The sequence below is a fragment of the Blautia sp. MSK.20.85 genome (assembly GCF_013317245.1).
In the GTDB taxonomy this organism is placed as follows: Bacteria; Bacillota; Clostridia; order Lachnospirales; family Lachnospiraceae; genus Blautia_A.
In genome coordinates this window covers 1-57671 of the sequence record NZ_JAAIUN010000015.1, presented here as the reverse complement: position 1 = coordinate 57671, position 57671 = coordinate 1, and the positions used below count along the sequence as shown (strand labels likewise).

The window sequence follows — 57671 nt, the reverse complement described above, 5'->3', positions numbered from 1 at the left end:
CGATGTGGACATCTCCAAGGAACTTCTTCAGGAAGCACTCAGCGAGGACATCAAGGACACCTACAACATGGTATCCGTTGACGGAGACACCTCCACAAACGACACCGTCCTCCTCCTGGCAAACGGTCAGGCCGGCAATCCAAAGATCACAGAGAAAAATGCAGATTATGAAGAGTTCAAAAAAGCGCTCAACTATGTAAACACAACCCTTGCCAAAAAGATTGCAGGCGACGGAGAAGGCGCAACCGCACTCTTCGAGGTCAAAGTTATCGGCGCAGCCACCAAGGCAGAAGCCGTAACCTTAAGTAAATCCGTAGTAACCTCTTCCCTGACAAAAGCAGCCATCTACGGCCACGACGCAAACTGGGGAAGAATCCTCTGCGCCCTCGGCTACTCCGGAGTCCAGTTCGACCCGGAGAAAGTAGATCTCTACTTTGAGAGCAAAGCAGGAAAAATAAAGATCATTGAAAATGGAGTTTCTACAGGATACAGTGAAGAGGAAGCTACAAAGATCCTCTCTGAAGACGCTGTGACAGCCATTGCTGATATGAAGATGGGCGAGGCCAGTGCAACCGCATGGGGATGCGACCTTACTTATGATTATGTAAAAATCAATGCGGATTATCGTTCTTGATGTAAGAGCTCTGTAGAATGGTTTTTTATGGTGGATTTTATATGTAATTTTGTTTCAGTTTGTAAGCTGAGAAAACCCTTAGGGGGAGCGAGCTCGGAGTTGCGAAGCCCGCACGCTCCCCCTAAGAACCCCCTCCGTTGGGCACGCTTGGTTGTGGTGTGTTGAACGTTAGTTGACGAAGACTGAGTGACGAACGTGAGGAACTTCAGGGCAGAAGCCTTGGAAAATCGTGACAGTTTGCCCGCGGTGCGGGCAACAGCCCGTTCTCCGTGGCCGGAGGGGAGGAGCGCGAGGAGGGGAAACGGCCTTCGGAACTCCGAGTGCTTCCCCTCCTCGCAAATCCCACAGCTATCAGCTGAGACAAAACTATAATTTATAAAGAAAAAACGTCCAACATACAACAAAAAAACCTTTTTCAACCCATATCATTTTTCAAAAAAAGGAGATACCCATATGGTGAATCAGAAATATCTTGACAAAGCAGAGGTTCTCATAGAAGCCCTGCCATACATTCAGCGGTTTAACCGCAAAATTGTAGTCATCAAATATGGCGGAAGTGCCATGCTTGATGAAGAATTAAAACGTAACGTCATCAAGGACGCAGTCCTCCTGAAGCTGGTCGGATTCAAACCGATTATCGTTCACGGCGGTGGCAAGGAGATCAGCCGCTGGGTCGGTAAAGTCGGCATGGAGCCCCGTTTCGTAAACGGTCTCCGTGTAACGGACAAAGACACCATGGAGATCGCAGAGATGGTTCTTGCCAAAGTAAACAAAGAACTTGTTACGCTTGTAGAATCTCTCGGCGTTCAGGCTGTAGGTGTCAGCGGTAAAGACGGTGGTCTTCTCCAGTGCAAAAAGAAACTTTCCAAAGGCGAGGACATCGGCTACGTAGGTGAAGTCACAAAAGTCAATCCAAAGATCCTCCAGGACCTTCTGGAAAGAGACTTCCTTCCGATCGTATTCCCAATCGGTTTTGACGAGAATTTTGATTCCTACAACATTAACGCAGATGATGCAGCCTGCGCTATTGCAGAGGCGGTCAATGCAGAGAAACTTGCCTTCCTTTCCGATATTGAAGGTGTATACAGAGACGCTTCCGATCCGTCCACTCTGATCTCCGAACTTCGTGTAGATGAGGCTGAGAACCTGATCTCCGATGGTACTGTCGGCGGCGGAATGATTCCGAAACTGAAAAACTGCATCGATGCCATCGAGCATGGTGTAAACAGAGTCCATATCCTGGATGGAAGGATCCCGCACAGCTTACTGCTTGAGATCTTTACAAACAAAGGTATTGGTACCGCAATTTTAAAAGATGATGGGGAGAAATATTACAATGAGCATGAATGAACTGATGGAAGAATCAGAAGCCAGTATTCTTCATACATATAACCGTTTTCCGGTAGTTTTTGAAAAAGGCGAGGGCTGCCACCTCTATGATTCCGAAGGAAAGGAATATCTGGATTTTGCAGCAGGTATCGCTGTAAATGCACTGGGGTATCATTACCCGGGCTATGACGAAGCATTGAAAGCCCAGATCGACAAACTGATGCACATTTCCAACCTGTATTACAATGAGCCGATCATTGATGCAGGTGCCAAACTTGTACAGGCAAGTCATATGGAAAAAGCATTCTTCACAAACAGTGGTACAGAGGCTATCGAGGGTGCTCTGAAAGCTGCCAAGAAATATGCCTACGAGAGAGATGGCCATGCAGATCATGAGATCATTGCCATGAACCATTCTTTCCACGGCCGCAGCATCGGTGCACTTTCCGTGACAGGTACTGCACACTACAGAGAGCCTTTTGAGCCTTTGATGGGTGGCGTAAAATTTGCGGATTTCAATGACCTTGAGAGCGTAAAAGCTCAGGTTACAGACAAGACCTGTGCCATCATCGCCGAGACTGTACAGGGCGAGGGAGGTATTTACCCGGCTACCAAAGAGTTCCTGGAAGGCTTGCGTAAGCTCTGTGATGAGAAAGATATCATCCTGATCCTGGACGAGATCCAGTGTGGTATGGGACGTACAGGACATTATTTCGCATGGCAGGCATACGGCGTACAGCCGGATATCATGACCTGTGCCAAAGCTCTTGGCTGCGGTGTTCCGGTAGGTGCTTTTGTTCTGAATAAGAAAGCAGCGGCAGCATCCCTGAAGCCAGGCGATCATGGAACCACTTACGGTGGAAATCCGTTTGTATGCGCGGCGGTCAGCAAGGTATTTGATATCTTCGAAAAAGACCAGATCCTTTCTCATGTACAGGGCCTGACCCCGTATCTGGAGGAAAAACTGGACGAACTGGTTGCAAAACATGAATGTGCGGAAGTAAGAAGAGGCAAAGGCTTCATGCAGGGTATCGTGATCAAAGGACGCCCGGTAGGAGATGTAGTGAAAAAAGCTCTTGCAAAAGGTCTCCTTGTGATCTCAGCAGGAAGCGACGTTCTCCGTCTTGTTCCTCCCCTTGTGATCACAAAAGAGGATATTGACAAAATGGCCGAGATCCTTGACGAGTGCATGGAATAAATAACAGAGATCTTCTGGCGAGGGAAGCCCAAAGCAGGCTTCAAGAGCAGAAAAACGAAAGATCATAGTTCAGGGAAATCCTGATACAGGACAGCAGTATTTTTTGGTTGGCAGATAACCGGCCAGGGAAAGATACTGCTGTTTTTTTGTTCCACAGAAAATGGTGTCCTGCAGTAAAAACAGGATTTCGGATATGAGGAGTCATGCCTGCCGAAACGTAAACACATCACAGCATCAATATATATAAAATATATAACAGACATATCAAACAGTACCCAAAAATCTGGTTGTGTGTTAAAAAATAAACAAAACCAGTCAGGATACACCAACAAAATGCACAAAAAAATGAGCAGATATGAGTATAAATTGCACATCCACACAGTTGATTTTAAAATGTTATATGTTATAATTTCACTGGTTAAAAAATTTATGTGAGGGGTGAATATTTTGAAAAAATTATTAACCGTCATGTGTACTTTTCTGACAGTAATCCTGGCGTGTCCTGTGGGTGTATGGGCAGCTGGAAATGGCGAGACAGTATCAAGCATGCCGGTGTGGCTTTGTATTCCTTTTGCAGGCCTTCTTCTGTGTGTTGCAGTGATGCCTCTGGTAAAAGGTGAGTGGTGGGAGTCACATCAGCCGATCGTGGTTGCATTCTGGATCGTTCTCATGATTATTCCGTTTGCTGTTGTTTACGGTGCCGGAAAAACTGCAGAAACAGTACTTGAGTGCGTGATTAATGACTATCTTACATTTATCATCCTGTTATTCGGATTGTTCTGTGTATCCGGTAACATTACGGTTGAGGGCGATTTTGCGGGTTCGCCGCGGGTAAATGTAGGACTTCTTGCACTGGGAACGCTGCTTTCCAGCTGTATTGGAACCACCGGAGCCAGCATGCTGATGGTCCGTCCGGTGATCAAAATGAATTCCTGGAGAAAGAGAAAGGGTCACATTATGATCTTTTTCATCTTTATGGTGTCCAACATGGGTGGCTGCCTGACACCGATCGGTGATCCGCCACTTCTGATGGGATTCATGCGAGGGGTTCCGTTCTTCTGGAGCCTGCACCTTCTTCCGGTTCTGCTCTTTAATATGGTGATCCTTCTGTTTGTGTTCTATCATCTGGATATGCGCTCTTATAAGAGAGATATTGCAGACGGACGTAAACCGGACATCAGCAAACCGGGAACCGAGTTCAAGATCGATGGACTTCACAACATCATTTTCCTTGTAATGATCGTTGTAGGTGTTATCTTAAGTGGTATGCTTCCGGGTATGCCGGCATTTCAGGATGCGGCAGGCAATGTAAGAGGAATCCATATTTTCGGTGAGGTTACATTAAGCTTCCCGTCAATCATTGAGATCGTCCTGATCCTGGTAGCTGCATTTCTGTCCTTTAAAACAACAGACAAAAAGATCCGTGTGCGGAACCATTTTACCTGGGGCGCGATCAAAGAGGTTGCAGTACTTTTCATCGGTATCTTTATCACCATGCAGCCGGCTCTGATGCTCCTGAAAGCAGTGGGACCGAACCTTGGAATTACCGAGCCGTACCAGATGTTCTGGGCCACAGGAGCACTGTCCAGTTTCCTGGATAATACACCGACCTATCTGGTATTTCTGACTACAGCGGGAACCCTTGGATTTACAAGTGGAATCGCAACCACACTGGGAACGGTTCCTGTAAAACTTCTTTCCGCGATTTCCTGTGGTGCCGTATTTATGGGTGCCAATACATATATCGGCAATGCTCCGAACTTTATGGTCAAGACACTTTCTGACGAAAATGGTATCAACATGCCGTCCTTCTTTGGATACATGGGATGGTCCATTTGTTTCCTGGTACCGGTGTTCATCATCGATATGCTGGTATTCTTTTTATAAGGGAGGAGGATCAATATGCAGGATAATAACATTCGAGAGAAATGCAGAGAACTTGCTACCAGACTTTATGAACTGGATGGCGAGGTTTATAAAAGCGTAGGATCTTCCCTTGGACGTACCTTTACCGGTGACAGAGAAGGTACCATCCGTAACTTAAGTGCCCTGATGTATACCAAACCGGACGGGCATCTTCTTCGAAGCGAGATGGCCCTGATCAGTAACATGGCCAGAACCATCAAGGATAAAGACGAAAAAAGCCGTCTGATGAAGAAATATGATGAGATCTTTCAGGAGATCCTTACGCTGCCGGAGACCTTTGTTGCTACGGATATCATGGATAAGGAACGTGTGGCGCTGAATCATATGATCAAGCGCAGGGAAAAAATTTCCGAGGACGATCATCTGGTCATCTGTATCAGCCGTACACAGGGAAGCGCCGGCAATGATATCGGTTTCGGTCTGGCAGATAAACTTCGAATCAACTATTATGATGTGGAGATCTTTGACCAGGTATTAAGACGTCTTGAGGCGGAAAAAGGTGCAGTCAACGATGCGGAATATTTTGCAGACTTCAATAAATATGAGAAGAAGCATAAATTTGACCCCAAGGGCTGGTTCCGGGAATTTAACCGTTATCACGGTCTTCCGAAACAGGATGCGGTATTCTTTAACATGAGTGACCTGATCTGTGACCTGGCATCAAAAGAGGACTGCATCATCATGGGACGATGTGCGGATGCGATCCTGAAGAACAATCACATTCCACATATCAGCCTGTTTATCACGGCGCCTTTTGCCATCCGTGTCCAGCATGTCATGGATGTAAGAAAGATGAATATGAAGCAGGCGGTCCGCTTCCTGAAGAAGATGGACAGCCAGCACAGAAAGTATTATAACTTCTATGGTGGAGCTCACTGGGGCAAGCCGGATAACTATGACTTGTGCATCAACAGTGCAAGTTATGGTATCAATGAGACAGAAAATCTGATTCTGAAATTGCTGGATGATCAGATCCATTAGAAGATAATATCAGAAAATTATAAAAGAATTCCTGTAAAAAGAGAAGTGCCTGTCCGGCAGGTAGAAATATCTCAAAATACAGGAATTCTTTTTATGCTTTTTTAAAAAAATTTAATCTTGATTAACTTTTTTCATTTTGGGGATTGACATTCGAAAAAACTTAGTATACACTAACCTATGAGTTAGGGCTAACTAATTAGACTGAGTTAATTAATAGAAGGAAACGGAGGGGATTCCATGCAGCCGATTTTATTTTTGCAGTCAGGCGATACCGGTACAATTAAGCGTATTTCCGGAGCGGAAGACACAAGAAGATTTCTTGCAGGTCTTGGCTTTGTTGAGAACGCGGAAGTAACCGTTATTTCCCAGTTTGACGGCAATCTGATCGTAAATATCAAGGATTCCAGAGTTGCGGTTAATAAGGAAATGGCCAGACACATAATGGTGTAACCGGACTGTGTGCGGCAGCGCCCGGTAATAGATTTGCCCAAGACTGTATGAAGTACAGTTGAGGATAGATTATGGATGTGAAGTGCCGTAAGATGAACGCGGCACGTTCCGTAAAATGAACAGCAGACAGACCGGAGGGGCCTGTTTTACTGTAACTGCTCCGGGAGATGAGCAGTTTTTATGGTCTCTGGAAGCGAAAGCAGACGGAGATCATCATATGGATTTGGAATATAAACAGGGAGGAAAAGAGAAATGACTTTACGTGATGCAGCAGTAGGTTCTACAGTAGTTGTTTCCAAGATCACCGGCGACCCGGCTTACAAGCGCCGTATCATGGACATGGGAATCACAAAAGGCAGCGAGGTTTATATCCGCAAGGTAGCTCCTCTTGGAGATCCGGTTGAGATCACCATCAGAGGTTATGAGCTTTCCCTGCGTAAGCATGACGCAGCATGTGTAGAAGTAAAACAGAAATAAACTTCGAAAAATGACAGAGCATCATGCTCTGATCTGAAAAAAGGAGGATGAAAAATGTCTGTAACAATAGCTCTTGCCGGAAACCCGAACTGTGGTAAGACTACAATGTTCAACGCTCTTACAGGCGCTAATCAGTACGTTGGTAACTGGCCAGGTGTTACTGTAGAGAAAAAAGAGGGTAAACTGAAAAACCAGAAGGATGTAACTGTAACAGACCTTCCAGGTATCTATTCACTTTCCCCGTATACACTTGAGGAGGTTGTCAGCCGTGATTACCTTCTGAAAGAAAAACCGGATGTGATTATCGACCTTGTGGATGCAACAAACATCGAGAGAAACCTGTATCTTGCAACACAGCTTCTTGAGATCGGTATCCCGGTTGTTATCGCTCTTAACATGGTGGATCTTCTGAAGAAGAACAACATCCACATCAATGTAAAAGGTTTAAGCTCCGCACTTGGATGCCCGATCGTTGAGACATCCGCCCTTAAGGGAACAGGACTTAAAGAGGTTGTTGATGAGGCAATCAAATGTGCAAACCAGCACAGAGTACCATCCAAACAGATGGAGTTCCCGAAGGCAGTTGAGAAAGCTGTAAACGAGATCGAGAGCCTTGTTCCTGCAAACATCTCTGAGGAGAACAAGAGATGGTATGCAGTAAAACTTCTCGAGAGAGACAGCAAGGTAAAAGAAGGTCTTAACCTTCCGGCTTCTGCTCAGTCCAAGATCGAGGAGATCGCTTCCAACCTTGAGAAGGCAGAAGATGATGATACAGAGAGTATCGTAACAGATGGAAGATATCAGTACATCCAGAAAGTTGTTTCCACAAACGTTAAGAGAAGCGGAAATAAGATGACTGTTTCCGATAAGATCGACCGTATCGTAACAAACCGTATCCTCGGTCTTCCGATCTTTATCCTTACCATGTTCATCGTTTATTATGTATCTGTAACAACAGTTGGTACCATGGTAACAGACTGGACAAACGATAGCTTCGTCGGAACTATCCAGGGTGTTGTAGCTGATGGCCTCAGCGGTGTCGGCGTTGCTGACTGGCTGGTAAGCCTTGTATCTGATGGTATCATCGGTGGTCTTGGTGCAGTACTTGGATTCGTTCCGCAGATGGCGATCCTGTTCCTGTTCCTGTCCATCCTTGAGGACTGCGGTTACATGGTTCGTATCGCATTCGTCATGGACCGTGTATTCCGTCATTTCGGACTTTCCGGAAAGAGCTTTATCCCGCTCCTTATCTCCTCTGGTTGTGGAATCCCTGGAATCATGGCTTCCAAAACAATCGAGGCTGATAACGACCGTCGATTAACAATCATGACAGCAACATTTATTCCTTGTGGTGCTAAGCTTCCTGTTATCGCTCTTATGGGTGGTATCATGACAGCATATGTAACTGGTGACTATGTAGCAGCTGGTTTCATCACACCACTGATGTACTTCATCGGTGTTGTAGCAGTTCTTGTATCTGCCATCATCCTGAAGAAAACAAAACCGTTCTCCGGTAAACCTGCTCCGTTTGTAATGGAGCTTCCACAGTACCATATTCCGTCTGCAAAGACAGTTCTGCTTCACGTTTGGGAGAGACTGAAAGGCTTCATCATCAAAGCCGGAACAATTCTTTTCCTTGCAACTGTTATCATGTGGGTTCTTTCCAGCATTGGTACAACAGGAAGCGGAATCGGATTTGTTGAGGACAGCAACGACAGTATCATGGCTATCCTTGGTGGTATCCTTGCTCCGATCTTTGCTCCTCTTGGATTCGGTAAATGGCAGCCGGTTGCAGCATCCATCTCCGGATTCTCCGCAAAAGAGTCCATCGTTAGTACAATGGGTGTTCTTGCAAACGTAGCTGGTGATGATGCAGAAGATACCATGATCGTTGGTGCAGCGATCAAAGCATGGTTCCCGTCAGCAGTAGCAGCATTCTCCTTCCTGCTGTTCAACCTGCTTGACTCTCCGTGTCTTGCAGCTATTTCTACAATGGCACATGAGATGCAGTCCAGAAAATGGTTCTGGTTTGCAATTCTCTTCCAGAACATCTTTGCTTATGTTGTAACACTTTGTGTATACCAGATTGGTCTTGTTGTTACAGGTGCCGGATCCTTCGGAATTGGAACGATCGTTGCTCTGATCCTTGTGGCAATCATTCTCTTCCTTCTGTTCAGACCAGATCCGTACAAGAACCAGAACGATGTTACAAAGAGATCTGTTCAGGCAGCAGAGTAATCGTAAACCGGTCATACAGTTAAGATCCGGTACATATGATAACTTTGAAATGATGCTGTGAAAACAGCGGAAATGATAAGAAACATAAGGAGGCCGGGTATGTAAATACCTGGTCTTCTGTGTTATAATAAGCCTGAAGAAACATAGGAATTTTTTACAAAATTATTCATCAGAAGCTGACAGCGTCTTAACTGCTGTGCAGCGAAAGAAAGGGTGACAGATATGAGTATAGTAGCGGATATTATTGTACTGGCGCTTGTGATCGCATATGGTATATTTGTGATCAGTTATCTTTATTCAAGAAAGAAACAGGGGCTCAGCTGTGTTGGCTGTGCCGGTAATACACGTACCAACGGCTGTGGCGGCGGATGCTCCGGTCATTGCTCCGGATGCTCAGGCTGCAGCGGAATGCAGAAGTAACCAGGAGGTAGATCATTATGGCAAATGCAATCGTTGTCATCGTTGTTATCATCATTATGTTGTTTGCCGGAAAAGGCGCATATAAACATCTGAAAGGTGAGGGTGCCTGCTGTGGAGGCGGCAGCAAACCGGAAATCCCGAAGAAGAAACTGGACGGAACGAAGCTTGGTGAGAAAACTATGAAGATCACAGGAATGCACTGTGAGAACTGTGTAGCCAGCGTCACTAGAGCCATCAACCGTATTGACGGAGCGGCAGCCAAAGTCAGCCTGAAAAAAGGTGAGGCAGTGGTTTCCTATGACAGAGAGATTTCCAACGAAGAACTGAAAAAAGTTGTTGAAGATCGTGGATATCACGTAGTTTCTATTCAGTAAGGATCCATCAGAATAATACGTTTGCCGGAGCTTCCCATCCGGCAGAGCAGAGAAAAGACTTCTCGTTGAAATGCTTAAAAATATTTCGATAAGAAGTCTTTTTTTGTGTAAGAAGTCAGAGTTGCAATTGACTCACTAATAGCTGCTATTGTATAATAAAAACAGAAAAATCAGACGGAATGAAAAATATTATTACAAATTTTCTTTCTATCCGAATGATGTGTCATGAAAGCCAAATAGAGAGGTAACAGACTTTGACGGCAAGGTATGATCCGAGCGGGAATTGTTGTTCATTTAGCGTGGCTTTAACTGCTTTATGAGCGGAATACGGGACTCTTTCACCTTGTGTGGTGAAGGAGCTTTTTTTATGTAAAATGCCTGCAGGAGCAGGTGCATTCAGTAAGGGAGGATTTTATGCTGAAGGTAGCAGTATATGGAAAGGGCGGTATCGGAAAGTCCACAGTGACTTCCAACCTGGCGGCGGCGTTTGCGGCCATGGGAAAAAGAGTGATCCAGATCGGGTGCGATCCAAAAGCGGATTCCACCATCAATCTTCTTGGTGGCGAACCTCTCCGGCCGGTGATGAATTATATGAGGGAAGAAGATGAGGAACCGGAGAAACTGGAAGATATATCGAAAGAGGGTTTTGGCGGCGTTCTCTGTATTGAGACCGGAGGTCCCACACCGGGACTTGGCTGTGCGGGAAGAGGAATTATCGCAACGTTTCAGCTTTTGGAGGATCTGAAGCTTTTTGAGACCTGGAAGCCGGATGTGGTACTTTACGATGTGCTTGGAGATGTGGTGTGCGGTGGTTTTGCGGCGCCGATCCGGGAGGGCTATGCGGAAAAAGTCCTCATTGTCACATCCGGGGAGAAGATGGCACTCTATGCAGCCAATAATATTTCCAGTGCTGTTCGGAATTTTGAGGACCGCAGCTATGCGAGGATCTTTGGAATCGTGCTGAACCACAGGAATGTGGAGAATGAGACCGAGAAGGTGCAGGCTTTTGCGGAAAAAAGTAATATTCCTATTGTTGGTGAGATTCCCAGGAGTGATGAGATCATCCGCTGGGAAGACCAGGGAAAAACGGTGATCGAGGGTGATGAGAATTCTGAGATCAGTGAGAAATTTTTTGCGCTGGCGCGGAAGCTGCTGGAGAGTGAAGGGACTGTGCAGGAGAAGGAGGACGTATGAAAAAGAAAGCATATTTTGCAACAGCAGAAGAACTGGAACGGCTTGGACCGGAAGCGATCCCGCCGCAGATGATCTCCGGGAAACATCTGATCTACAGTTCTCCGGCAACGCTGGCATTTAATTCTCCGGGAGCGGAAGGCTTCGGGGTAAAACGTGCGGGGCTTGCAGTGCCGGATTCCATTATGCTGATCGTGGCGCCCGGATGCTGTGGAAGAAATACTTCTCTTATCAGTTCCATGCCGGAGTATAATGACCGTTTTTTTTACCTGATGATGGACGAGACAGATATTGTCACAGGCCGTCATCTGAAAAAGATCCCCAAAGCGGTAAAAGAGATCTGTGACTGCTGTGAGAAGAAGCCGTCGGTGGTGATGATCTGCATCACCTGTGTGGATGCGCTTCTGGGAACGGATATGGAACGTGTCTGTCGGAAAGCAGAGGAAAAAGTGGACATTCCGGTGCGTCCCTGTTACATGTATGCGCTGACACGTGAGGGCAGGAAGCCGCCCATGGTCCATGTGCGCCAGTCCTTATATTCTCTTCTGGAACCACAGAAGAAAAAAGGAAATGTGGTCAATCTCCTGGGATTTTTTTCGCCGCTGGTGGATGACTGTGAGCTTTATGATCTGCTACATCAGGCTGGTGTAAAAACCATCCATGAGATTTCCAGATGTAAGGATTATGAGGAATACCGGACCATGTCCCAGGCTAATTTCAATCTGGTGCTTCATCCGGAAGCAAGGTTTGCGGCAGAGGATTTTCATAACCGGCTGAAGATCCCGTTTATTGAGCTTCGAAGGCTCTATCAGATGGATAAGATCGAAAATCAGTATCGGGCTCTGGGACAGGTCCTTGGGGTGGCTTTTGACCAGGAGCAGTATAAGGATGAGGCTTCCAGGGCGGTGGAACAGTTCCGAAAAGTCTGTCCGGATGCCTCCTTTGCAGTAGGGGAGTGCATGAACGGAGATCCTTTTGAGCTGGCACTTGCGCTGGTGCGCTATGGATTTCAGGTGCCGGAGATCTATGGAACTATTACAGCTGAGAATTTTGTATACATACGACATTTGGCTAAGTTGAGCCCGGGCACGAAGATTTTTTCCAATATGGAACCTACCATGCTGTATTATGATCCAGCAGAGAGTGGCGTAAATCTTACGATTGGTAAGGATGCGGGATATTATCATCCGGATCAGCCTAATGTAGTCTGGAATCAGGACCGTCAGCCTTATGGGTATGCAGGGGTACGTAGATTATTTGAGGCACTCCTTGAGACTGCGGTGGAGCAGGATAAGAGGAAGGGGGAGAGAGCATGAGAGGACTTCGGAAATATCTGACACCCTTTGCCCCGGATCAGTCAGGAGCAGTGTCGGTTCTGTATGAGCTGGGCGGGATCATCGTGATCTGTGATGCCGGAGGCTGTACGGGAAATGTCTGCGGCTTTGATGAGCCAAGATGGTTTGAGCGCAAAAGTGCCGTGTTCAGTGCGGGACTTCGGGACATGGATGCCATCCTGGGACGGGATGACCGCCTGGTTGCCAAACTTGTGGATGCGGCAGAAAAGGTGGAGGCAGGCTTTGCGGCAGTGATCGGAACGCCGGTGCCCGCCGTGATCGGAACGGATTATCAGGCACTGAAGCGGATGTGCGAGAAAAAAACAGACCTTCCGGTACTTGCGGTAAATACCGATGGAATGGAGCTTTATGACGGGGGAGAACGGAAGGCTTATTTGGAACTTTTTAAAGTTTTTGCCCGGGAAAAACTGCCGGTGGAGACGGGCAGGGTGGGCATCCTTGGAATGACGCCACAGGATGTCAGTGACCTGAAGGCGGCAGATAAGCTCCGGGAAAAATTTAAGTCTCAGGGGCACCAGGCAGTCTGCTACGGAATGGGAGATGGGCTTGATGAAGTAAAAAAAGCCTCCTCTGTGGAAAAAAATATCGTGGTTTCTCCAGCGGCACTGGAATGTGCCAGATATCTTGAGAAAACTTTCGGAACGCCTTATGAGGTGGGATATCCGCTGGTGGAGGAACTGGTGCCGGATATGGAGTATGCAGGGAAAAAAATTCTCATCGTGCAGCAGCAGGTGATGGCCGGTTCCATAAGAGAGGAACTTCAGAAACGTGGCGCAGATGGAGAGATCACAGTGGCAAGCTGGTTTTCCATGGAAAAAGATCTCCTGGAAGAGGGGGATGTGCCATTGAAAGATGAGGAAGATTACATGGATCTGGTGGAAAAAGGCAGATATGATGTGATCTTTGCAGATCCCTGTATGAAGCGGATGGCAAAGACGTTTTCCGGTGTGTTTGTGGATGCGGTGCATTTTGCGGTATCCGGAAAGTGCAGGTAGACTTAAGAGCAGGGCATAAAGTTACATACATACTGTAACCGGATCAGGGGAGCTGGTTACAGGGAATGGAGAACATATGGAGTGCGAAATTACAAAAATGATCCGTGTTTACGGAATCGTCCAGGGTGTGGGCTTCCGCCCTACGGTCAGCCGTCATGCCATGGCAAGGGGAATCCGTGGCAGTGTGTCCAATAAAGGACCCTATGTGGAGATTTTTGCCCAGGGCAGGCAGCAGGATGTGGACGGTTTTATCGGAGATATTGAGAACAGGCCGCCGAAGCGTGCGGCCATCCTGAAGCTTCTGGTGGAACCGGTGGAGGAGCCGGAGGAATTTACGCAGTTTGATATCATTGAAAGCGAGAAGACAAAGGGCGAGATCTTTGTTTCTCCGGATATTGCCATCTGCGACGAATGTAAGGAGGAGATGTTTGATCCGAAAAACAGGCGGTATCTGCATCCGTTTATCAACTGTACCTGTTGTGGCCCGAGGCTGACGATCCTCGATTCCCTTCCCTATGACCGGGAGCGTACCAGCATGAAAGAATTTCCCATGTGTCCGTCCTGTGCGGATGAGTACCATAATCCGGACACCAGACGTTATGACGCCCAGCCGGTGTGCTGCAATGACTGCGGGCCGGAGGTCTATCTCATTGGAAGAGAGGAACGTGGCCGGGAGGCGATCACTTATACGAGGAAGACCATTGCTTCCGGCGGGATAGTGGCCATCAAGGGAATCGGTGGTTTTCATCTCTGTTGTAATGCCACCAGTGAGGAGGCCGTACAGCGGCTCCGGAAACTGAAACGGCGTCCGGTGAAGCCTTTTGCGGTGATGGCACAGGATCTGGAAACCGTGAAAGAAGTCTGTCAGGTCAGTGAGGAGCAGGAGAAGATCCTTACCGGGCATCAGAAACCGATCCTGCTGCTGGATAAGCTTACTGAGATGTCCTGTGGACAGAAAACAGATGCGAAACTCATAAAATATGGAAAGAACATCGGGAAAGACCAGGGCAGATCAGAGGCAGAATGCGGAAAACCAGCGGAACTCTGTGAGAGTATCGCTCCCGGGAATCCAAAAGTCGGTGTGATGCTTCCCTACGCACCGGTGCAGCTTCTTCTTTTTCATTATGACGATGGAATTGAGATGCCGAAGCTTCTGGTGATGACCAGTGGAAACACATCCGGCGCACCGATCTGCAGAGACGATCATGAAGCTGTGGAAGAACTTTCTTATTTATGTGACTGCATTCTTTCCCATGACAGGAAGATCCGCATCCGGGCCGATGATTCGGTGATGGATTTTTATAAGGGAGAGCCATATATGATCCGGCGCTCCCGTGGATATGCACCTCTTCCGTTTATGGTTTCCACACCCTGGAAGGGACAGGTGATCGCGGCAGGTGGAGAGCTTAAGAATACATTCTGCATTGGTGTGGATAACCGTTTTTATCCGTCCCCTTATGTGGGTGATCTGGAGGATCTTCGAACGGTAAAAGCCCTGAAGGAAACCATAGGCCGGCTGGAAACACTTCTGGAAGTACAGCCGGAAGTGGTGGTCTGTGACCTTCATCCAAAATATAATTCCACAGTGGTGGCCCAGGAACTGGGGCTTCCCGTTCTGAAAGTGCAGCATCATTACGCACATATTTTATCCTGCATGGCAGAAAATGACTGCGAGGAAAAAGTGATCGGTGTTTCCTTTGACGGAACCGGATATGGAACAGACGGGACGATCTGGGGCGGTGAGATCCTGATCGCAGATTATCAGGGATTTACAAGGCTTGGAAGTATCCAACCTTTTGTACAGGTGGGAGGAGATGTTTCCGCAAAAGAAGGCTGGCGGATCGCCGTTTCCCTGATCTGGCAGAATACAGGAGATTTGGAGAAAACTCTTGATACTGTCCAAAAACTGGGACTTTGCACAGAGCAGGAAGCAAAAGTGCTGGTGACCATGGCTCAGAGAAAGCTCAATGCAGTGACTTCCACCAGTGCTGGACGGCTTTTTGACGGAGTCAGTGCGATCCTGGGAATCCGAAGGGCGTCTACTTTTGAAGGGGAAGCTTCCACGGCGCTGGAGTTTGCTGCGGAAGCGTGGAGAGCGCAGGAGATACAGAAGAAAAATGTGGATACTGTTTCTGGAGAAAGAACAGATATAAAAAGAAATGTAGAAACAACCGGTGCAGATGAAAAGCCGGAAACCGGGAACAGGAAGATTATTTTAAATACAGGTGACATCGTTGCACATCTGGTCCGGGAAAAGCTGGAAGGAGAAGATTCCGGGAAACTGGCTTACGAATTCCACCGGGCGCTGGCGGATGAGATCCTTGCAGCCTGTGAGGAAGCAGAGCAGGAAACTGGTATCCGGAAAGTGGCATTAAGCGGCGGTGTATTCCAGAACCGGCTTCTTCTGGAACTGGTAGATGACGGGCTTGCAGAAAAAGGCTTTGAAGTTCTGAAACATAGTCTGATCCCGCCAAATGACGGAGGGATCGCGCTGGGTCAGGCAGCATATGGAATGGCTTATGTGCAGCGGCACAGACAAGTATAAAGGTGATAGATCATGCAGATGCGGATCGCAGATATCCGCCTGATGAAATATTTTACGATGTATGGAGTATACAGCAGAAATGCGGGATGGAGGCATAGATATGTGTGTAGGATTATCAGCAAAAGTAGTAAAGATCAGTGACGGAACCGCAGTGGTAGATGCTGGCGGCGCAAAGAGAGAAGTTTCCGCCCAGCTTCTGGGAGATCTGGAGCCGGGAGATTATGTGATGGTACATGCTGGTGTTGCCATTGCAAAGATCACTGACGATGACGAGGAAGAGACAGACCAGCTGATGGAGGAACTGCTGTGATGGAAGAGAAGAAAAAAACAGCAAGAGAGATCATAGAAGGATATCAGGGGCCGCCGGTGCGGATCATGGAAGTCTGCGGAACCCATACTCACGAGATTTTCCGTCTGGGGATCCGCAAGCTTCTGCCACCGCAGGTGGAGCTGATTTCAGGCCCGGGCTGCCCGGTCTGTGTAACACCGGTAGGCTTTATTGACGAGGCGGTTTATCTGGCTCTGGAAAAACAGGCGACCATCTGTACCTTCGGTGACCTTGTCCGTGTACCGGGGACAAAGAAAAGCCTTGCAGATGCCAGGGCAGAAGGAGCCAGGATACGTATCGTCTATTCACCGGCAGATGCGGAAAAATATGCGAAAGAACATCCAAAGGAGCAGGTGGTATTTCTTTCTGTTGGTTTTGAGACGACGACACCTGCAGGCTGTCTTTCCGTGAAAAAAGCCAGAGAAGATGGCCTTTCCAACTACTCTCTCCTTGTGGCAAACAAGACCATGCCACAGGCTTATCAGGCATTAAAAGGCAGTGCGGATGTGTTCCTTTACCCGGGACATGTCAACGCCATTACAGGGACTGCACTCTGCGAACGTCTGGCAGAGCAAGGCGTCAGTGGTGTAGTGGCAGGATTTACAGCGAAGGAGCTGCTTACGGCGCTGGCAGTTGCACTGGTCCGTTTCCAGGAGGGAAAACCTTTCTTTGTAAACTGTTATCCGCGCGTGGTAAAAAGCGAAGGAAGCCCGGAGGCACAGACACTGATCGAGGAACTGATGGAACCCTGCGATTCCGAATGGCGTGGACTGGGTGTGATCCCGGGATCCGGCCTGGTGCTCCGGAAAGAATGGGAAGCTTTTGATGCCAGAAAAAAATATGCGGTGCCGCCGATCAAAGGCAAACCAAATCCGGCCTGTCGCTGTGGCGATGTGCTTCAGGGAAAATGCAAACCGTCGGACTGCAGGGTATTTGGAAAAGTCTGTACCCCGCAGCATCCGGTAGGAGCCTGTATGGTATCCAATGAAGGAGCCTGTTCCGCATATTTTATGTATGGGAACTGATTGATCAACTGTCCGGTTTAATGGACTATAATACAGGAATACATGTCATACAAACGAAGGATCACATCTGGAAGATCGGACTATATGATACAGATCTGATATCCGTTTGAACGATCGTAGAAAGAAGATGAAAATTATGGATAATAAAACAGTAACCATGGCACACGGTGCCGGAGGCCGTCAGACCTCAGAACTGATCGATGAAGTATTTAAAGCACATTTTGCAAACCCGGATCTTACAGCCGATGATGCGGCAGTGCTGGTCCCGCCTGCAGGAAAAATGGCCGTATCCACCGATGGATTTATTGTTTCTCCGGCATTTTTCCCGGGAGGAAATATCGGCAAGCTTTCCATCTGTGGAACAGTTAATGACCTTGCCTGCATGGGAGCGAAACCGATGTATCTCACCTGTGCTTTTGTGATCGAGGAAGGTTTTCCCATGGAGAAGCTGGAAGAAATTGCCGCAGCCATGGAAAAAACAGCGAAAGAAGCCGGCGTGCGTATTGTTTCCGGAGATACCAAGGTGGCAGGAAAAGGACAGGTTGACGGTGTGTTTATCACAACAACCGGAATGGGTGAGATCCAGGATGGCGTGAAGGTAGGCGGTGAGCTGGCAAAACCGGGAGATGCCATCATTGTGACCGGTGATGTGGGAAGACATGGATGCACCATTCTTCTGGCAAGAGAGGATTTTGGCATCGACGCGGATGTGACAAGTGACTGTGCACCGCTTTGGGGAACTGTAAAAGAAGTGATGGATGCCACCCATAACCTTCATGTGATCCGCGATGCCACAAGAGGCGGCGTGGGAACCGTTCTCTATGAGATTGCAGGCCAGAGTAACGTGGGAATCCGTCTGGATGCGTCGTCTGTTCCGGTAGCTCCGGAAGTAAAAGGTGTCTGCGGTATGCTGGGCCTGGAGCCACTTTATCTGGCATGTGAGGGACGTATGGTGATCATGGCGCCAAAAGAAGAGGCGGAAAAGATCGTGGAAGCACTGCGTAAATGTCCGTATTCCAAAGACGCTGCCATTATTGGTGAGGTTACCGAGGACCAGCCTGGAAAAGTTGTCATGACTACGGAAATCGGAACTCAGGCATTACTTCCGCAGCCAGGCGGGGAACTTCTGCCGAGGATCTGCTGACAGATACAGACAGCATAGGAAACAGAAGGTGAGCGGAAAGAAAAAACGATTTCAGCCTGGAAAATTATCAGTAACAAAACAGAGTCCAATAAAACGGACAGTAAAACAGACACTGGAAAGGAGAGGCGGATCTTATGGATACAAGAGTGGCACTGATCTCGATCATTGTGGAAAACAATGAGGTGATCGATGACATCAACCGTTTTCTTCACGAAGCGGGAAAATATATTATCGGGAGAATGGGAATCCCCTACCGGGAAAAAGGTATCAACATCATCAGCATTGCCATTGATGCGCCACAGGATGTGATCAGCTCTTTATCCGGAAAGATTGGCCGTCTCAGGGGAGTTTCCGCAAAAACGGCATATTCCAATGTGATCACAAAAGCGGAGGACAGGAAATGATAAGAGTTGCGGTATACGGAAAGGGCGGCATCGGAAAATCCACCACAGTTTCCAATGTGGCAGCCGCCCTTGCGGAAAAAGGAATGAAAGTGATGCAGATCGGCTGTGATCCCAAGGCAGATTCCACCATTCTTCTCCGGCATGGGAAAAAAGTCCCCACAGTGCTGGATCTTTACAACGAAAAGCGCCAGGACCTGAAACTTGCAGATATGGTGCAGATCGGATACGGGGGTGTAGTCTGTGTAGAAGCCGGCGGCCCTACACCTGGACTTGGATGTGCGGGAAGAGGTATTATCACTGCGCTGGAAAAACTGAAAGAAACCGGAGCCTATGAGACCTATAAACCGGACATTGTTCTCTACGATGTACTGGGAGATGTTGTCTGCGGCGGTTTTTCCATGCCCATGCGAAAAGGGTATGCAGATAAAGTATTTATCATCACCTCCGGAGAAAACATGGCCATCCATGCAGGGGCGAATATTGCCATGGCGGTGGAAAATTTCAGAAACAGAGGCTATGCATCTCTGGGAGGGCTGATCCTGAACCGGCGGAATGTGCCAAGAGAAGAAGAAAAAGTCCGGGAGCTGGCAGAGGATTTTCACACCCAGGTAGTAGGAACTCTTTCCAGAAGTGACCTGGTTCTTGCGGCAGAGGAGCAGGGAAAAACGCTTCTGGAAACTTATCCGGAAAGCGAGATGGCAGGAGAATACCGGACGCTGGCAGAACAGATCCTGAATGCATGCAGGGAGGATGGCACATGTTAAAAAGAGTTGGCGATCGGGAGTTTCCGGGAAAAACAGAAGTATTTATAAAAGAAGCTTCTTTTCCGGTGCCCTTTCAGCCGGGGCTGGAATTTAATTCCCCGGCCCACGGAAACTGGAATATCGTACATACGGGAATGCTGGTTCCGGAAGCGCAGCAGATCTACGTCTGTGCAGACAACTGTATGCGAGGCGTTGTGCTGACTGCGGCGGAAATGAATGCAGCAGACCGTTTTTCCTTTGTGATCGTGGAGGAAAAAGATCTTCTGGGTGGAAATCTGGAGGATGTGACCATTGAAGGGGTGACAGATGTCCTGAAGCGTCTGGATAAGAAGCCAAAGGCAGTGCTGCTTTTTACCGTATGTCTCCATCATTTTCTGGGCAGTGATCTGGACCGGATCTATGGAGAGCTGGAAAAAAGATTTCCGGAGATCTTTTTTATGCGGTGCTTCATGGATCCCATCATGCAGAAAACAGGCCCCACACCGGATCAGAAGCTTCGCCTGGCCATGTATGATGCCGTGCAGGAGAGAAAGGCAGATCCAAAATGCGTGACGGTTCTGGGCAGTGATTTTGCGCTGGATGAAGGTTCGGATATCTGCCGGATCCTGAAGAAAAACGAAATCCTGCTCCGAGAGATACCGACCTGTGAAACCTGGGAGGATTATCAGAACCTGGGAGAGGGAAGTCTGATTCTGAACTGTTACCCTGCCGGAAAATTCGGGGCAGAAAAACAGGCCGAAAGACTGGGAAGGCCTTTTTTGTATCTGCCGGGAAGTTTTGATTATGGGGAGATACAGGAACAGGAAGAGAAGCTGCTGGGAATGCTGGGACAGCAAAACAACAGGAAAACAGGAAAAATCAACGGCCTGGATATCGAAAAAGAGATCCGGGAATGTGAGGAGGCTCTTTCTCATGCACACCAGATCATCGGTGACACTCCCATAGCAGTGGATTATCTTTTTCATCCAAGGCCCCTGGGACTTACAAAACTTCTCCTTACCCATGGATTTCAGGTACAGTCCGTTTTTCTGGACAGTATCAGCCCGGAAGAAAAAGAGGTATTTTTCTGGCTGAAGGAGAATTATCCGGAGCTGAAGTTGATTTCCACTGTCCGTCCGGAGATGAGGGTGCGGACACGGCAGCAGTCCGAAAAAATCCTTGCCATCGGTCAGAAAGCAGCCTGGTTTACCGGAAGCCGAAATTTTGTCAATATGGTACAGGGCGGCGGGCTCTGGGGATTCGACGGAATCAGACATACCGCGCAGCTGATGGTGGAAGCATTTCATGAAGAAAAAGATCCGGAAGATCTGATCGTTCGAAAAGGATGGGGGTGCGAAAGCTGCATATGAGACAGGCATATCGAATTATACCGATTTATACGGCAGACGTGTCCGGTGTCTGTTCCGCTTTGTATGAGCTTGGAGGAATGACGGTGATGCATGATCCTTCTGGCTGTAATTCTACCTATAATACCCACGATGAGATCCGTTGGTATGACCAGGACAGCCTGATTTTTATCTCAGGCCTTACGGATATCGATGCGATCATGGGAAATGATGAGAAATTTCTCCGGGATATCGAAGATGTGGCGGAGGAACTGAAACCGAAATTTATTGCTCTTGCAAGTTCCCCGATTCCCTTTATGAACGGAACAGATTTTCCTGGACTTGCCCGTGCACTTACGGCCGAGACAGGGATTCCGGCGTTTTCGGTTCCAACCAGTGGTATGCATGATTATGTGTATGGAGCAGGGCTGGCACTCTCTGAGATTGCCAGACATTTTACCGGCGCTGCAGAGAAGAGAAAACGGAAATTAAATCTTCTTGGAGTAACACCCCTGGATTTTGGCCCCCAGCCGATGGTAGATGCCATGAAAAAACGTCTGGAAGAACGAGGCTGGGAGATCCTTTCCACCTGGGCTATGGGTGATACGCTGGAAGAACTTGGGCGTGCCGGTGAGGCGGAGGTAAACCTTGTGGTATCTTCCGTGGGAATCCCGGCTGCCAATGTTCTGAGAGAGAAATTCGGGACACCATTTCTGGTGGGAACGCCGGTGGAAGGCTATGAAGATGAGATTTCGGACGCACTTGAGAAGGCAGCGGGGAGCTTTTATGAAGCGTTTGAGTATAAAAAAGAAAATCCTGCGGAGAAAAATGGAACGCAGATTTCTGGCAGACAGGAAGAGCTGTGGAAAGTAACTCCGGACCAGGTGCTCTATCTGAGAAAAAAAGACAGCCCATTGTCAGGATTTATCCCCACTCCGGACATCACCCTCATCGGGGAACCGGTTACCATGGGCTCCCTGGCAGCAGCCATAGAGCAGAAGTGTGGAAAAAAAGTTCAGCTTCTCTGCCCGCTGGAGATCACAGAAGGACTCCTCCGCCGGGGAGATGAAGCCATCCGCGGGGAAGAAGCCATGGAAGAAAAACTGAAAACTGCCAGGATCATTGTGGCAGATCCTCTCTACCGCCCGATCTGCCCGGAAAGTGCCACTTTTTATGAGATGCCGCATATTGCATTCTCCGGAAGAATCTATCTCAAAAATTTGTATAATTTCAGAAAAACCACATAAACTATAAGAAACCGGAAAGGCGTTGCAGAAATAGCAGCGCCTTTTTATGACGGTAAAACTGGTGAACGGATCTTATATGGAGGGATTTTTATGTGGGGATTTCTGTCGGCGCTGATCTCGGGCGCACTGATGAGCATTCAGGGAGTATTTAACACAAATGTAACAAAACAGACAAGTCTGTGGGTTTCCACCGGATGGGTGCAGTTTTCCGCATTTCTGGTCTGTGTGGCTGCATGGCTTTTTACAGGTAGGGAAAGTATCGGTGCACTGTGGCAGGTGGAGAATAAATATACGCTGCTTGGAGGCGTGATCGGTGCGTTCATTACCATTACCGTGATCCAGAGTATGGGCAGTTTGGGGCCAGCGCGGTCAGTTATGCTCATTGTGATCTCCCAGCTTGCAGTGGCTTATCTCATAGAACTGATGGGACTTTTTGGAGTGGAAAGAGCGGATTTTCAGTGGAGAAAGCTGTTTGGAATGCTGATCTGCATTGCAGGCGTGGTCATTTTCAAATGGAAATAGAAATAAAAGTATTGTAATATTTGTAATACTTCGTTAAAATAAGGTATGGTTTTGTATGAGTAACGGGGCACCTGCCATCACATCGGCAAAAAGGAGTGAACCCCTGACCCATGAAAATAAAATCACATATCAGAAGTGTTCAGCTTATTTTTTCCATATTTATGTTTCTGATCTTTGCAGGACTGACAGGTTGTAAGGATGATGGAGCAGAGTTTCTGGAAAAAGAACTGGTGCAGGAAGAAAGTGTGGAGACATCCGGGAGGGATGCGGAACAAGAAGATCCTACGGACACGGAAAATGGAGTATCTGAGAAGAAGTCTGCACAGATGCAAGTGGATACAGGACAGGAAACGGCAGCTGCGAAACAGCAGCCGGAGACCTCAGAGATTCCAGAAACGATCTACGTAGACATCTGCGGAGCAGTAACCAGCCCCGGAGTCTATGAACTTCCATCCGGCAGCCGTGTTTTCCAGGCTATTGAGAAAGCCGGCGGATATCTTCCGGAAGCTGCGGCAAGTTATCTCAACCGTGCGAAGGGACTTTCCGACGGACAGCAGATCTATGTGCCCACCCAGGCAGAAGTGGACAGCCAGATGATCCAGGTTACTGAGAATGGACAGGAAGCCACATCAGAAACCGTCCCCGGAAATAACAACGGAGAGGAATCTGCCGGAGAAAATACCGGTACAGACCAGAAAATCAATCTGAACACCGCTGATGTATCCCAGCTTACCACTCTCACAGGTGTAGGGGAGTCCAAAGCCCTGGCGATCATCGCTTACAGGGAAGAAAACGGCCCTTTTACTTCCACAGAAGACATTATGAGCGTGCCTGGTATCAAGGAAGGAACCTATGAGAAGATAAAGGATAAAATAGCAATAAAGTAAGGAGCGTTAAATGAGCAGGAAAGTATTGGTAGTAGATGATGAGAAACTGATTGTCAAGGGACTTCGTTTCAGTCTGGAGCAGGATGGAATGGAAGTGGACTGTGCCTATGACGGAGAGGAAGCTCTGGAAAAAGCCAAGGCAGGAGAGTACGATATAATTCTTCTGGACCTGATGCTTCCAAAGATGGATGGTCTTGAGGTATGCCAGCAGATCCGTGAATTTTCCAATGTCCCGATTATCATGCTTACAGCAAAAGGTGAGGATATGGATAAGATTCTGGGCCTGGAATACGGAGCAGACGATTATGTGACCAAACCGTTTAATATTCTGGAAGTCAAGGCCCGTATCAAGGCGATCATCCGCCGTGCAGGCAGCAACCAGAACAAACAGGAGAAAGCCAAGACCGTGGAAGTCGGAGAACTGAAGCTGGACTGCGAAGGACGCCGTGTATTTATTTCCGGAAAAGAGATTAACCTTACAGCCAAGGAATTTGATGTGCTGGAACTTCTGGTATTCAATCCGAACAAGGTATACAGCAGAGAAAATCTTCTGAATATCGTATGGGGATATGAGTATCCGGGAGATGTCCGTACAGTAGACGTACATATCCGTCGTTTAAGAGAAAAAATTGAGGCCAATCCCAGTGAGCCGAAATATGTACACACCAAATGGGGTGTGGGCTACTATTTCCAGGCATAAGCTGTGAAGATCAAAAAAAGCGGCAAGTTTTTTAAAAGTCTCCGCTTTCGTATTCTGATCATCCTGATCATACTGGGAATCGTACCAAGTGTCATTGTAACGGAAATGGTCATTGCCAACTATGAAGACCGTGCCATTGCCAACCGTGTGCAGAGCATGGAAAATATCTGTGACATCATGTGCGACCTGCTTATCAAAGAGAATTATCTGAATGACTCCAGCTCGCAGACAGTAAACAGCAAGCTGGAGTTGTTGTCTAATATCTATGGAGGAAGAATTCTCATTGTAGACAGGGATTTCAGGATTATTAAGGATACCTATGGCGTGGATGAGGGAAAAACTCTGGTATCCCAGAAAGTAGTAAACTGTTTTAAAGGGGAAGATGCCTACCGTTATGATTCCGACAGCCAGAAGCTGATCCTGGCTGTTCCGGTAAAAAGCCCGGAAGTAAATCAGGTGCAGGGTGCCATGATGATTATGGCTTCTTCCAGTGAAGTGACGTCAACCATCCGGGAACTGGAGCAGAAAGGAATCCTGATTATTGGAATTATTGTAGTTCTGGCCATATTCCTGGGATATATCCTTTCCACAGTTCTGGTGAAACCTTTTGCCAGAGTAACAAAAGCCATCGAAGATCTGACAGACGGATATCAGAATGAAGAAATCTCCGTTCCGGATTATACAGAGACAGCGCTGATTACGGATGCATTTAATAAGATGCTTTCCAGAATGAAAACCCTGGATGAATCCAGACAGGAATTTGTATCCAATGTGTCTCATGAGCTGAAAACACCGATGACTTCCATGAAAGTTCTGGCAGACTCTCTTGTAGGACAGCAGGGGGTTCCGGAGGAACTGTATCAGGAATTCCTTTCTGATATTACAGAAGAGATTGACAGAGAGAACAAGATTATCACAGATCTGCTCTCCCTTGTGAAAATGGACAAAAAGGCAGCAGATATGAATATTACCAATATGAATATCAATGAACTGCTGGAAAATATCCTGAAACGTCTGCGGCCGATTGCAGATCAGAGAAGTATTTCCCTGATCCTGGATTCTTTCCGTCCAGTCAATGCAGATGTGGACGAAGTGAAGTTTACGCTTGCCATCAGCAATCTGGTAGAGAATGGAATTAAATATAATGTAGATGAAGGATGGGTCCGTGTAACACTGGATGCGGATCATAAAGATTTCTTTGTAACTGTTGAAGATTCCGGCCTTGGAATTCCTGAAGAATCCATAGAAAGGATTTTTGAGCGTTTTTACCGTGTGGACAAATCTCATTCCAGGGAAATTGGAGGAACCGGTCTCGGACTTGCCATTACCAGAAGTTCCATAGCCATGCATCACGGAATTATCAAAGTATCCAGCAAAGAAGGAGAGGGAACCACATTTACCGTGAAGATTCCTCTGTCCTATATTCCGTCCTAGGAGGTACAGCATGAAAAAAACGATAAAGATTATCTGCGTGACTGCTGCCTGTATCTTTCTTGGGCTGATTGCCTATATCGGTTTTGCGGGAAGAAAAGAGAAAAATGCAGAACAGCAGTACAGCTTTTACTATATCAACAGTGAAGAAACAAAACTGAAAGAAGAAAAATATACACCGGAAAAAGAAACTGCAGAGGTGATGCTCCGGGATTTTTCGGAGAGCCTGAACAACTGCGAGACAAGGGAAGATGGAATTTCACTGTTTCCGGAAGGCGTAAAAATTTCTTCCTATTCTATAAAGGATGGAATTCTGCGTCTGGAATTTAACGAGGCCTACAGTAAGATGTCCCGCACCAGGGAACTTCTGGTCCGTACCGGCGTGGTGAAGATTTTCATCCAGATTCCGGGAATTGATTCTGTGGAAATCTATGTGGGAAAAAAGCCTCTCACGAATTCCAAAGGAGAAGAAGTCGGAGCCATGAACAGTGATACTTTTGTGGAGTTTTCCGGATCTGACGGGGACGTCTACAGCTATGACACTTTTACCCTGTATTTTACAAATAAGAACGGTGACAAGCTGGTAGAAGAACAGAGAAGTGTCCGTTACAGGCGGAATCTTCCAAAGGCAACCGTAGTACTGGAACAGCTGGCAAGGGGACCTCTGGAAAAAGATCATTATCCGACCATTCCGGAAAATTCCGAAGTGCTTTCTCTGACAAAAGCCAACGGAATCTGCTATGTAGATTACAATTCTGTATTTCAGGACTATGCGTTAAATGTTTCCGAACAGATTCCGATTTATTCTGTTGTAAATACACTGATTGCGGCAACGGATGTGGATAAAGTGGAGATTTCCATTGAGGGAAACAAAGAAGTCACTTTTGGCCAGAATATGCAGCTTTATAAGTTCTATGAATGGAATGACAGTCTGCTGGCCAGCACAAAAGCCAAAAAAGAACAAAACTGAATCATAATAAAATATCTACATAAACGGGAGAACATGTATGACAAAACGGCCATTATGTTTTCTGTGTTTTCTCATGGTGCTTGGTTTAGGTATTATGAATTTTGCGGGGATTCCTCTTCTTGGGGGGAATCCCCTTCCTGTAACCGTACAGGACTGGATCGAAGCACATCCTGGCTCTGTGATCTGCGGGGAGGTGGAGCAGTATGAAAACACAGAATTCTCCCAGTCTGTTTATCTGAAAAAAACATATCTGATTTATCAGTCAAAAAAATTTTCCATTGAAAATGTAAGAGTATTTTTGAAAAAAGAAGAAGACCTGAAACCGGGAATGAAAATTCTGGTAAAAGGAACCTTAAAAAGAGTGGAGGAACCCTCAAATCCCGGTGGCTTTGACAGTCAGCATTACTATGCCTGCCGTCATATCTATTATTTTATGAAGAAAGCTGTGGTCCGGAAAAAAACAGAATCCTATTCCGGATACAGACAGCAGCTTTTTAAGGTAAAAGAAAAATGCAGGCAGATTCTTACGGAATCGGCAGGAGAAGACGCGCCACTTTTCTGCGCGATGGTGCTTGGGGACAAACAGGATCTGGATCCGGAAATGCGGATGCGATATCAGCTGGCCGGGATTGTACATATTCTTGCCATCAGCGGGCTTCACATCAGCATTCTGGGAATGGGGCTTTATAACCTTCTGAAAAAAATCGGTCTTGGAATCTGGCCTGCGGGAATTTTTTCGCTGGGGGTAATGCTGCAGTACGGGATCATGACCGGAGGGAGTATTTCCACCATGCGGGCGGTGACCATGTTTCTCATTGCCATGGGCGCCAGGATCACTGGACGGATTTATGACATGATGACTGCGCTTTCGGTAACAGCTATGATGATTCTTCTGGAATCCCCGGCGTATCTTCTGGACAGCGGTTTTCTTCTGTCCTTTGGCTGTGTTCTTGGGATCGGTGTTGCAGCGGAAAAAATCTGTGCTCTTGCAGGTGCGGAGAAAAAATGGACGAAGGCACTGGTAAGTTCCATAGCCCTTCAGCTGGTGACACTGCCCGTGATGTTGAAATTTTTTGGAGAAGTATCCCTTGCCGGATTTTTTCTGAATCTTCTGGTGCTTCCCAGCGTGGGCTTTGTGTTGACAGGAGGAATGGCGGCACTGTTGCTTGGGATTTTCTGTATTCCTGCTGCAAAACTGGCAATTTTGCCGGCAAGAGGATTGCTGCTTTTTTATGAATATCTATGTAGCCTTGCAGGAAAATTAAGGTGGAGCACCTGGATCGGAGGGGAACCGGAAATCTGGCAGATTCTGGTATATTATGTTTTTTTGATTACAATCCTGTTTATGGGACAGTATATAAAAGAACCGATGAGGCGGGAACAGGAAGCGGGTATGAAATCAGAGTTATCCAGCCGGGATAAAAGAATCCCGGGAAAGATCCAAAGGAAACTCCGGACAGTCCGGGCAGCAGCCGGCGCATTGATGATAACAGGAATTCTGATCCTCGGGTTTCATCCGGCAGGAGACCTGAAAGTGACCTGCCTGGATGTGGGGCAGGGAGATGGCATCCTTGTAGAGACTCCGGATAATCACCATTTTCTTATTGACGGAGGAAGCAGCAGCCAGTCGGACCTTGGAAGATACTGCCTTCTGCCGGCTCTGAAAAGTCAGGGGATTTCTTATTTGGACGGGCTTTTTATTTCCCATACAGACAAGGATCATATCAGCGGGGCGAAGGAACTTCTGGAATATATGGGAAATGGACTCACGACCATCCGGGCAGGATATCTGGTGCTTCCTTCATGGGCGGAAAAGCCGGAGGCCTGGGAGGAACTCTCGGATGCGGCACAAAAAGCCGGAATAAAAATTGTGACAGGAAAAAAGGGAGATGAGCTGCATTGTGGTCTGGTATCTTTTTCCATCTTGTGGCCGGAGAAAAACGCCACAGGAAAAGATGTGAATGAGGAGGCAATGGTGATGGAACTCTCGTTTGGAGAATTTCAGATGCTTTTTACCGGGGATATCGGAGCAGACACGGAGAAAAAGCTTCTGGCGTCCGGGATATTAAAGGATGTGGACTGTCTGAAAGTGGGACATCATGGTTCCCGTTATTCTACCACGGAAGCGTTTCTTGAAAAAATAAAGCCGGAACTGGCGATCATTTCCTGTTCTTCCACCAACACTTACGGGCATCCGTCGCCGGAAACCGTAGAGCGTCTGGAAGCGGCCGGAAGCCAGGTGGAATATACCATGAAAAACGGTGCCATTACTGTGGAAACCGATGGAAAAAAGCTTAAGATATATAGGTTTCGGAGGGACTGAAAAATTTTTTCAAAAACCGAAAAAAACAGGTGACTTTTGTACACACTTGTTGTAGAATAGTCAGGGTTTGTGCGAAAACGAAACATTGAAAACAGGCAACACAAGATAAGGAGTTTTTATTTATGAAATATGACGTACTGATCGTAGGAGCAGGTCCTGGAGGAATCTTTGCAGCCTATGAGCTGATGAATAATGATCCGGAGAAAAAGATCGCGGTTTTTGAAGCCGGCCATCCTCTGGAAAAAAGAAAATGTCCTATTGACGGAAAGAAAGTAAAATCTTGTATCCACTGTAAAACATGTGCGATCATGAAAGGATTTGGCGGTGCAGGCGCTTTCTCCGATGGAAAATATAATATCACCAATCAGTTTGGCGGAACGCTGTATCAGCATATTGGCAAGGATACAGCCACAGAACTGATGGAATATGTAGATAAACTGAATCTGATGCATGGTGGAGAGGGAACCAAGCTTTATTCCACCACAAACAGTGAGATCCGTAAGCTCTGTCTTCAGAACGGCCTGCATCTTCTGGATGCATCTGTCCGCCACCTGGGAACGGATATCAACTATGTAGTACTTCAGAATCTCTATGAAAAGATGAAAGCCCATGTAGATTTCTATTTTGACGCGTCCGTTGACAAAGTGGAGAAAACAGAAGACGGCTATGCAGTTGTTGTAGGTGATGAGCGTTACGAGGGAACTTACTGCATCATCTCCGCGGGACGAAGCGGAAGTAAATGGATGGAGACTGTATGTACAGATCTTAAGATCCCCACACTTTCCAACCGTGTGGATATCGGTGTCCGTGTGGAGCTTCCGGCAGAGGTGTTCAGCCGTCTGACCGATGAGCTTTACGAGAGCAAGATCGTTTACAGAACCGAGAAGTTTGAGGATATGGTCCGTACTTTCTGTATGAACCCGAGAGGTGTTGTGGTTAATGAGAACACCAATGGAATCATCACAGTAAACGGCCACAGCTATGAAGATCCTGCAAAACACACTAACAATACAAACTTTGCGCTTCTGGTATCCAAACATTTCTCAGAGCCGTTCCATGACAGCAACGGATATGGTGAGAGCATCGCAAGACTTTCCAACATGCTTGGCGGTGGTGTTATGGTACAGCGTTTCGGAGATCTGATCCGTGGAAGACGAAGCACAAAAGCACGTATTGAGGAGAGCTTCGTAACACCGACTCTTTCCGCAACACCGGGAGACTTAAGCCTTGTTATGCCGAAGCGTATCCTGGATGGAATCATCGAGATGATCTATGCTCTGGATAAGATCGCACCTGGAACAGCAGATGACGATACTCTGCTTTATGGTGTTGAGGTTAAATTCTACAACATGGAAGTTGAGATCGATGAGAATCTGGAAACCTGCCACAAAGGTCTCTTTGTTATCGGAGACTGCAGCGGTGTGACACATTCTCTTTCCCATGCATCCGCCAGCGGTATCTATGTAGCCAGATACCTTGAGCAGGAGTACTTCAGTAAATAATATGAGCGGCCCTTTTCTGCTGTCACAGTGATGGCGGAAAGGGGCTGCTTTTATGTTGTAGGAAATCACTGTACCATAAATAAAAAACATAAATCATATAAAACCATGCATAATGTGCATGAATATTGAAAGGAGTATGTTGAAAATAACTGACAGATGCAGGGGAAGCACCATGATTCGTCCGACAGCAATCTTGACAATTTTGTGATTTTGTGGTAAAAAAATAAGTAACCAGGTAAAATCGAATATGTACAAATGTTATGGCAATAAGGTTGCGTCCAGTCGGATGTGCAAAAGAGAATCCGGTGAGAATCCGGAACGATACCGTCACTGTGAACGGGGAGCTGTTTTTAAATACCACTGGGAAACCGGGAAGGGAAAGCAGTGTGGAACCAAGTCAGGAGAACTGCCTTATTGTGAGATCCAGGATTCGCGGTCTACGAATCTGTATTCTCAATAACAATACAGAACTTCTTTTTATGTGTATTGCGAGAGAATCGTGTGTGAGCAGGCGGCCGCAGAAAGCAGCCGTTTTTTTGTACATATCAGTATTCTGGAAATACATGAAAAGAGGACGATAAGAAATGAAAAGAAAAACAATGTTAGCTCTGATGCTCGCAGTTTCCATGACATGCTCTATGGGTGCAGCTACAACAGCAATGGCAGCAGATGATTCCGCTACAGAAGAGAGCGCAGATGAGAGTACTGAGGCAGCTGATACCACAGAGGCTTCTGATGAAGACCAGAAAGCAGCTGACAATGTAGCAGCTCTGATCGACAAGATCTATGTTCAGGAGAGAACTGACACAACAGATGAGGACTGCAAGGCAGCCAAAGAAGCATGGGATGCTCTGACAGACGCTCAGAAAGAACTGGTAGAGGGCGAGAACGCTGATCCGGATTACTTCGGACGTGACACAGGAGACGCTTCCAAAGACGATCCACGTAACCAGGATGAGATCGGTGAGAACGAGCTTCTGGTAGTAAGCTTTGGTACTTCCTTCAATGACAGCCGTGCAGAGGATGTCAAAGGAATCGAGGATGCTCTTGCAGAAGCTTATCCGGACTGGTCTGTAAGAAGAGCATTTACAGCACAGATCATCATCAACCATGTAGAGGCAAGAGATGATGAAGTGATCGATAACATGCAGCAGGCTCTTGACCGTGCAGTAGAGAATGGTGTTAAGAATCTGGTTGTACAGCCTACTCATCTGATGCATGGTGCTGAGTACGATGAGATGACAGAAGCGATCAATGGCTATAAAGATAAATTCGAGTCTGTAGCTATCGCAGAGCCAATGCTCGGTGAGGTTGGAGACGATGCAACCGTGATCAACGATGACAAGAAAGCCGTTGCTCAGGCAATCACAGATGAGGCTTGCAAAGAAGCCGGATTTGACAGCATGGATGCAGCAGCTGAGGCTGGCACAGCATTCGTATTCATGGGACATGGAACATCTCATACAGCTAACATTACATACGATCAGATGCAGACACAGATGGAAAACCTTGGATTCAAGAACGCATTCATCGGTACTGTAGAGGGTAAACCGGAAGATACAGCCTGCGACAAGGTTATCGAGAAGGTAAAAGAGGCAGGATACAAGAACGTTGTTCTTCGTCCGCTGATGGTTGTTGCCGGAGACCATGCAAACAACGATATGGCCGGTGATGATGAGGATTCCTGGAAGAGCCAGTTTGTAGCATCCGGAAACTTCGAGAATGTTGATACACAGATCGCAGGTCTTGGACGTATCGAGGCTGTTGAGCAGCTTTATGTAGATCATACAAAAGCAGCTATCGACTCCATCGGAAGCACAGATGAGTCCGCAGATTCTGACGCAGCAGCAGATACAGAGGCTGATTCCGCTGAGGATTCCGCAGAATAATAAATATGAAACGATCTGAGTGAGCTCAGATACCTATAAGAAATCCATGTAACTGCCCGGAAAGATCAGGAAGACTGTCTTCCGGGCAGATTGCTGTATCTATGGAAGGGAGAAGATTATTATGAAAAAACGTTATGTAAACTTAATCCTTGCAATGGTAAGTGCATCAGCCATGGCCCTTGGCTCTGTGCCTGCAATGGCTGCAACAGATTCCGCAAAAACCGAATCTGCCCAAAACGATTCCAAAGAGGATGCAGAAGCTTCCAATGAGAAAGAGGCAGACGCAGCCAAGACAGATACCCTGGAAGATGGTGTTTATACAGCAGAGTTTGACACAGACAGCAGTATGTTCCATGTAAATGAGGCCAATGACGAAAAAGGAGAGCTTACGGTCAAAGATGGCAAGATGACCATCCATGTAAGCCTGGTTTCCAAGAAGATCGTAAATCTGTTTGCAGGAACTGCAGAAGATGCACAGAAGGATGGCGCCGAGATCATTGAACCTACCACAGATACAGTAAAATACAGCGACGGTTATACAGAGGAAGTTTACGGGTTTGATATCCCGGTACCTGCCATTGATGAGGAATTTGATGTGGCACTTCTGGGAGAAAAAGGTAAATGGTATGACCATAAAGTCAGCGTCAAAGATCCTGTAAAGACAGGTGATGTGGAAGAAACAACTGATGATACAGACAAAAAAGAAGACTCCTCCGACAAGGAGACTGCAGAAAAAGCAGATGCTTCCAAAGATGAGAAAACTTCCGATGACAAGAAATCTGAGGGAAAAAAGCTGGAAGATCTGAAACTGGAAGACGGAACTTATGAGTTCGATGTAACCCTCACAGGCGGAACCGGAAGAGCAACGGTAGAATCTCCGGCCAAAGTAGAGATCAAAGACAAAGAAGCTACAGCAATCATCATCTGGAGCAGCCCGAATTACGATTACATGATCGTGGATGGCGAAAAATATGAGCCGGTGAACAAAGACGGAAATTCCACATTTGAGATTCCGGTGACTGTTTTTGACACAGAGATGGAAGTGACTGCAGATACTGTAGCCATGAGTACTCCTCACGAGATCGACTACACCTTGAACTTTGATTCTTCAAGCATGAAAAAGGAAGAAAAATGAAAAAAATAATTTCATACATATTTCTGACATTGACGCTTGTGCTGGGCTGCGCGTTTGCCGTGCAGGCCGCAGAGACAGAACATAAGCCTGCGGATATTCCGGGTCTTACTTTTGATCACAGCATGGAACTTTCCTATGCAAAGGAATTCAATGTGGATTACTACAACGATGGCTATACACTGATCACTATCGATCAGGAAGGGCAGTTTCTTGTGGTTCCCGAGGGAAAAGAAGCGCCGGAGGGACTGGACTCTGATATTGCGGTCCTAAAACAGCCGTTAAACAATATTTATCTGGTGGCAACCTCAGCCATGGATCTTTTCCGGGCCATTGACGGGATCGACAGTATCAAACTTTCCGGAACCAAGGAAGATGGATGGTATATCCAGGAAGCCAAAGACGCCATGGAGCAGAAAAAGATGATCTATGCCGGCAAGTACAGTGCGCCGGATTATGAGCTGATTCTGAACGAAGGCTGTGACCTTGCCATTGAATCCACCATGATCCATCACAATCCGGAAGTCCAGGAGAAACTGGAACAGTTCGGGATCCCTGTAATGGTGGAACGTTCCAGCTATGAAAGCCATCCCCTTGGAAGAACTGAGTGGATGAAACTTTATGCAGTCCTTCTTGGAAAAGAAGATGTGGCAGAAAAAGTTTTCAAAGAGCAGACAGACAAACTGGATAATGTGCTTACAGCAGATAAAACAGATAAGACCGTAGCGTTCTTTTATATCAACTCCGTAGGCGCGGTAAATGTAAGAAAAAGCGGCGACTATGTTTCAGAGATGATCTCCCTTGCAGGTGGAAATTACGTTCCGGAAGATACGGGAGAGAGTGACAATGCCCTTTCCACCATGAACATGCAGATGGAAGAATTCTATGCCAAGGCAAAAGATGCGGATTATATCATCTACAACAGTACCATTGACGGAGAGCTTCAGACCATCGATGAACTTCTTTCCAAAAGCGAGCTCCTTGCGGATTTCAAGGCAGTGAAGAACGGAAATGTCTGGTGCACAGGCAAAAACCTTTTCCAGGAGACCACAGGACTTGGAACCATGATCGAGGATATCCATACCATGCTGACCACGGATGATGATTCCCTAGATAACCTGACTTACATGCACAAACTGAAATAAACGAAAATACGGCTTTACACGAATTACACCACAGAAGAGGAGTGTACCAGAAAAAATGAATGACAGAAAACGCGCGGTCCGATATGGGATCTCTTTTGTGATCCTTGCGGTACTTTTGATCTTTTTATTTATATGGAATGTAAATTCCGGAAGTATCCACCTCTCTGTGCAGGAGATCCTGAATATCATATTCCGGCATCAGGGAGATGAAACTTCTTATAATATTGTCTGGGAGATCCGTCTTCCAAGAATTCTGGCAGTTATCATCCTCGGCGGAGCACTTTCCGTTTCCGGATTTCTGCTTCAGACCTTTTTTAATAACCCTATCGCGGGACCTTTCGTGCTGGGAATTTCTTCCGGAGCCAAGCTGATTGTGGCTTTTCTGATGATCTTTCTTTTGAGCAGATCGGTATCCATCGGTTCCGGAGCCATGATCCTAGCTGCTTTTGCCGGTTCCATGATCTCCATGGGCTTTGTGCTTCTTGTGGCAAAAAAAGTCCACAACATGTCCATGCTGGTCATCAGTGGTGTTATGATCGGTTATATCTGCTCGGCCATCACGGACTTTGTGGTGACGTTTGCGGATGATTCCAACATCGTGAATCTCCACAACTGGTCACTGGGAAGTTTTTCCGGCATGACCTGGGGCAATGTACGGACTATGGCTGTGGTGGTATTTCTTACTATGGTGATTGTATTTTTTATGTCAAAACCCATCAGCGCCTATCAGCTGGGCGAGACTTACGCACAGAATATGGGAGTCAATATCAAAGTGTTCCGGATCCTTCTGATCCTGCTTTCCAGTATTCTTTCCGCCTGTGTGACCGCATTTGCAGGCCCGATCTCCTTTGTGGGAATCGCCGTGCCCCATATTGCAAAAAGTCTCTTAAAGACTGCAAAGCCGCTGCTTGTGATCCCGGCCTGTTTCCTGGGCGGTGCGGTGTTCTGTCTGTTCTGTGACCTGATCGCAAGAACCGTATTTGCGCCGACGGAGCTGAGCATCAGTTCTGTGACGGCAGTTTTCGGAGCACCGGTAGTTATCTATATCATGATTCGCAGACAGCAGAGGATATAAACCATGAAATCATATTTTTTTTATACGGATCAGCTGACCGTAGGGTATGACGGAAAACCGCTGATCAAAGAGATCAATATTCAGCTGAATAAAGGAGAAATCCTCACACTGATCGGTCCCAACGGCGCCGGAAAATCCACAATCCTGAAGAGTATCACAAGACAGCTTTCCCTGATCAGTGGAACCGTATATCTGGAACAGGAACAGATGAGCCGCATGACAAACAAAGAAGTTTCCAGGAAGCTGGCTGTAGTGCTTACTGAGCGCATGCGTCCGGAACTTATGACCTGTGAAGATGTGGTATCCACCGGACGTTATCCGTATACCGGAACTCTGGGAATCCTTTCCCCGGAGGATAAGAAAAAAGTGAAAAATGCCATGGAGATGGTTCATGCCTGGAATCTGAAAGACCGGGATTTCACAGCTATCAGTGACGGACAGCGTCAGCGTATTCTTCTGGCACGTGCCATCTGCCAGGAACCGGAGATCATCATTCTGGATGAACCGACATCTTTTCTGGATATCCGTCATAAACTGGAACTGCTTGCCATTCTGAAAAAAATGGTGCTGGAAAAACAGATGACTGTGATCATGTCCCTTCATGAGCTGGATCTTGCACAGAAAATTTCTGACCAGGTAATCTGTGTTCACGGAGATCACATCGAAAAATACGGTGCACCGGAGGAGATTTTTACCTCTGATTATATTCGAAAGCTTTATGGAATTACCCGGGGAAGTTATAACGCGGAATTTGGCTGCGTGGAAATGGAACCGCCGGCAGGAGAACCTCGGGTGTTTGTGATCGGTGGAAACGGAAGCGGAATTCCGGTGTACCGGAAACTGCAACGCCAGGGAATTCCTTTTGCAACGGGAGTTCTCCATACCAACGACGCAGATTATCAGGTGGCAAAAGAACTGGCCGCCAGAGTGATCACGGAGAAACCATTTGAATGCATTTCCCAGGAGTCTTTTCAGGGAGCATTGGAAATCATGGAAAAATGCAGAGAAGTTTACTGCCCGCTGAAAGATTTCGGGACCATGAATAAAAAAAATCTGGAATTATTTAAAAAAGCAGAAAAATCCGGAAAATTAAAACAGATCTAAACAGAAAGCCGCTGTCAAAAGCGGCTTTTTCATATAATATAAATTACAAATATGATCGTATCTGTGATATAATATGAACGACAAATCATGAAACGGTCATGTTCATGAACACATGGTAAAGCAGAAGGTGAATGTTCGCTTTACACTGTAAAAATGTAAACAGATACAGCCAATTTATAAGAAATATATCAGGAGGGAAAGTTCAATGAAAAAAAGAAATATGATCGCAGCCCTGCTTTGCAGCGCATGCCTTGTGGCAGGAAGCGTAAATCCTGTATTTGCGGATGCAACCAAGGTTGTAACACTTGGAGCAGATCTTTCCGATGCCCAGAAGCAGACAATGATGAAATATTTTAATGTAAGTGCAGATCAGGTTCAGATTTTAACTGTTACCAACCAGGATGAGCACAATCATCTGGATAATATTGCACCACAGGAGCAGATCGGTTCCCATACATTAAGCTGTGCTTATGTAAAACCAACCCAGTCCGGCGGAATTAAAGTCCGTACTGCCAACCTTAACTGGGTAACCGGTAATATGATCGCCACTTCTCTTTCCACATCCGGTGTCAAGAACTGTGAAGTCATTGCCGCATGCCCGATGGAAGTATCCGGAACCGGTGCACTGACAGGTATTCAGATGGCCTATGAGAAAGCCAGTGGAGAGAAACTGGATGCGACCAAGACCAAACTTGCCAACCAGGAGATCGTGACAACCGGAGAGCTTGCGGATAAGGTTGGTAAAGACCAGGCGACAACAGTAGTGAACCAGTCCAAGATGGACGTGATCCAGAACGATGTGCAGAATGCGGATGAGATCCAGAATATTGTTATCAATGTGGCGAACCAGAATAATATTTCAGTAAGCCAGGCTGACATTGATAAAATTGTTTCTCTGCTTCAGCAGATCGCTCAGCAGGGTTATAACTATGATGACGTGAAACAGACACTGGAACAGGTAGATGCCAATACAACAGGCGCAAGTACAACTTCTGCGGCAGAGACAGGGGATTCCATGGATGAAGAGAACCCGGATGATACCGTAGACGTGGATCAGAGTACCGAAGATGATGACGATATTATGAATAACGTAAATTCCGATGTGCTGGGAGATAATGTGATCGAAAGCTCCACAGAGGAGAACGATCAGGAAGAAGCGCCGGCGGAGGATTCTGCAGATAGCAGTGAGACAGAAATCCCGGATGCGACCGAGGACGGAACTTACACAGAGGAAGATTCCACAGAGGATACAGCAGAGGGAACTTCAGCAGATGAAACGGGAATCCCGGAGGCAACAGAGGAGAATACGGATTCTTCTGAGGAGTCCTCTGATCAGTCAGAGACTTCAGGTGCAGAAGCGGATGCTTCCCAGATTGACACTTCCGTACTCAGCGAAGAGAATAAGACATACTACGACAAGTTTGAACTCTTTGTAAAAGGAGAGTATGAAGGTGATGCGGATGCCCTTCTGGCAGCAACTGAGAATACGGAAGCTGTGGCAACAGTAACTCTGGACCAGCAGACAGCGAAGAGCGTTGCCGAGACTGTTGAGAAGCAGTATTATGATATCCTGAAAGACGGTACAGGATCTTATGTGGCAGACGGAACTGAGACATATCTCACACCGGAGCTGAACATGATGGATCAGAACCTCAAGAAACTTTTTGGAATTGAGATCACGGAAGAAAATTCAGATACTACAGATGAGGCTGCTGCTCTTCTTGCAGATGTAACAGAAGAAGATAAACAGACTCTTTATAAGGAGACGATGAAATATCTTGCAGGACTTTACGGTGAGAATACCGATACTTCTGAGGAAGAGTCAGCACAGTAAAGAGATTTTTGAACAGTTTCCATGATCAGGAAATAAAGCCTGCCGCCGCAGAGACTGGAATTTCAGTTTCTGCGGCGGCTTTTTGTGTGTTTTATATGAAGGATTTGGGGAAGCACTGGAAAAATATTTTCTTCTGTGCTAAAATTGACCATAAATCGGTTTTATGGAATTCATACACTGGAAACCGTTACAGGGAAATGAGAAAGGGAAAAGGTAGAATTTATGAGCCTGGCAGTAGTAACATTGAAAAAAGGCGAAGGCAGATTCCTGAAATCAGGAGGCCTCTGGGTATATGATAATGAGATCGCAACGATCATGGGAAGCTTCGTGAACGGAGATATTGTGCTGGTCCACGATTTTGACGGTTATCCGATGGGAAGAGGGTTTATCAACACCAATTCCAAGATTGCTGTGCGTATGCTCACCAGAGATGAGCACAGAGAGATCAATGAGGACTTTTTGAGGCAACGTGTCCGTGATGCCTGGGAATACCGCAAAAAAGTCGTAGACACCGGAAGCTGCCGCGTGATCTTCGGGGAGGCAGATTTTCTTCCTGGCCTTGTTGTGGATAAGTTTTCTGACGTGCTGGTAGTACAGTCTCTGGCACTTGGGATCGACCGCCTTAAGGGAACGATCATTGAGGCGCTGAAGGATATTCTTGCAGAGGACGGGATCCAGATCCGGGGTGTCTATGAGAGAAGTGATGCAAAGGTCCGCCGCCAGGAAGGAATGGAACTTACCAAGGGATTTATCGGAGAAGAATTTCCGACGATCGTTCAGATTGAAGAGAATGGTGTAAAATATGAAGTGGACATCAAGGACGGACAGAAGACCGGATTTTTCCTGGATCAGAAATACAACCGTCTGGCAATCCAGCGACTTTGCAAAAATGCGAAAGTGCTGGACTGCTTTACACATACCGGATCATTTGCACTGAATGCGGGAATTGCAGGAGCACAGAGTGTTCTGGGTGTGGATGCATCTGAAACTGCGGTAAATCAGGCAAGACGCAATGCAGAACTTAACGGACTGGACGGAACTGTGAAGTTTCTCTGTGAAGATGTATTTGAACTTCTCCCGGAACTTGAGGAGAAGGGAGAGAAATTTGATGTGGTGATCCTGGATCCTCCGGCATTTACGAAATCCAGAAGTTCCGTAAAAAATGCGGTAAAAGGTTATCGTGAGATCAACTTAAGAGCTATGCGTCTTGTAAAAGATGGCGGTTTTCTTGCAACCTGTTCCTGCTCTCACTTCATGACCTATGAGCTGTTTACACAGACGATCGGTCAGGCTGCGAAGAATGTACACAAGAGACTTCGCCAGGTAGAGTATCGTACACAGGCACCGGATCATCCGATCCTCTGGTCGGCAGATGAGTCCTATTATCTTAAATTCTACATTTTCCAGGTATGTAATGACCGGTAACAGCTTCGGCGCATTCTTTTTGAAGAGGCGGAAACAGTAATACCGGCAGTAAAAAGGAGATGCAGATTCTATGAGAGACAAATTTAACAAGTTTATGCAGGGACGCTACGGAGTGGATGAACTTTCCAGGTTTACCATGGGAGCCGCACTGGTGCTGATCATTCTGACTATGTTTATCACCATGTTCAACAGAAATCTGGGCAGTATTTTTGATTTTTTGGGAATTGCGGCGATCGTGTATGCGTATTTTCGTATTTTTTCCAGAAATATTCAGCAGCGTTATGCGGAGAACCAGAAATATCTTCAGATGACATCGAAGTTCCGGCTTCGTTTCAATAAAGAAAAAAATCTGATGAAACAAAGAAAAACGCACCATATTTACAGTTGCCCGGGCTGTGGACAGAAGGTCCGTATTCCCAGGGGGAAAGGCAAGATAGAGATCGAATGTCCGAAATGCCACACGAAATTCGTAAAGAGGAGCTGAAATGTTCGGATATGTGACAGTTAATAAACCGGAGATCAAATTTAAAGATTTTGATATGTACCGTTCTTTTTACTGCGGACTTTGCAGAGAACTGAGGGAAAGATATGGCATACCAGGACAGATCTCACTGACTTATGATATGACCTTTGTGGTCCTTCTGCTGAGTGGAGTATATGAACCACCTACACAGAAGGGAACTTCAAGGTGTGCGGTCCATCCTCTGAAACCACAGCCTGTGCGCCGGAATGCAATTACGGAATACTGTGCGGATATGAATGTGATCCTTTCATATTATAAATGCATGGATGACTGGCAGGATGAGCATAAACCTTTGCGTTACGCATACGCCAGACTTCTTAAGACCGGCGGAGAGAAACATATGGCTCATTATCCGGAGAAGATCCGCAGGATAAAGGAAGCTCTTATGGAACTTTCCAGTCTGGAAAAACAGGGAGAAACCGATGTGGACCGTGTTGCCGGGTGTTCCGGAAGGATCATGGAGGAGGTCTTTGCGTTCCGTAAGGATGTGTGGGAATCTTCACTGCGGCGGATGGGATTTTATCTCGGGAAGTTTATTTATATCCTGGATGCTTATGACGATGTGGAAAAAGATGCAGAAAACGGAAATTACAATCCGTTCCTTAAAAAATATAAGATGGAAGGGTTCGAGGAAGAGATACGCCGGATGCTTACAATGATGCTGGCAGAAAGCTGCAGGGAATTTGAAAGAATGCCCGTGATCCGATATGGTGATATCCTTCGAAATATTTTATATTCCGGCGTCTGGTGTCGCTTCACAGCCATCGGACAGAAACGCAGGGAAGAACGGGAGAAAGAAAAGAAATGTTAGATCCATACAGTGTGCTGGGAGTTCCCAGAAACGCATCTGATGATGAAATAAAGAAGGCATACCGGAAGCTCAGCCGAAAATATCATCCGGATGCCAATATCAATAATCCGAATAAAGATCAGGCAGAAGAGAAATTCAAGGAAGTACAGCAGGCGTACGAACAGATCATGAAAGAGCGGGAGTATGGCGGAAGTGCTTCGGGAAATGGGTATGGCAGCTATGGAAATTACGGCGGTTTTGGCGGCTATGGAAGTGCAGGTTCCAGTACCTATCAGGATGAAGAGAGCATGCGAAGACGTGCTGCTTCCAATTATGTGCAGAGCGGCCATTATCAGGAGGCTATGAATGTCCTGAATTCTCTTGGCCAGAAAAATGGCGAGTGGTATTATCTGGCTGCCATGGCCAATATGGGACTTGGCAATAATGTGACGGCTCTGGATCAGATCCGGGAAGCAGTCCGACAGGAGCCTGATAATGTGCAGTACCGCATGATCCTTCAGAGAATGGAGGGCGGCGGTGGCTGGTACCAGCAGCAACAGGATCCTTTTGGAGGAATGCCGACAGCAGGTGGAGATATGTGTGATGCCTGCTGCCGGACTATGGCCTGTGCCATGTGCTGGCCGGGTGGTATTTTCTGCTGCTGATGCGGAGGATAACTATCCGTTTTGAGTATGTTTGTAAGGCGGATCCTGCAGATCCGTTTTGCGATAGATAGGGCAGAACATGTTTGTAAGGCAAACCGCGAAGTGGCTGCGCTCATGAGCGTGCAGCGGAGCAGAATGTTTTGCATCAATGTATCTGCCGGGAAAAAGAGGAGGAAATCGTTATGAGTATAAGAATTGGTATCTTAGGTTATGGAAATCTTGGACGCGGTGTAGAGTGCGCGATCAAACACAATCCGGATACAGAGCTGGTTGCAGTATTTACCAGACGTGACCCGGAAACAGTAAAGATCCTTACAGAGACTGCTAAAGTTTATTCTGTAAACGACGCAGAGAAGCTGAAAGATGAGATCGATGTCCTGATCATCTGCGGAGGAAGTGCTACAGATCTTCCTGTTCAGACACCGGAATATGTGAAATACTTCAATGTTGTGGACAGCTTTGATACACATAAGAGAATTCCAGAGCATTTCGCAAATGTTGACAAGGCAGCAACGGAAACTGGTCATGTAGGAATCATCTCTGTAGGCTGGGATCCGGGAATGTTCTCACTGAACCGTATGTACGCAAATGCCATCCTTACAAACGGAAACGATTATACATTCTGGGGTAAAGGTGTCAGCCAGGGACACTCTGATGCAGTCCGCCGTATCAAAGGCGTAAAAGACGCAAAACAGTACACAATCCCTGTAGAGGCAGCACTTGAGGCAGTAAGAAACGGAGAAAATCCAGAGCTTACCACACGTCAGAAACATACAAGAGAGTGCTTCGTAGTTGCTGAGGAAGGTGCTGATCTTGCGCGTATCGAAGAAGAGATCAAGACTATGCCGAACTACTTTGATGAGTATGACACAACGGTACACTTTATTTCCCAGGAAGAACTTAACCGTGACCACAGCGGAATCCCACATGGTGGTTTTGTGATCCGCAGCGGAAAAACAGGATGGAATGATGAGAACAGCCATGTGATCGAGTACAGCCTGAAACTGGATTCCAATCCGGAGTTCACATCTTCCGTTATCGTTGCTTATGCAAGAGCTGCATATCGCATGAACCAGGAAGGACAGAAGGGATGCAAAACTGTATTTGATGTTGCACCGGCATATTTAAGTGCACTTGACGGAGCAGAACTTCGCAAAAAATTCCTGTAGGAAATTCTCTGTAACAGAGTTGTTACAGGAAGTAACATTTTTTATTAATATCAGATCCCCGGAATATTCAGCGCATATACCTGATGATCCGGGGATTTTTTATGCTGATGAAGGTGCCTGCACAGGAAGAAGAATCCTGGAATCGGGATTTTTCCTGTGCGGAAAAGGAGATTGGAGAGGGAAAAAACGGGAAAGAGTTGACGGGAGATAAAGAATGGTATATAATATGGACGTAAATTTGTAACAGAATTGTAATGAATTGCACGTTTTATTTACCGCTCACAGGATGGGCAGTGCAGACAACGATCAGCCGGACTTCATAAATAGTAAATATCAATTATCTATCAAAGGAGGGTATGTATGCGAAAATTAAGCAAAAAATGGAAACTTTGGGGACTTTTTTTGATCTTGATGTTTTTTGCAGCCGGAGCGACTGTACACACAACTGTAACGGATGTACAGGCGGCAACCAAGAATGGTTTTAAAACAGAAGGCGGGAAGTCCTATTACTACAAAAATGGAAAGAAAGTAAAAGGTTGGCTTACTCTGAACAGAAAGAAGTATTACTTCAATGCCTCTACAGGAGTTCAGGTAAAAGGCTGGGCAAAGGACAGCAAGGGTAAACGCTACTTCTATAATGCCAATGGAGCTAAGGGCTATATGGCAACAGGCTGGCTGACAGACAGCAAGAAGAATACCCGTTACTTTAATCCGTCTACCGGTTATATGACAACCAAGTGGGCAACCATCAGCAATAAGAAATATTATTTCTACAGCGGCAATGGTGTTGCAGCCAAGAGTACGTTTCTTACAGATTCCAAGAACGTGACCAGATATTTTACAAGCAAATGCTTTATGGCCACCGGCTGGGCAACAACATCGACAGCGAAGAAACGCTATTTTGACCCGAGCACAGGTGCTATGTATACAGGCTTCAGGAAGATTGGAAGCTATACATATTATTTCTATAAATCAAAGAAGTCCAAAGGCATTATGGCCACCGGATGGGTGTCCAATATTACCAGCGGAGTGAAATACTATTTTGACCCGTCTACCGGTGTTATGGCTACAGGAACAAAGACCATTGACGGAGTGCAGTACACATTCAGCAGTTCCGGAGTTCTTCAGTCCAGCGGCAGCAATCCGAATACAACAACTCCTTCAAGTTCCAGGACGATCAAAAATTTCCTGGCCAATGCCCTGAAACCGGTAGGACAGACGCTTTATGTATGGGGCGGTGGACATAACTGGTCAGATGCAACCAGAAAAGGTGTAAGCTCCAAGTGGAAACAGTGGTATGATAATAATTCAAGTTCTTATAACTACAGAAACTATATGGACCTCAGTGAATCTACAGAACAGAAGGGCCTTGACTGTTCCGGTTATGTAGGATGGTCTGTATACCAGATCATGCAGAGTAAATCAGGTGGAGTGAATTATACAACTGTTTCCGGAGATATCGGTTCCCTGTATTCTGGCAGGGGAATGGGAAGGATCATTTCCCAGTCAACGCTGTCAAGTTCAAACTGGAAACTTTATCCTGGAGATATCGGATATAACGATGGACATACATGGATGGTTCTTGGTCAGTGCGCAGATAAGAGTGTTGTGATTCTGCACTGTACGCCGAATGCAGGCGTTCAGATTTCCGGAACACCGACACCTAACGGAACTTACGGAAGCCAGGCGATCAAGCTTGCAGAAACCTATATGGCAAAATATCCGGGCGTATCCAAATATGATTACCATGAGTCCAGCGGTAATTACATCCGTAATGGAGCATATTTCAGATGGAACAGAAGCACACTTTCTGATCCGGATGGATACCTGAAGAAGACTGCAAATCAGATTCTTGCAGATCTGTTCAATTAAAAACAGGCTGCAACAGAAATATCAAAAAATTTTATTGAATCAACCAAAAGGGAGAACCGAAAATGCAAGGTTCTCTCTTTTTTAATGTCAAAATAATTAATAAATGTTACAAAGTTTTAAACTAATTGATAGAAAAACCTTGCAATCCAAATAACACTGTGTTAATATATAAAAAGATTGGAACAAGATATTGCAGAAATATTACATGAACTGCTGAGAATGAAATAACAGCAGAGACAAGTAAACAAACGACAGACACAGAGAACTGTCGGATAAATCAGAATTCAGAATCAGATTGCGAGGGTGAACAGTCATGAAGAAAAGAATATTATGTCTGACACTGGCGCTCATCATCAGCGGAGCACAGGTAGTCAGCGTAAGCGCAACAAGAGAAGATGAGGCAGCACTTCAGCAGGAAATGGATGCAACCAATGAACAGCTGAATGCGACTTATTCCAGATTGGATGATCTTTCCGCACAGAAATCACAGATTGAAGGCGAAATTTCCACTCTTGATGCCAATCTTGTAAACGTGATGGTTTCAATCCAGACACTGGAGGGAGACATCTCTAATAAAGAAGCTGATATTGCTTCTACCCAGACGAACCTTGAGAAGGCTAAGAATGCCAAGACCAAGCAGTATGAGGCAATGAAGAAGCGTATTCAGTATCTCTATGAGAAAGGTGGAGATGATGCATGGTTCCAGATGATGCTTAATGCAGAGAACCTGTCAGATCTTCTCACGAAAGCTGAGTACACACAGAAGACATATGAACAGGACAGAAAGAGCCTTGAGAAGTATTCCAATACCATTCAGCAGGTTGCCAACCTGGAAGCTCAGTATACACAGGAGAAGGCAGAACTTGAGGGAATGAAGCAGGAGTACGAGGCTGAGTCACAGAATCTGCAGGTACAGCTGGATGAGAAGCGTGCCACATCTGCGGATTATGACAATGAGATCGCTTATGCACAGCAGCAGGCTACAGACTATGCGAACCTTCTTGCAGAGCAGACAGCAGAGCTTCAGCGTCTGGAGGCAGAGCGTATCGCGGCAGAAGAGGAAGCGAGACGTCAGGCAGAAGCAGAAGCAGCTGCAAGAGCACAGGCAGAGGCAGAAGCACAGGCCCGTGCAGAAGCAGAAGCACAGGCGCAGCAGGATGAAGAAGCTGACAGCGAAGAAGATGTGCAGTATGATGAGAACGGTGATGAGATCGTAAATACAGACGAGGACGCTGCTGAAGATGATACTGAGTATGTGGATGAAGATACAGACACAGCAGATGGAGAGAACGATGATACTCAGTATGATGAAGACGGTAATGCCATAACAGGCGATGAAACAGAAGATACCAACACAGACGATGCAGAAGCCAATACAGACGCGGATTATGATAACAGCGGAGATACTTCCGAAGATACTTCTTCTGACAGTGGAAGCTCTTCTTCCTACAGTGGCTCAGGTTCTTCTGTTGTAGATTATGCGACACAGTTTGTTGGAAATCCATACGTATGGGGCGGAACAAGCCTTACCAATGGTGCAGACTGCTCCGGTTTTGTACAGAGTGTATATGCCAACTTTGGCGTAAGCCTTCCGAGAACTTCCTATGAGCAGCAGAATGCAGGTACTGAGGTATCTTATGCAGATGCCCAGCCAGGAGATCTGATCTGCTATGGTGGACATGTGGCTATTTACATGGGCAATGGACAGATCGTACATGCATCCAATTCTCAGGATGGTATTAAGATCAGTAACGATGCGACATACAGAACGATTGTTTCTGTAAGACGTCTTGTATAATCACGAACCATATAAAATTTATTAAGATGAAGATATTGAACAGCCTGGCGGCATATTCCGCCAGGCTGTTTCTTATAAGGAAACAGTGAATTTATATCAAAAAAATCTGAAACAGTATTGACATATAATTAACAGGGTGTTATTATAATGTCAGTATAATTCCATATTGAACATAGCAAGTGCTGAGGGCATCTGACAGTCATGGATTATCAGAAGCCAGCAGAAAAGGGAATCAGGTGAGAAACCTGAGCGATCCGGTCACTGTAACGGAGGAGCGAATCTCAGAATCCATTGTACCTATGTATGAGAAGGAGAGACGAGCCATGATCCCGGAGCCAGGAAACCTGCTTGTTATGGCGAGGTTAAACTTCCGTGTAAAGTGTAACAACCATTTCAGGGACTCCGCACCCCTGGGACGTTGTCTACTTTTTTACGAGAGTAGGCATTTTTTTATGGAATGCGCCTGTTCATATGAATTATACATGATTAAATGGCAGGCGATACTACTCCGGATACATTCGTTCCCTCCGCGCACTCATGAACGGATTATATTTCTACCCCGGGGTGGGATCGCTACCTCTTTTTTTACGGAAAAATTAAGAGAGTGCATGATCCGGGAGGAGATAAGAACCATGGAGAAACCATATTGGGAGGGAAAAGAATATTCCTATTTCAGCCACAAAAAATGCGAGTATTTTCCATGCCATAAAGGAGCAGATCCGGAAAATTTTAACTGCCTGTTCTGTTATTGTCCGCTGTATGCACTGGGAGATAAATGCGGTGGTAATTTCCATTTTACGGAAAGCGGAATCAAGGACTGCACTGCGTGTAAACTTCCTCACAGAAGAGAGAATTATGGATATATCACAGGAAAATATCAGGAACTTGCGGATATGATAAGAAAGCAGAGAGAGAATTCTCAGGCAGATGAGAAATGATAATAAAGAAAATATAATATAACCCGAAATAATAAGCTAGCTCGGACACATGGTAAAATGTGTCCGAGCTGGCTTTTTTGGTTGTGAGTCAAACATGAATGTGTATTCGGATACATTTTATGTATATTCGATCTTACTGTTTTACCAGATCATCTGGTCTGCAGAAATACCTTCAATCTTGGAAGCTGATTGTTCAGAATCAGCTGTTCCGGGAACATGGCCTGATGAACAAATTCAGCAGCACAGGTAAAATCACCGATGTGTTCCGGACCGTGACTGTCACTGGAGAGCAGCAGCGGCAGATGATATTTGCGGCAGCAGCGGAGAATCTCATAACAGTTTTCTCTGGTATCACCACGGTAGCCATATGGAGCCAGGGAAGCTTCGTTAATTTCAAAGATTGTTCCGGTTTCTCTGGCAGTTCGGGCAAGAACATCATAATTTACCGGATAATGGGTGTTGTCGCTGTGACCGAGGATTTTGACACAGGGATTCTTCATGACATTGACAAAAGCTTCTGTGTTCTCGTCTCTGGTACCGGGACGGTAGTTCCAGGTATGCATGCTTGCAATGGCATAATCAAGTTTGCATAATAATTCCTGATCCAGATCTACAGTTCCCTTCCGGTCCAGAATATTCAGTTCGATTCCGTAGAGCAGATCTACTCCGAAATGTTTTTTCGGAGAATAGGTAAGGCTGCGGAAATAGGAGGAAGTTCCGGCTGCCAGAGTGCCGGGACCGTGATCAGTGATCCCGAGAAGCCGGAGACCTTTCTCGGCAGCTGCGCGTGCCATGTTTGTGATGGTACATTCCGTGCCGTGACCACTGGCGATGGAGTGGGTATGCATATCAGAAAGATACATAAAAATACACCTCTTTTACTGTTTGAGAACATGTGACAGAGCGGAATACGAATGTCCGCTTTGCATAAATTTTTTCTGAAAAACAAAGGAATTCCTATATAAATCTAAGTATGGCAGAGCAGAAAAACAAAGTCAATAGAGAAAAACATAAAAATACAAAAAACAAATAAAATCAACAGGGAACAACCGATAAAAACCACAAAAACAGCTAGAAACACATGTTGGATTTCGTTGACATCGAAGTAGGGGTAAGGTATAATAAAACTACATGAGCACATAGCCGGACAGGAGCGGTTCTGGAAGCGTAGAGGCAGACAGATCACCAGAAACAACCGGTTATGAGAAAGGAGAATCATGGAGAAATTTCATATAGCAGATATCCCGAAAACAGACAGGATCACACATCTTGTGGATAATCTTTATGCCAAGATGCCGGTGATCGAATCTGCCAGAGCGAAACTGGTCACAGAGTCCTACAAGGAAACTGAAGACGAGCCGATCATCACACGCAGAGCGAAGGCTTTTGCCCATATCCTGCATAACATTCCGATCATCATCCGTGATGAGGAACTGATCGTCGGAAGCAGCACCCTGGCACCAAGAGGATGTCAGACATTCCCGGAGTATTCTTTCCAGTGGCTGGAGGATGAACTGGATACGGTGGCTACCAGAACTGCTGATCCATTTTATATTTCGGAGGAGACCAAGGCGGATCTTCGGGAGGTACATAAATACTGGAAGGGTAAGACTACCAGCGAGCTTGCGACTTCCTATATGGCTCCGGAAGCGATCCTTGCCATTGACCACAACATTTTTACACCGGGAAATTATTTCTACAATGGTGTAGGACATGTAACGGTTAAATATGAGGAAGTTCTGGCAATTGGTTATGAGGGTATCATTGCCAAAGCACAGAAAGAACTGGATGAAAGTAATGTGGGAGATGGTGATTATGCGAAGAAGTCACGTTTCCTGGAAGCAGTGATCTTAAGCTGCCAGGCTGTTATTGATTATGCGCATCGTTATGCAGAGCTTGCAGAGCAGATGGCATATCAGTGTCAGGATCCGACCAGAAAACAGGAGCTTCTCCAGATTGCGTCCAACTGTACACGTGTGCCGGAGAAAGGTGCCCGTAATTTCTATGAAGCCTGCCAGTCTTTCTGGTTCGTACAGCAGCTGATCCAGATGGAGAGCAGCGGACATTCCATTTCACCGGGACGTTTTGACCAGTACATGTATCCGTATTACAAGAGTGATATGGAGGCAGGTAATCTTACCAGAGAGTTTGCTCAGGAACTGATGGACTGTATCTGGGTAAAATTAAACGATCTGAACAAATGCCGTGATGCTGCATCAGCAGAAGGTTTTGCAGGCTACAGCCTTTTCCAGAACCTGATCGCAGGCGGCCAGAATAAAGACGGTGAGGATGTGACCAACGATCTTTCCTTTATGTGTATTCAGGCATCCATGCATGTGCATCTTCCGGCACCGTCTCTTTCTGTAAGAGTATGGAACGGATCTCCACATGAATTCCTGATCAAAGCTGCAGAGCTTACAAGAACAGGAATCGGACTTCCGGCTTATTATAATGATGAGGTTATCATTCCGGCGCTGCAGAACAGAGGACTTTCTCTTGCAGATGCCAGGGAATATAACATCATTGGATGCGTAGAACCGCAGAAAGCCGGTAAGACAGACGGCTGGCATGATGCGGCATTCTTCAATATGTGCCGCCCGCTGGAGATGGTTTTCTCCAATGGTATGGATAAAGGAGTCCAGATCGGTGTCAGGACAGGCGATGTCACAGAGATGAAGACCTTTGATGAGTTTTATGACGCATATAAGAAACAGATGGAATATTTTATTTCCCTGCTTGTAAATGCAGACAATGCCATTGACGTGGCACATGCTGAGAGGTGTCCGCTTCCATTCCTTTCCTGTATGGTGGATGACTGCATGAAACGTGGTAAATCCGTTCAGGAGGGAGGCGCTGTTTATAACTTTACCGGCCCTCAGGGATTTGGTATTGCAAACATGGCAGATTCTCTGTATGCGATCCGTAAACTTGTTTATGAAGAAAAGAAAGTTACCATGGAAGAGATGAAGGAAGCTCTGGCATGGAACTATGGCAAGGGTATTGATGCACAGTCTGCAGCAGATATTACTACAATTGTAATGCAGAAGCTTCAGGAAAATGGCATCGGTGTAAATGAGCAGACAGCCAAGGCTGTTATGACAGCAGCGCTTGGAGCAGAACCATCTCCGGAGAAAAAGGCAAGATTTGAAGAAATCCACAAACTGATCGATGAAGTTCCGAAATACGGAAACGATATTCCGGATGTGGATTATTTTGCAAGAGATGTTGCCTATACTTACACAAAACCACTTCAGAAATACAAAAACCCGAGAGGCGGACATTATCAGGCCGGACTTTATCCGGTATCCGCAAATGTTCCCCTTGGCGGACAGACCGGTGCTACACCGGATGGCCGTTATGCACATACACCAGTTGCAGATGGTGTTTCTCCGTCAGCAGGCAAGGATGTGAAGGGCCCGACAGCAGCAGCAACTTCCGTATCCCGTCTGGATCACTTTATCGTATCCAACGGAACACTGTTCAATCAGAAATTCCATCCGTCTGCACTTGCAGGAAGAGAGGGCCTGGAGAAATTTGTAGCACTGATCCGTGGATACTTTGATCAGAAGGGTATGCACATGCAGTTCAATGTTGTCGACAGAGAGACACTTCTGGATGCTCAGAAACATCCGGAGAAATACAAACATCTGGTTGTACGTGTTGCCGGATACAGTGCACTGTTCACTACGCTTTCCAGATCTCTGCAGGATGATATCATCCGAAGAACAGAGCAGGGATTTTAACCGGGGACGCGCAGCAGACGCAAGGAATTAAGAGGTAATTATGGACTATTTGGATACAAAGGGCAGGATCTTTGATATTCAGAAATATTCAGTACACGATGGTCCGGGTATCCGTACCATCGTGTTCCTGAAAGGATGTGTTCTTCGCTGCCGCTGGTGCTGCAATCCGGAATCACAGGAGTACCGGATCCAGAACATGAAAGTTCTGGGTGAGGACAAGGTGATCGGCCGTGATGTGACAGTTCGCGAGATGATCGAGGAAGTGGAGAAAGACCGCGCATATTATTATCGCTCCGGAGGAGGAATTACCCTTTCCGGTGGTGAATGTATGTGTCAGGCGGATTTTTCCAGAGATCTTCTCCGTGCGGCAAAAGAACGTGGTATTAATACCGCAATAGAGAGCATGGCATGTGCTCCCTGGGAAAAGATCGAACAGGTTCTTCCTTACCTGGATGTATATCTGATGGATATCAAACATATGAACCAGGAAAAACATAAGGAGTTTACAGGAAGGGCTAACGGACTGATGCTGGAAAATGCAAGGAAAGTTGCGCTCTACGGAAAAACCAGACTGGTGATCCGTGTTCCGGTTATTCCGACATTCAATGATTCTGTGGAAGAGATCCAGGCGATCGCCAGATTTGCGGCATCCCTTCCGGGCGTAAACAAAATTCATCTTCTTCCCTACCACAGACTGGGACAGGATAAATATGAAGGACTTGGACGCCCTTATTTAATGGAAGGAATTCTTCCGCCGACAGCAGAACATATGCAGATGTTAAAGAACGCGGTGCATGCGGTATGCGGTTTGGACTGTCAGATTGGCGGCTGAGAAACACGGGATTAAAGAGAAAAGATCCTCTGCAAACATACAACATAAAAAACAATAAAAACAACATAACAAACAACAAGAAACCAACACAAAACAACGGATTGCCCTTGACTTATTTTGTGGTATGGAGTAAAATGTTTTCAGAAACAAAATAGTGCAATCCAATGCTCAAGGAGGAAATTAAGCATGGTAAACGAGTTTGAAATCAAAAAACAGCTTTGTGACATCGGTAAGAGAATTTACAACCGTAACATGGTTGCAGCTAACGACGGAAACTTTTCTGTTAAAGTAGCTGAGAATGAATATCTTTGCACACCAACAGGTGTATCTAAAGGATTCATGACACCAGAGTTCATCTGTAAAGTAGATGGTAAAGGTAATGTAATCCAGGCTAACCCGGGATTCAAACCATCATCTGAGATCAAGATGCACATGAGAGTATATGAGAAGAGACCGGACGTAGGATCTGTTGTACATGCTCATCCGATCTATGCAACATCTTTCGCAATCGCAGGTATTCCGCTTACACAGCCGATCATGCCGGAGGCAGTTATCGCTCTTGGATGCGTTCCGATCGCTGAGTATGGTACACCTTCCACAATGGAGATTCCGGACAACCTTGAGAAATACCTTCCATACTTTGATGCAGTACTTCTTGAGAACCACGGAGCACTTACATGGAGCACAGACCTTAACGCTGCATACATGAAGATGGAGTCTGTAGAGTTCTACGCACAGCTTCTGTATCAGACCAAGCTCCTTGGCGGACCGAAGGAATTCGACAAAGAGAACATCGAGAAACTCTATGCGATCCGTCGTAAATTTGGTATGCCTGGTAAACATCCGGCAAGCCTCTGCCTGAACAAAGACGGCAAGAACTGCCACAACTGCGGTGGTGCATGCCACAGTGATGACTACAAACAGTTCCCAGGATATCAGTATGATTTCGTTGGAAAAGACTGCGGAACAAGCGCTGCTGATCCTCAGGGTGAGGCTCCGGCTGCTGCAAACAACGATGCAGAACTCGTTGCTCAGATCACAAAACAGGTTATGGCTCAGCTTGGCCTGAAATAATTTTTTGACGGAATATTAAGGAGGACAATCTCATGCCAATAAGTGAGAATATGGTACAGGAAATTGTACAGGAAGTTATGGCAAAGATGCAGATTGCAGATGCTCCGGCCGGAAAACATGGCGTTTTCAAGGATATGAATGATGCTATCGAGGCAGCCAAAAAGGCTCAGCAGGTAGTTAAGACAATGTCTATGGACCAGAGAGAGAAGATCATCACCTGCATCCGCAAGAAGATCAAAGAGAATGCGGAAGTACTGGCACGTATGGGTGTTGAGGAAACTGGTATGGGTAATGTAGGAGATAAGATCCTCAAACATCACCTGGTAGCAGATAAGACTCCTGGTACCGAAGACATCACAACAACTGCATGGTCCGGAGACAGAGGACTGACTCTGATCGAGATGGGACCGTTTGGCGTGATCGGTGCGATCACACCATGTACAAACCCAAGTGAAACAGTTCTCTGCAACACAATGGGTATGCTGGCAGGAGGAAATACAGTAGTATTCAATCCGCATCCGGCAGCAGTGAAAACTTCTATTTATGCAATCAATCTTCTGAACGAGGCTTCCCTGGAATCAGGCGGCCCGGACAATATTGCTGTCACAGTTGAGAAACCAACTCTTGAGACAAGCAATATCATGATGAAACATAAAGATATCCATCTGATCGCAGCAACAGGAGGCCCTGGTGTTGTAACAGCGGTTCTTTCCTCCGGTAAGAGAGGCATCGGTGCAGGAGCAGGTAACCCGCCGGCACTGGTTGATGATACTGCTGATATCCGCAAGGCTGCACAGGATATCGTAAACGGATGTACCTTCGATAACAACCTTCCATGTATCGCAGAGAAGGAAGTTGTTGCAGTATCTTCCGTAGTTGATGAGTTAATGCACTACATGCTTACAGAGAATGACTGCTACCTTGCTTCCAAGGAAGAGCAGGACAAGCTTGTTGAGACTGTACTTGCAGGCGGCAAGCTGAACCGTAAATGTGTAGGACGTGATGCAAGAACACTTCTTTCCATGATCGGAGTTGACGCACCGGCTAACGTACGCTGCATCATCTTTGAGGGACCGAAGGAACATCCGCTCATCACAACAGAGCTTATGATGCCGATCCTCGGTATCGTAAGAGCTAAGGATTTTGACGATGCTGTAGAGCAGGCTGTATGGCTTGAGCATGGCAACCGTCATTCCGCACATATTCATTCCAAGAATATTGATAACATTACAAAATATGCGAAAGCAATCGATACCGCGATCCTTGTAAAGAACGGCCCGTCCTATTCCGCACTTGGATTCGGAGGAGAAGGTTTCTGTACATTTACCATCGCAAGCCGTACAGGTGAGGGACTTACAAGCGCAAGCACATTCACAAAGAGAAGACGCTGCGTAATGACAGACAGCCTTTGCATTCGTTGATCAGGAGGAACATAAATCATGGATATGAACAATGTAAATATCGAAGAAATCGTTAAACAGGTTCTCTCCGGCATGACAGGAAACGCTCCGGCAGCAGCTGCTGCACCAAGCGCTCCGGCTGCTCCGGCAGGAAACACAATTCCGAAAAAAGCAAGAGTAGCAATGATGACAGAGAAGAAACATTTTGAGCTTCAGGAGTATGATCTTCCGGAAGTTGGCGACGACGACATCCTTGTTAAAGTTGAGGGATGCGGTGTCTGTGGAACAGATGCTCATGAGTACAAAAATGACCCGTTCGGTCTTATCCCGGTAGTTCTCGGACATGAGGGAACCGGTGAGATCGTAAAAATGGGTAAAAACGTTAAAGTTGATACAGCTGGTAAACCGGTTAAAGTCGGCGACAAGATCGTTACATGTATGATCTTCAAAGATGATCCGGAAATCACAATGTTCGACCTTAACAAGAAGAACGTAGGCGGCGCTGATGTATACGGACTTCTTCCAGATGACGATGTAAAATTCAACGGATGGTTCGCTGATTACATCTTCATCAGAGGCGGAAAATTCGGTTCCACATTCTTCAATGTAAGCGACCTGGATCTTGATTCCCGTATCCTCATCGAGCCATGTGCAGTACTTGTACATGCAGTAGAGAGAGCAAAAACAACAGGAATCCTGAAATTCAACAGCAGAGTTGTTGTTCAGGGCTGCGGACCGATCGGTCTGATCTGCATCGCTGTTCTCCATACAATGGGCGTTCACAATATCTGTGCAGTAGACGGAAATGAGAAACGTCTTGAGTTTGCCAAGAGAATGGGCGCAAACACAACTGTAAACTTTATGAATTTCAAAGGCATTGAGGCACTTACTGAGGCTGTTAAAGAGGCTCAGGGCGGACATCTTGCAGATTTCGCTTTCCAGTGTACTGGAAATCCTCATGCACATTCCAACATTTATAAATTCATCCGCAACGGCGGCGGTCTTTGCGAGCTTGGTTTCTTCATCAACGGTGGAGACGCAACCATTAACCCGCACTTCGACCTCTGCTCCAAAGAGATCAACCTTGTTGGTTCCTGGGTATACAACCTGAGAGACTATGCAACAACATTTGATTTCCTTAAGAGAGCAAAAGCAATCGGACTTCCGATGTCTGAGCTGATCACACACAAGTTCCCGCTTGAGGAGATCAACGAGGCACTTGAGACAAACCTGGCAATGACAGGTCTTAAGATCGCGATTGTTAACAAATAACCTTAACGGGAAAGGAGAAGCAACATGGCAGAAGCTGTAGGAATTCTGGAGGTCTTCGGACTTGCGACAGCCTTTGTGGCAGCTGACGCCGGGTGCAAGGCTGCAAATGTCCACCTGGAGGTATTCGATAAGAATAAACCGGCGAATGCGGACAGCCTGCCAGTACCGCTTCTTGTCTGCATCAAGTACCGCGGAAGCGTGTCAGATGTCACGGCAGCGGTAGAAGCCGGCATGAAAGTCGCAGAGAGCATGACAGGTGTGGTACAGCATTACATAATCCCCAACCCGGAACCAGGTACACAGAAAATGCTGAAGATCAGCGCCCTGGATAAAGATTAAGCGGATTCCGAAGTTTACTTTACAAAAGTGGCGGAATCATATATGATAAAATTGTAACGAAGATAAGATTCAGGAGGATAGAATCATGGCACAGGAAGCATTAGGAATGGTTGAGACAAGAGGCCTCACAGCTGCAATCGAGGCAGCAGATGCAATGACAAAAGCAGCTGAGGTTGCGCTTGTAGGAACAGAGAAGATCGGTTCCGGTCTTGTAACTGTTATGGTTCGTGGAGACGTAGGCGCTGTAAAAGCAGCAGTAGAGAGCGGAAGCGCAGCAGCATCCAGACTTGGAGAGCTCGTAGCTACACACGTGATCCCGAGACCTCATACAGATGTAGAAAAAATTCTTCCGAAGCTCTAATTCAGGCTTTGAGAGGAACAGAAATTAATTAAGGAGTTCGCTCATGGGAAAATCATATGGATTTATAGAAATCACAGGTGTGGTTGCGGCGATCAATGCCCTGGACATCATGTGCAAAACGGCAGACGTTGAGCTGGCGTCATGGGAGCGTAAGCTGGGCGGACGACTGGTGACCCTGATCGTACAAGGCGATGTATCAGCAGTTACAGCAGCTGTCAATGCGGCAGTAGAGCAGGCAATCAAGAAACCTGCCAGTTATGCGGTAATTGCCAATCCTCACGAGGAAATCGTCAAACTGGTTGAGCTGAGTGCAAGCCGGTGGAAAAAGAAACAGCAAGAGAATCCGGAAACAGCACTGGAAAGCAAAAACAGCAGCGAAAAATAAACTGCTGCACCAAAAAAGTCAGAAGTAAACAGAACAAATAAAGCATTAGCAATCCATAAGGAGGATATAATCATGACACAGGAAGCATTAGGAATGGTTGAGACAAGAGGACTTACAGCAGCTATCGAGGCAGCTGACCAGATGTGCAAGGCAGCTAACGTTGCACTTGTAGGAACAGAGAAGATCGGTTCCGGTCTTGTAACTGTTATGGTTCGTGGAGA

General features: G+C 46.4%; 54 protein-coding genes and 2 riboswitches (1 of these 56 running past the window's edge). Of the genes, 53 read left to right on the top strand and 1 reads right to left on the bottom strand.

The features are described 5' to 3' along the window. The 44 genes from argJ to G5B12_RS09750 all read left to right on the top strand — a co-directional run. A protein-coding gene (argJ, locus tag G5B12_RS09960) for a bifunctional glutamate N-acetyltransferase/amino-acid acetyltransferase ArgJ (protein ID WP_021976395.1) crosses the window boundary here: on the top strand, positions 1 to 634 show its 3' portion. Its footprint begins 590 nt before the window's first position; only the last 634 of its 1224 coding nucleotides appear in the window; the start codon falls outside the window, past its left edge; its stop codon occupies positions 632 to 634. Positions 635 to 1087: 453 nt separating this feature from the next. Then, on the top strand, positions 1088 to 1984 hold the full coding sequence (gene argB / locus G5B12_RS09955) for an acetylglutamate kinase (RefSeq protein ID WP_118062712.1): 897 nt from the start codon (positions 1088 to 1090) through the stop codon (positions 1982 to 1984). Next, positions 1971 to 3161 (top strand): aspartate aminotransferase family protein, encoded by a 1191-nt coding sequence (locus G5B12_RS09950; RefSeq protein WP_119247803.1) that lies wholly within the window; start codon positions 1971 to 1973, stop codon positions 3159 to 3161. Before argB ends, G5B12_RS09950 begins: the two co-directional genes overlap by 14 nt. Before the next feature lie 447 nt (positions 3162 to 3608). After that, a complete protein-coding gene (locus G5B12_RS09945) occupies positions 3609 to 5048 on the top strand; it encodes a sodium:proton antiporter (RefSeq protein WP_174088135.1) in 1440 nt (479 codons plus the stop codon). 15 nt (positions 5049 to 5063) lie between these two features. Beyond that, on the top strand, positions 5064 to 6068 hold the full coding sequence (locus G5B12_RS09940; protein ID WP_148448466.1) for a cytidylate kinase-like family protein: 1005 nt from the start codon (positions 5064 to 5066) through the stop codon (positions 6066 to 6068). Positions 6069 to 6305: 237 nt separating this feature from the next. Then, the gene (locus tag G5B12_RS09935; protein WP_118169814.1) at positions 6306 to 6518 is read left to right on the top strand and encodes a FeoA family protein; all 213 of its coding nucleotides are present in this window, start codon (positions 6306 to 6308) and stop codon (positions 6516 to 6518) included. A gap of 115 nt (positions 6519 to 6633) precedes the next feature. Beyond that, positions 6634 to 6774, top strand: coding sequence for a hypothetical protein (locus tag G5B12_RS09930; protein WP_173762644.1), 141 nt, complete (start codon positions 6634 to 6636; stop codon positions 6772 to 6774). Next, positions 6771 to 6995, top strand: coding sequence for a FeoA family protein (locus G5B12_RS09925; protein ID WP_118062707.1), 225 nt, complete (start codon positions 6771 to 6773; stop codon positions 6993 to 6995). The genes G5B12_RS09930 and G5B12_RS09925 overlap by 4 nt, the downstream gene beginning before the upstream one ends. 54 nt (positions 6996 to 7049) lie before the next feature. Then, entirely contained in the window at positions 7050 to 9233 is a 2184-nt protein-coding gene (gene feoB, locus G5B12_RS09920) for a ferrous iron transport protein B (protein WP_174088134.1), read from the top strand. Positions 9234 to 9455: 222 nt separating this feature from the next. Next, on the top strand, positions 9456 to 9653 hold the full coding sequence (locus tag G5B12_RS09915; RefSeq protein ID WP_021977522.1) for a FeoB-associated Cys-rich membrane protein: 198 nt from the start codon (positions 9456 to 9458) through the stop codon (positions 9651 to 9653). A 17-nt stretch (positions 9654 to 9670) separates the two neighbouring features. Next, positions 9671 to 10027: a heavy-metal-associated domain-containing protein gene (locus G5B12_RS09910; protein WP_021651583.1), complete on the top strand. Its 357-nt coding sequence runs from the start codon at positions 9671 to 9673 to the stop codon at positions 10025 to 10027. Between the two features lie 414 nt (positions 10028 to 10441). Then, positions 10442 to 11221, top strand: a complete 780-nt coding sequence (locus G5B12_RS09905) for a nucleotide-binding protein (RefSeq protein ID WP_118062705.1) — start codon at positions 10442 to 10444, stop codon at positions 11219 to 11221. Next, complete coding sequence (locus G5B12_RS09900; protein ID WP_174088133.1) at positions 11218 to 12534, top strand: nitrogenase component 1; 1317 nt, start codon at positions 11218 to 11220, stop codon at positions 12532 to 12534. The genes G5B12_RS09905 and G5B12_RS09900 overlap by 4 nt, the downstream gene beginning before the upstream one ends. Next, a complete protein-coding gene (locus G5B12_RS09895; RefSeq protein WP_021977519.1) occupies positions 12531 to 13568 on the top strand; it encodes a nitrogenase component 1 in 1038 nt (345 codons plus the stop codon). The genes G5B12_RS09900 and G5B12_RS09895 overlap by 4 nt, the downstream gene beginning before the upstream one ends. A gap of 76 nt (positions 13569 to 13644) precedes the next feature. Then, complete coding sequence (locus G5B12_RS09890; RefSeq protein WP_148448458.1) at positions 13645 to 16113, top strand: carbamoyltransferase HypF; 2469 nt, start codon at positions 13645 to 13647, stop codon at positions 16111 to 16113. A gap of 100 nt (positions 16114 to 16213) precedes the next feature. After that, positions 16214 to 16423 (top strand): HypC/HybG/HupF family hydrogenase formation chaperone, encoded by a 210-nt coding sequence (locus tag G5B12_RS09885; protein WP_022426401.1) that lies wholly within the window; start codon positions 16214 to 16216, stop codon positions 16421 to 16423. After that, positions 16423 to 17466, top strand: coding sequence for a hydrogenase formation protein HypD (gene hypD, locus G5B12_RS09880; protein WP_119247808.1), 1044 nt, complete (start codon positions 16423 to 16425; stop codon positions 17464 to 17466). The genes G5B12_RS09885 and hypD overlap by 1 nt, the downstream gene beginning before the upstream one ends. Positions 17467 to 17602: 136 nt before the next feature. Next, positions 17603 to 18610, top strand: a complete 1008-nt coding sequence (gene hypE / locus G5B12_RS09875) for a hydrogenase expression/formation protein HypE (protein WP_174088132.1) — start codon at positions 17603 to 17605, stop codon at positions 18608 to 18610. A gap of 134 nt (positions 18611 to 18744) precedes the next feature. Next, on the top strand, positions 18745 to 19014 hold the full coding sequence (locus tag G5B12_RS09870) for a TM1266 family iron-only hydrogenase system putative regulator (RefSeq protein ID WP_118070726.1): 270 nt from the start codon (positions 18745 to 18747) through the stop codon (positions 19012 to 19014). Beyond that, complete coding sequence (locus G5B12_RS09865) at positions 19011 to 19778, top strand: nitrogenase iron protein NifH (RefSeq protein ID WP_174088131.1); 768 nt, start codon at positions 19011 to 19013, stop codon at positions 19776 to 19778. The genes G5B12_RS09870 and G5B12_RS09865 overlap by 4 nt, the downstream gene beginning before the upstream one ends. Continuing rightward, positions 19772 to 21127, top strand: a complete 1356-nt coding sequence (locus tag G5B12_RS09860) for a nitrogenase component 1 (protein WP_118169824.1) — start codon at positions 19772 to 19774, stop codon at positions 21125 to 21127. The genes G5B12_RS09865 and G5B12_RS09860 overlap by 7 nt, the downstream gene beginning before the upstream one ends. Further along, entirely contained in the window at positions 21124 to 22350 is a 1227-nt protein-coding gene (locus tag G5B12_RS09855; RefSeq protein WP_174088130.1) for a nitrogenase component 1, read from the top strand. The genes G5B12_RS09860 and G5B12_RS09855 overlap by 4 nt, the downstream gene beginning before the upstream one ends. Before the next feature lie 90 nt (positions 22351 to 22440). Further along, the gene (locus G5B12_RS09850) at positions 22441 to 22872 is read left to right on the top strand and encodes a DMT family transporter (RefSeq protein ID WP_021977510.1); all 432 of its coding nucleotides are present in this window, start codon (positions 22441 to 22443) and stop codon (positions 22870 to 22872) included. 110 nt (positions 22873 to 22982) lie between these two features. Further along, the gene (locus G5B12_RS09845) at positions 22983 to 23759 is read left to right on the top strand and encodes a ComEA family DNA-binding protein (protein WP_244096080.1); all 777 of its coding nucleotides are present in this window, start codon (positions 22983 to 22985) and stop codon (positions 23757 to 23759) included. 10 nt (positions 23760 to 23769) lie between these two features. After that, positions 23770 to 24459: a response regulator transcription factor gene (locus G5B12_RS09840; protein WP_021977508.1), complete on the top strand. Its 690-nt coding sequence runs from the start codon at positions 23770 to 23772 to the stop codon at positions 24457 to 24459. Between the two features lie 3 nt (positions 24460 to 24462). Beyond that, complete coding sequence (locus G5B12_RS09835) at positions 24463 to 25893, top strand: sensor histidine kinase (RefSeq protein WP_021977507.1); 1431 nt, start codon at positions 24463 to 24465, stop codon at positions 25891 to 25893. Between the two features lie 10 nt (positions 25894 to 25903). Then, a complete protein-coding gene (locus G5B12_RS09830) occupies positions 25904 to 26860 on the top strand; it encodes a GerMN domain-containing protein (RefSeq protein WP_174088129.1) in 957 nt (318 codons plus the stop codon). Positions 26861 to 26897: 37 nt separating this feature from the next. Beyond that, complete coding sequence (locus tag G5B12_RS09825; RefSeq protein ID WP_174088128.1) at positions 26898 to 29183, top strand: DNA internalization-related competence protein ComEC/Rec2; 2286 nt, start codon at positions 26898 to 26900, stop codon at positions 29181 to 29183. Positions 29184 to 29305: 122 nt separating this feature from the next. After that, on the top strand, positions 29306 to 30685 hold the full coding sequence (locus G5B12_RS09820; protein WP_118062696.1) for an NAD(P)/FAD-dependent oxidoreductase: 1380 nt from the start codon (positions 29306 to 29308) through the stop codon (positions 30683 to 30685). A gap of 252 nt (positions 30686 to 30937) precedes the next feature. After that, positions 30938 to 31113: riboswitch (cobalamin riboswitch) on the top strand. Positions 31114 to 31269: 156 nt separating this feature from the next. Next, positions 31270 to 32574, top strand: coding sequence for a sirohydrochlorin cobaltochelatase (locus tag G5B12_RS09815; RefSeq protein ID WP_021977503.1), 1305 nt, complete (start codon positions 31270 to 31272; stop codon positions 32572 to 32574). A 121-nt stretch (positions 32575 to 32695) separates the two neighbouring features. Then, positions 32696 to 33709, top strand: coding sequence for a hypothetical protein (locus G5B12_RS09810; protein ID WP_174088127.1), 1014 nt, complete (start codon positions 32696 to 32698; stop codon positions 33707 to 33709). Further along, on the top strand, positions 33706 to 34851 hold the full coding sequence (locus G5B12_RS09805) for an ABC transporter substrate-binding protein (protein ID WP_118062693.1): 1146 nt from the start codon (positions 33706 to 33708) through the stop codon (positions 34849 to 34851). The genes G5B12_RS09810 and G5B12_RS09805 overlap by 4 nt, the downstream gene beginning before the upstream one ends. 55 nt (positions 34852 to 34906) lie before the next feature. After that, positions 34907 to 35926, top strand: coding sequence for a FecCD family ABC transporter permease (locus G5B12_RS09800; RefSeq protein WP_118062692.1), 1020 nt, complete (start codon positions 34907 to 34909; stop codon positions 35924 to 35926). Between the two features lie 3 nt (positions 35927 to 35929). Then, the gene (locus tag G5B12_RS09795; RefSeq protein WP_174088126.1) at positions 35930 to 37030 is read left to right on the top strand and encodes an ABC transporter ATP-binding protein; all 1101 of its coding nucleotides are present in this window, start codon (positions 35930 to 35932) and stop codon (positions 37028 to 37030) included. Positions 37031 to 37235: 205 nt separating this feature from the next. Further along, on the top strand, positions 37236 to 38864 hold the full coding sequence (locus G5B12_RS09790) for a DUF1002 domain-containing protein (RefSeq protein ID WP_174088125.1): 1629 nt from the start codon (positions 37236 to 37238) through the stop codon (positions 38862 to 38864). 222 nt (positions 38865 to 39086) lie between these two features. Continuing rightward, on the top strand, positions 39087 to 40289 hold the full coding sequence (locus G5B12_RS09785; RefSeq protein ID WP_021977497.1) for a class I SAM-dependent rRNA methyltransferase: 1203 nt from the start codon (positions 39087 to 39089) through the stop codon (positions 40287 to 40289). Positions 40290 to 40359: 70 nt separating this feature from the next. After that, positions 40360 to 40773 carry a hypothetical protein gene (locus G5B12_RS09780; RefSeq protein WP_021977496.1) on the top strand — a complete coding sequence of 138 codons (414 nt, stop codon included), beginning with the start codon at positions 40360 to 40362 and terminating at the stop codon, positions 40771 to 40773. 1 nt (position 40774) lies between these two features. Beyond that, positions 40775 to 41623, top strand: coding sequence for a DUF5685 family protein (locus tag G5B12_RS09775; RefSeq protein ID WP_021977495.1), 849 nt, complete (start codon positions 40775 to 40777; stop codon positions 41621 to 41623). Then, positions 41617 to 42267 carry a J domain-containing protein gene (locus G5B12_RS09770; RefSeq protein ID WP_021977494.1) on the top strand — a complete coding sequence of 217 codons (651 nt, stop codon included), beginning with the start codon at positions 41617 to 41619 and terminating at the stop codon, positions 42265 to 42267. Before G5B12_RS09775 ends, G5B12_RS09770 begins: the two co-directional genes overlap by 7 nt. A 182-nt stretch (positions 42268 to 42449) precedes the next feature. After that, positions 42450 to 43436 carry a diaminopimelate dehydrogenase gene (locus G5B12_RS09765; RefSeq protein WP_021977493.1) on the top strand — a complete coding sequence of 329 codons (987 nt, stop codon included), beginning with the start codon at positions 42450 to 42452 and terminating at the stop codon, positions 43434 to 43436. Positions 43437 to 43537: 101 nt separating this feature from the next. After that, a complete protein-coding gene (locus tag G5B12_RS17810; RefSeq protein WP_255493927.1) occupies positions 43538 to 43672 on the top strand; it encodes a hypothetical protein in 135 nt (44 codons plus the stop codon). A 124-nt stretch (positions 43673 to 43796) separates the two neighbouring features. Next, the gene (locus tag G5B12_RS09760) at positions 43797 to 45308 is read left to right on the top strand and encodes an N-acetylmuramoyl-L-alanine amidase family protein (protein WP_021977492.1); all 1512 of its coding nucleotides are present in this window, start codon (positions 43797 to 43799) and stop codon (positions 45306 to 45308) included. A 313-nt stretch (positions 45309 to 45621) separates the two neighbouring features. Beyond that, positions 45622 to 47106, top strand: coding sequence for a C40 family peptidase (locus G5B12_RS09755; protein ID WP_021977491.1), 1485 nt, complete (start codon positions 45622 to 45624; stop codon positions 47104 to 47106). Positions 47107 to 47269: 163 nt separating this feature from the next. Beyond that, a riboswitch (cobalamin riboswitch) is annotated at positions 47270 to 47472 on the top strand. Between the two features lie 266 nt (positions 47473 to 47738). Then, the gene (locus G5B12_RS09750) at positions 47739 to 48044 is read left to right on the top strand and encodes a cysteine-rich small domain-containing protein (protein ID WP_021977490.1); all 306 of its coding nucleotides are present in this window, start codon (positions 47739 to 47741) and stop codon (positions 48042 to 48044) included. 149 nt (positions 48045 to 48193) lie between these two features. Here the strand turns inward: G5B12_RS09750 and G5B12_RS09745 are convergent, their stop codons facing one another. Then, positions 48194 to 48907: a phosphatase gene (locus tag G5B12_RS09745; RefSeq protein ID WP_174088124.1), complete on the bottom strand. Its 714-nt coding sequence runs from the start codon at positions 48905 to 48907 to the stop codon at positions 48194 to 48196. Positions 48908 to 49261: 354 nt separating this feature from the next. Between G5B12_RS09745 and G5B12_RS09740 the strand changes: the two genes are divergently transcribed. The 9 genes from G5B12_RS09740 to G5B12_RS09700 all read left to right on the top strand — a co-directional run. Then, positions 49262 to 51787 (top strand): glycyl radical protein, encoded by a 2526-nt coding sequence (locus G5B12_RS09740; RefSeq protein ID WP_021977488.1) that lies wholly within the window; start codon positions 49262 to 49264, stop codon positions 51785 to 51787. 40 nt (positions 51788 to 51827) lie between these two features. Further along, the gene (locus G5B12_RS09735; protein WP_118070743.1) at positions 51828 to 52619 is read left to right on the top strand and encodes a glycyl-radical enzyme activating protein; all 792 of its coding nucleotides are present in this window, start codon (positions 51828 to 51830) and stop codon (positions 52617 to 52619) included. A 186-nt stretch (positions 52620 to 52805) separates the two neighbouring features. Continuing rightward, a complete protein-coding gene (locus G5B12_RS09730; protein ID WP_174088123.1) occupies positions 52806 to 53693 on the top strand; it encodes a class II aldolase/adducin family protein in 888 nt (295 codons plus the stop codon). A 32-nt stretch (positions 53694 to 53725) separates the two neighbouring features. Beyond that, a complete protein-coding gene (locus G5B12_RS09725; protein ID WP_118062686.1) occupies positions 53726 to 55114 on the top strand; it encodes an aldehyde dehydrogenase family protein in 1389 nt (462 codons plus the stop codon). 18 nt (positions 55115 to 55132) lie between these two features. Continuing rightward, positions 55133 to 56365: a zinc-binding dehydrogenase gene (locus tag G5B12_RS09720; RefSeq protein WP_059086814.1), complete on the top strand. Its 1233-nt coding sequence runs from the start codon at positions 55133 to 55135 to the stop codon at positions 56363 to 56365. 24 nt (positions 56366 to 56389) lie between these two features. Then, positions 56390 to 56704 carry a BMC domain-containing protein gene (locus G5B12_RS09715; protein WP_015525953.1) on the top strand — a complete coding sequence of 105 codons (315 nt, stop codon included), beginning with the start codon at positions 56390 to 56392 and terminating at the stop codon, positions 56702 to 56704. Between the two features lie 85 nt (positions 56705 to 56789). Next, positions 56790 to 57065, top strand: coding sequence for a propanediol utilization microcompartment protein PduA (gene pduA, locus G5B12_RS09710; protein WP_015525952.1), 276 nt, complete (start codon positions 56790 to 56792; stop codon positions 57063 to 57065). Between the two features lie 43 nt (positions 57066 to 57108). Then, positions 57109 to 57450: a BMC domain-containing protein gene (locus G5B12_RS09705; RefSeq protein WP_021977483.1), complete on the top strand. Its 342-nt coding sequence runs from the start codon at positions 57109 to 57111 to the stop codon at positions 57448 to 57450. A 72-nt stretch (positions 57451 to 57522) separates the two neighbouring features. After that, positions 57523 to 57671, top strand: a 149-nt coding sequence (locus G5B12_RS09700; RefSeq protein ID WP_173762624.1) for a BMC domain-containing protein, incomplete at its 3' end; no start/stop codon positions are given.

What these genes read in the sequence shown, in the direction of transcription:
- G5B12_RS09890 (WP_148448458.1), top strand. Translation starts at nt 13,645, where the DNA reads ATGGAGTGCGAAATTACAAAAATGATCCGTGTTTACGGAATCGTCCAG.
- G5B12_RS09760 (WP_021977492.1), top strand. Translation starts at nt 43,797, where the DNA reads ATGCGAAAATTAAGCAAAAAATGGAAACTTTGGGGACTTTTTTTGATC.
- G5B12_RS09845 (WP_244096080.1), top strand. Translation starts at nt 22,983, where the DNA reads ATGAAAATAAAATCACATATCAGAAGTGTTCAGCTTATTTTTTCCATA.
- G5B12_RS09720 (WP_059086814.1), top strand. Translation starts at nt 55,133, where the DNA reads ATGGATATGAACAATGTAAATATCGAAGAAATCGTTAAACAGGTTCTC.
- G5B12_RS09870 (WP_118070726.1), top strand. Translation starts at nt 18,745, where the DNA reads ATGGATACAAGAGTGGCACTGATCTCGATCATTGTGGAAAACAATGAG.
- hypD (WP_119247808.1), top strand. Translation starts at nt 16,423, where the DNA reads ATGGAAGAGAAGAAAAAAACAGCAAGAGAGATCATAGAAGGATATCAG.
- G5B12_RS09815 (WP_021977503.1), top strand. Translation starts at nt 31,270, where the DNA reads ATGAAAAGAAAAACAATGTTAGCTCTGATGCTCGCAGTTTCCATGACA.
- G5B12_RS09915 (WP_021977522.1), top strand. Translation starts at nt 9,456, where the DNA reads ATGAGTATAGTAGCGGATATTATTGTACTGGCGCTTGTGATCGCATAT.
- G5B12_RS09825 (WP_174088128.1), top strand. Translation starts at nt 26,898, where the DNA reads ATGACAAAACGGCCATTATGTTTTCTGTGTTTTCTCATGGTGCTTGGT.
- pduA (WP_015525952.1), top strand. Translation starts at nt 56,790, where the DNA reads ATGGCACAGGAAGCATTAGGAATGGTTGAGACAAGAGGCCTCACAGCT.
- G5B12_RS09930 (WP_173762644.1), top strand. Translation starts at nt 6,634, where the DNA reads ATGAACAGCAGACAGACCGGAGGGGCCTGTTTTACTGTAACTGCTCCG.
- G5B12_RS09900 (WP_174088133.1), top strand. Translation starts at nt 11,218, where the DNA reads ATGAAAAAGAAAGCATATTTTGCAACAGCAGAAGAACTGGAACGGCTT.
- G5B12_RS09725 (WP_118062686.1), top strand. Translation starts at nt 53,726, where the DNA reads ATGCCAATAAGTGAGAATATGGTACAGGAAATTGTACAGGAAGTTATG.
- G5B12_RS09750 (WP_021977490.1), top strand. Translation starts at nt 47,739, where the DNA reads ATGGAGAAACCATATTGGGAGGGAAAAGAATATTCCTATTTCAGCCAC.
- G5B12_RS09800 (WP_118062692.1), top strand. Translation starts at nt 34,907, where the DNA reads ATGAATGACAGAAAACGCGCGGTCCGATATGGGATCTCTTTTGTGATC.
- G5B12_RS09740 (WP_021977488.1), top strand. Translation starts at nt 49,262, where the DNA reads ATGGAGAAATTTCATATAGCAGATATCCCGAAAACAGACAGGATCACA.
- G5B12_RS09730 (WP_174088123.1), top strand. Translation starts at nt 52,806, where the DNA reads ATGGTAAACGAGTTTGAAATCAAAAAACAGCTTTGTGACATCGGTAAG.
- G5B12_RS09775 (WP_021977495.1), top strand. Translation starts at nt 40,775, where the DNA reads ATGTTCGGATATGTGACAGTTAATAAACCGGAGATCAAATTTAAAGAT.
- G5B12_RS09755 (WP_021977491.1), top strand. Translation starts at nt 45,622, where the DNA reads ATGAAGAAAAGAATATTATGTCTGACACTGGCGCTCATCATCAGCGGA.
- G5B12_RS09745 (WP_174088124.1), bottom strand. Translation starts at nt 48,907, where the DNA reads ATGTATCTTTCTGATATGCATACCCACTCCATCGCCAGTGGTCACGGC.
- G5B12_RS09805 (WP_118062693.1), top strand. Translation starts at nt 33,706, where the DNA reads ATGAAAAAAATAATTTCATACATATTTCTGACATTGACGCTTGTGCTG.
- G5B12_RS09780 (WP_021977496.1), top strand. Translation starts at nt 40,360, where the DNA reads ATGAGAGACAAATTTAACAAGTTTATGCAGGGACGCTACGGAGTGGAT.
- G5B12_RS09770 (WP_021977494.1), top strand. Translation starts at nt 41,617, where the DNA reads ATGTTAGATCCATACAGTGTGCTGGGAGTTCCCAGAAACGCATCTGAT.
- G5B12_RS09865 (WP_174088131.1), top strand. Translation starts at nt 19,011, where the DNA reads ATGATAAGAGTTGCGGTATACGGAAAGGGCGGCATCGGAAAATCCACC.
- G5B12_RS09940 (WP_148448466.1), top strand. Translation starts at nt 5,064, where the DNA reads ATGCAGGATAATAACATTCGAGAGAAATGCAGAGAACTTGCTACCAGA.
- G5B12_RS09820 (WP_118062696.1), top strand. Translation starts at nt 29,306, where the DNA reads ATGAAATATGACGTACTGATCGTAGGAGCAGGTCCTGGAGGAATCTTT.
- argB (WP_118062712.1), top strand. Translation starts at nt 1,088, where the DNA reads ATGGTGAATCAGAAATATCTTGACAAAGCAGAGGTTCTCATAGAAGCC.
- G5B12_RS09810 (WP_174088127.1), top strand. Translation starts at nt 32,696, where the DNA reads ATGAAAAAACGTTATGTAAACTTAATCCTTGCAATGGTAAGTGCATCA.
- G5B12_RS09840 (WP_021977508.1), top strand. Translation starts at nt 23,770, where the DNA reads ATGAGCAGGAAAGTATTGGTAGTAGATGATGAGAAACTGATTGTCAAG.
- G5B12_RS09795 (WP_174088126.1), top strand. Translation starts at nt 35,930, where the DNA reads ATGAAATCATATTTTTTTTATACGGATCAGCTGACCGTAGGGTATGAC.
- G5B12_RS09715 (WP_015525953.1), top strand. Translation starts at nt 56,390, where the DNA reads ATGGCAGAAGCTGTAGGAATTCTGGAGGTCTTCGGACTTGCGACAGCC.
- G5B12_RS09885 (WP_022426401.1), top strand. Translation starts at nt 16,214, where the DNA reads ATGTGTGTAGGATTATCAGCAAAAGTAGTAAAGATCAGTGACGGAACC.
- hypE (WP_174088132.1), top strand. Translation starts at nt 17,603, where the DNA reads ATGGATAATAAAACAGTAACCATGGCACACGGTGCCGGAGGCCGTCAG.
- G5B12_RS09705 (WP_021977483.1), top strand. Translation starts at nt 57,109, where the DNA reads ATGGGAAAATCATATGGATTTATAGAAATCACAGGTGTGGTTGCGGCG.
- feoB (WP_174088134.1), top strand. Translation starts at nt 7,050, where the DNA reads ATGTCTGTAACAATAGCTCTTGCCGGAAACCCGAACTGTGGTAAGACT.
- G5B12_RS09905 (WP_118062705.1), top strand. Translation starts at nt 10,442, where the DNA reads ATGCTGAAGGTAGCAGTATATGGAAAGGGCGGTATCGGAAAGTCCACA.
- G5B12_RS09855 (WP_174088130.1), top strand. Translation starts at nt 21,124, where the DNA reads ATGAGACAGGCATATCGAATTATACCGATTTATACGGCAGACGTGTCC.
- G5B12_RS09850 (WP_021977510.1), top strand. Translation starts at nt 22,441, where the DNA reads ATGTGGGGATTTCTGTCGGCGCTGATCTCGGGCGCACTGATGAGCATT.
- G5B12_RS09925 (WP_118062707.1), top strand. Translation starts at nt 6,771, where the DNA reads ATGACTTTACGTGATGCAGCAGTAGGTTCTACAGTAGTTGTTTCCAAG.
- G5B12_RS09860 (WP_118169824.1), top strand. Translation starts at nt 19,772, where the DNA reads ATGTTAAAAAGAGTTGGCGATCGGGAGTTTCCGGGAAAAACAGAAGTA.
- G5B12_RS09765 (WP_021977493.1), top strand. Translation starts at nt 42,450, where the DNA reads ATGAGTATAAGAATTGGTATCTTAGGTTATGGAAATCTTGGACGCGGT.
- G5B12_RS09910 (WP_021651583.1), top strand. Translation starts at nt 9,671, where the DNA reads ATGGCAAATGCAATCGTTGTCATCGTTGTTATCATCATTATGTTGTTT.
- G5B12_RS09895 (WP_021977519.1), top strand. Translation starts at nt 12,531, where the DNA reads ATGAGAGGACTTCGGAAATATCTGACACCCTTTGCCCCGGATCAGTCA.
- G5B12_RS09950 (WP_119247803.1), top strand. Translation starts at nt 1,971, where the DNA reads ATGAGCATGAATGAACTGATGGAAGAATCAGAAGCCAGTATTCTTCAT.
- G5B12_RS09935 (WP_118169814.1), top strand. Translation starts at nt 6,306, where the DNA reads ATGCAGCCGATTTTATTTTTGCAGTCAGGCGATACCGGTACAATTAAG.
- G5B12_RS17810 (WP_255493927.1), top strand. Translation starts at nt 43,538, where the DNA reads ATGCTGATGAAGGTGCCTGCACAGGAAGAAGAATCCTGGAATCGGGAT.
- G5B12_RS09785 (WP_021977497.1), top strand. Translation starts at nt 39,087, where the DNA reads ATGAGCCTGGCAGTAGTAACATTGAAAAAAGGCGAAGGCAGATTCCTG.
- G5B12_RS09790 (WP_174088125.1), top strand. Translation starts at nt 37,236, where the DNA reads ATGAAAAAAAGAAATATGATCGCAGCCCTGCTTTGCAGCGCATGCCTT.
- G5B12_RS09735 (WP_118070743.1), top strand. Translation starts at nt 51,828, where the DNA reads ATGGACTATTTGGATACAAAGGGCAGGATCTTTGATATTCAGAAATAT.
- G5B12_RS09830 (WP_174088129.1), top strand. Translation starts at nt 25,904, where the DNA reads ATGAAAAAAACGATAAAGATTATCTGCGTGACTGCTGCCTGTATCTTT.